Origin of the sequence: Arthrobacter sp. Leaf337, from assembly GCF_001423745.1 — a bacterium.
Lineage (GTDB): Bacteria > Actinomycetota > Actinomycetes > Actinomycetales > Micrococcaceae > Arthrobacter.
The window spans coordinates 1-47,471 of record NZ_LMPC01000014.1 but is presented as its reverse complement, the minus strand read 5'-3'; the positions used below and the strand labels follow the sequence as shown (position 1 = coordinate 47,471).

Below are 47,471 nucleotides of genomic sequence, written 5' to 3'. Positions count from 1 at the left end.
CGCCCGGCAGTGGACGGACGCGATCGACCAGGACGGGTCCGAACCCACCGAAGCCGAACTCCGGCACCGCCAGGGCGTGTTCCTCCGCCAGCCCCGCCGCGGACTCCAGCGGATGGAAATCCTGGCCACCACGGAGCAATCCGGACACCTTCTCACGGCGATGAATACGGCCGCCAACCCCCGCACCCAACCAGGCGCCGGCGCCGACAGCGGCGCAGAGCAGGACTTGGAACCGGAACTGGACCAGCGGACCCGTCCGCAGCAGCTCCTGGACGGCCTCGTCGGCGCCTGCAAAGCAGCCCTGACCACCGGGGCGCTCCCGGCTGCGGGCGGGCTCCGCCCGCAGGTCATGGTGACCATCGACTACCGCGACCTGCTCGACAAACTCGAACAGGGCATCCCGGGCACGGGCTCCTTCACGTTCACCGGCCCCGTCACCGCCGCCACCGCCCGCAAGATCGCCTGCGACGCGGACATCATCCCCGTCCTGCTCGGCAGCCCGGGCAGGATCCTGGACATCGGCCGCACCACCCGGGTGTTCCCGCCGCACATCCGCAAAGCCCTCACCGCCCGCGACCAGGGCTGCGCGTTCCCGGGCTGCACCATCCCCGCACCCTGGTGCGAAGCCCACCACATCACCTACTGNCGTCAGCTTCGTGTGCCGCACCGAATCCGCCCTGCCCCGGGAACAGTTGTTTGACCCCGCACATCCGCAAAGCCCTCACCGCCCGCGACCAGGGCTGCGCGTTCCCGGGCTGCACCATCCCCGCACCCTGGTGCGAAGCCCACCACATCACCTACTGGTCACGCGGCGGAACCACCAGCACGGACAACGGCGCCCTGCTCTGCAGCCATCACCACCACCTGATCCACAAGGAACAGTGGCAGATCCACGTCAAAACCGGGGTGCCCTGGTTCATCCCGCCACCCCACATCGNCCCTGCTCTGCAGCCATCACCACCACCTGATCCACAAGGAACAGTGGCAGATCCACGTCAAAACCGGGGTGCCCTGGTTCATCCCGCCACCCCACATCGACCCACGACAGGTCCCGCGAAGAAAAAACTACTTCAGATGCTGAAAATTGCACGCCCTACTCCGGGGCGGGCGGGATGTTCTGGTTGCCGCGGAATACGTTGTCCGGATCGAATTCCCGTTTCACCCGGGACATCCTGTCGAAGTTCTCATCCCCGAATGCGGCGCGGACCCGGGCCTGGCCTTCGTCGCCGATGAAGTTCAACCACACCCCGCCGGTGGCATAGGGCGCAATATCGTGGCGGAAATCCTTCACCCATGCCTTGGCTTCGTCACCCTCCTGTGGAGTCTCGCCCAGGCCGAACGGGTGGCTGACCCAGCTCGCGTTGCGGTTCAGCAGCGGCGTGGCCGCCGCGGCCGGTCCGCCCACCGCGCCTCCCCAGTGTGCAATTAGCTGCTGGGAGTGCTGGCCGGGCAGCTTGCGCGCCGAATCGATAACGATGTCCAGGGCGTCGTCGGAAAGTTCGTTGTGGTAGTCGGCGCTCCAGTAGTTGTACAGGCCTGGAGGGTCATCCAGGGAGCATTGGAAGTCGGCGTAATTGGTGTCCTCCACCAGATCCACCGCCGGGTTGAGCGCGCGGTAAGGCCTGGCCCGCTCAGCGCCTTCACCGGCATCGCCGGCGTAGATGTACACCACGCCAAGGGCCATCTTTCCCACCATCTCCGGTGGCATGAACGGCTCGGGCGGAGCGGTGAAATAGAGCAGGGTTGCGCATTCCTCGTTGGGCGCGGCGAGGGCAAGCTCCCGGTATCCGCGGCTGACTTCGGTGGCAGCCTCCCCGGGCCAGATCATCAGGCCGGCGTGTACTTTCGGACCGAGTTCGTGCAGTCCGAACGTGAAGGATGTGGCCACGCCGAAGTTTCCGCCCCCGCCGTGCAGGGCCCAGAACAGTTCGGGGTTCTCGCTGGCGCTGGCAGTCACCAGTTCGCCGGCGGCGGTGACCAGGTCCACCGAGATCAGATGGTCGCAGGCAAAGCCGAAGGCCCGTTCCAGCCAGCCGGAGCCGCCGCCCAGCGTGAAGCCGGCCAGCCCTGTGGTGGAAACACGCCCTCCGGTCAGGGCGAGGCCGTATTCCTGCGTAGCCCGGTCAAACTCGCCGCAGGTGAGGCCGGCGCCGGCCGTGACGGTGCGGTTCTCCGGATCCACACTGACCGATTTCATGGGACGCACGTCCACCACCAGGCCGCCGTCGTTCATCGACATCCCGGCCACGGAGTGCCCGCCTGCGCGGACAGCCACGGCCAGCTCGTTGTCGCGTGCATGCTTCAACGCCTCGGCCACCTCGCCAGGGGTTCCGCATTGGGCGATCACGGCCGGGCGACGGTCGATCATCGCGTTGAAGAGTTTCCGGGATTCGTCGTAGTCCGGACTGTCAGGCCTGATCCATTTCATGGCAACGCTCCTTGGCGCCGGCGGCTCCGCCCCCACGAAAAATCGTACTGCCGCCGCTGGCTGCGGGGCTATGGTTCACGCCAGCCAATGCCTTCGGCAAGGATCGTCGGCTTGAGAGACAAAACCCCTGGCGTCAGTATCTGCGGGCAAATACGGACTCATTATCCGCAAATGAGGTTATTCTGAACAGATGCCAACCATTCGAATCGCAGAAGCGGCAAGGTTCCTGGGCGTCAGCGACGACACCGTCCGCCGATGGACCGAGAACGGGAGCCTCACCCCGGTGAAGGACGACTCGGGCCGCCTGGCCGTTGACGGGTTCGAGCTTGCCACCCTGGCCCGCGACCAGGCGCAGCTTCCGGAGGATCCCACCCGGGTGGGCAGTTCGGCCCGCAACCGGTTCGTTGGCCTGGTCACCGGAATCACGGCGGACAAGGTCATGGCCCAGGTCGAACTGCAGTGCGGGCCGTTCCGGGTGGTGTCGCTGATGAGCAGCGAAGCTGTCAGGGAGCTGGGCCTGGAGCTCGGGTCCGTTGCCACGGCCGTCGTCAAGGCCACCACCGTGATCATTGAAACGCCGCAGGGAAAGAGCATCGTGTGAAGTCCTGGAATCCGCGCATCACCGCGCTGGCGGCAGCAGCCGCGCTCCTCACCGCCGGACTGGCGGCCTGCGGTCCGCCAGCGTCAACGTCGACCGGCCCTGCGGGCGCAGGGTCCTCGGCGGCGGCCGGGCAACCCTCGGGGACAGTCACCGTTTTTGCCGCTGCCTCGCTTAAGGCCACGTTCAGCAAGCTCGCCAGTGACTTTGAAGCGAAGAACCCCGGCAGCAAGGTGACGCTCAGCTTCGCCGGTTCCTCGGACCTGGCCACGCAGATCTCCCAAGGTGCGCCCGCAGACGTGTTTGCTTCGGCGGACACCAGGAACATGGCCAAGCTTGCCGACGCCGGACTCCTCGAGGGGGCGGAAACGAACTTCGCCACGAACGTCCTGCAGATCGCCGTCCCACCCTCCAATCCGGCGTCGATCGCGGCCTTCGCCGACCTCGCCAGGCCGGGAGTCAAGGTGGTTGTCTGCGCCAGTCAGGTCCCGTGCGGGGCAGCATCGGACACCGTGGAAAAGGCGGCCGGCGTAACCCTGTCTCCAGTCAGCGAGGAATCATCAGTCACGGACGTGCTGGGCAAGGTGGCCTCCGGTGAGGCCGACGCCGGCCTGGTGTACGTCACGGACGTGAAGGGCGCTGGCGACAAGGTCAAGGGCATCCCCTTCCCGGAAGCCGGCAAGGCCGTCAATACGTATCCCATCGCCACAGTAGGCTCGAGCAGGAACAAGGAACTTGCCGCCGCCTTCATCGCCCTGGTGACCGGTGCCGAAGGCAGGAAGACCCTCGCCGGCGCAGGTTTCGGAGCACCGTAAGGAGAGCATGGATCTGGGACGGGGAAGCGGGTACCACGGAGTCCCGCGCTGGGTCTACGCCATCGCCGCGGCGGGCGGGGTGTTCGTGCTCCTGCCGCTGGCGGCCATGGCCGCCCGCGTCAATTGGCCGCAGTTCATACCGCTGGTCACGTCGGAATCCTCCCTGACGGCTCTTGGCCTCAGCCTGCGGACCTCGGCGGCGAGCACTGCGCTGTGCATTATTTTTGGCGTCCCGCTGGCCCTTGTCCTGGCACGTTCGAGCTTCCCCGGCCAGCGCCTGTTGCGCGCCTTTGTGCTGCTGCCGCTGGTGCTGCCGCCGGTGGTAGGCGGCATCGCCCTCCTGTACACCTTCGGCCGCCAAGGCCTGCTGGGCCGGAGCCTTGAGGCTGCCGGGATCCAGATTGCCTTTTCGACGACGGCGGTGGTGCTTGCCCAGACCTTCGTGGCGCTGCCGTTCCTGGTGGTCAGCCTGGAAGGCGCGCTTCGCACCGCCGGCGGTCGGTACGAGGCAGTGGCCGCCACCCTCGGCGCCCGGCCCACCACCGTCCTGCGGCGTGTTACCGTGCCGCTGGTGCTGCCCGGCCTGGCGTCCGGGGCCGTGCTGTCCTTCGCGCGGAGCCTGGGCGAATTCGGTGCCACGCTCACCTTCGCCGGGAGCCTGCAGGGGGTGACCCGGACCTTGCCGCTGGAAATCTACCTGCAGCGGGAAACGGACGCCGATGCCGCCGTCGCGCTTTCCCTTGTCCTGGTGGCCGTGGCCGTGACGGTGGTGGGACTGACGTATCGGCGCCCCGGACAAAAGGACCAGCGCAGTGTCCCGGCGGGCGGCACAGCAAGCGGACGAATGGACGGCGCCCGGTGAGCTTTCGCATGCAGGCAACCGTGCGCGCCCGTGGGTTCGACGTCGGCCTGAGCCTCGCGCCGGGCGAAACAGTCGCGGTCATGGGCCCCAACGGCGCCGGCAAATCCACCCTCCTCAGCGTCGTCGCCGGACTGCTGCGGCCCGATTCCGGCCGGTCCGTCATCGACGGAAAAGTGCTGTTCGACCTCGACGGCGGCGCCAGCGTTTGGACCGCACCGCACCACCGCCGCACGGCACTCCTCGCGCAGGAGCCGCTGCTGTTCCCGCACCTCAGCGCCCTGGAAAACGTGGCCTTCGGACCCCGCAGCGCCGGAACGGCCAGGAAGGCGGCCCGGGAGTCAGCCCGTGAATGGCTGGCCGCGGTGGATGCAGGGGACCTCGAAGCCCGGCGGCCAGCGGAACTCTCCGGCGGACAGGCCCAGCGCGTGGCGGTGGCCCGGGCCCTTGCGGCCAACCCTGAAGTGCTCCTGCTGGACGAGCCCATGGCGGCATTGGACATCCACGCGGCGCCTCTGCTCCGGAGGCTGCTGAAGAAAGTCCTGGCCGGGCGGCGCGCCATCATCATCACACACGACGTCCTTGACGCCCTGATGCTGGCCGACCGGGTGATCATCCTCGAAGGGGGCAAAATTGCCGAGGAAGGGCCCACCAGGCAAGTCCTGCAGCGGCCCCGAAGCCGGTTTGCCGCCGGGTTGGCGGGACTGAACCTCATTCCCGGAACCATCACCGCCACCGGCATCCGGACAACAGAGGGTCTCGAAGTGGCCGGCCACCAGGACGAGGACCTCCTCCCGGTTGGATCAGGCGAGCCAAACATGGCCGGGCAGCCCGGCGTGGCTGCCTTCCCGCCGTCGGCCGTCTCCGTCTTCCTGAGCGACGCGCACGGCAGTCCCCGGAACTCATTCCCCGTCACAGTCACGGACTTGGAACAACACGGCGACCAGATCCGGGTCCGGGCAGGCGGGATGTCCGCGGACATCACACCGGCTGCCTCGGCGGACTTGGGGCTGGCGCCGGGAATGACCGTCCACTTCGTGATCAAGGCGGCCGCGGTGGCCGTCTACCCGGCCTAGCATCAGCCTCTTGGGTCAGCCCTGCCCGGTCAGCCCTGCGCGGCGGGCTCCTCCTTGGTTTCAGGCCGCACGGGGTGCTGGCTGGTGATGGATACGCGGTTGAAGGCGTTCATCGTAATCACCAGCCAGCTCACCGCTGAGTATTCGGCCGCGTTCAGGTGCTGCCGGGCGTAGGCGTCCTCCCGTTCACGGGTGTGGGCATCGGGCAGGGTGGTGATGGACTCCGCCAGCGCCAGGGCCGCGCGCTCCTGCTCCGTGAACAGCGCAGTGTCCCGCCACGCGGCCAGCACCGCAAGCCGCTGGGTGGTTTCACCCTTTTTGAGGGCATCGGCAACGTGCATGTTCAGGCAGTAGGCGCAGCCGTTGATCTGCGAGATGCGGACGTTCAGCAGTTCGGTCAGGGCCCTGCTGATGCCGGCTTCATCGGCAGCCTCGCGTGCTTTCAGGCCGAGCCCGTTCAGCGCGCGCCAGACGGCCGGGCTCTCCTTGTCGATGAAGATGTGCTGGGCGGTGGGGGTGCCGGCGTCCTGGGTGTGCTCCATGGTTCCCACAATACCCACCGCGGTATGACTGTCTTTGTCATCTTCGTGACATGCCGGAAAATGCATTGTAGTGTCGTCATCGGACCGCCTGCCCGCCTCGCGGCGGGCGGCGGTCCACCAGAGAAGTCTCTGTGTGGAAGGTGCACTGCGATGCGCCTGCCACGCCAGCCGGAGGGCGGTTCCTTGGGGGAGCCGCCCTCCTGCGTGTCCGGGCTGGCTGTTGCGTGAGGGCTAACTTCTCCGGGGCCTGAGTCCTACCATATGAAAATGCGTTGCCGCCTGAAGGCCCGGGTTCTCCGCGCTTTGCGTGTGACGGCTGCCGCTGTGCTTCTCATATCCCTGACGTCGCCGCCAGCCTCGGGTGCGCGGGCCTCGGGTGCGCTTACGTCGCTGCCGGCTTCCGGTGTGCTCCCGGCGTCGGGAGCGCCGGACCCGGGCCCCGCCGGACCCTCGCGTGGCGGGACGGACATTGCCGGCGGCGAGACGGTTTCCATCGACGAGGCACCCTTCGCGGTACAGATCGCCTACGACACCGCCGGCACCAGGGTGGCTTGCACGGGCAGCCAGATTTCAGCCAGCTGGGTGATTACGGCCAGGCACTGCGACTCAGCGAGCCTCCGTTCCGTTCGACTCGACACGCCGTACCTCGGTGCCGGGGGTTTGGTCCGGACAATCGCAGCCCGCTACCCGTCGCCAGTGGGCGACGTACTGCTGCTCAAGCTCTCCACCCCGCACCCCGGAATCTATGCCGGCATGTCCCGGACCTTCCCGGCGGCGGGATCGCCTGCGCGCGTATTCGGCTGGGGTGACGAGACTGAGGGCGCCGGCGCCATGTCCGTCCAGGTCAAGGCTGCCGGCGTGGAGGTGTCGGGGCAGGGTTCGGACGCTTTTGGCGGCTTGTCCGTGCGGACGCAGTCGCGGACAGGGCATCCGCTGGCGGGGGACTCCGGCGGACCCCTCATCGTCGGCGGAAAACTGGTGGGCGTGCTGTCGACGTCGAGCGTCCTGCCTGGCGGCCTTCCGTCCAGTTTCACCGGCTTCTACAACGACCACGCTGCCGTCTCCCGGCATCTGGGCTGGATTACGCTCGTCACCGGCGTCGGCGCCGACTAGCCGCCGGCCATCCGGTGGCATAGCGTCGGGGGCGCCGTGTCCGGGGGCGCTTTGGCCACGCCGGGGGCGCTGCCGGGGGCGCAGCGTCCGGGGGCGGGGGCCGATCGCCCCTAGACAGCCATTTCGCCGTCGGCAAACATGGACCTTGAGGCCACGTCCGGCAAAGTTGAGTCATGTACACTCAACTTTAAGAGTTGATCTATCCCCGAAAGGAGCTCTCTTTGGACGCCAAGTTCACCACCAAGAGCCAGGAGGCTCTTTCGGCAGCAGCCATGAACGCCTCCACGGCAGGAAATCCCCAGGTTGAGCCGGCCCACCTGCTCAAGGCGCTGATGGACCAGCGCGAGGGCGTCGCCGTCGCGCTCCTCCGCGCCACCGGCGCCGATCCGGATGCCGTCAGCGTCCAGGCAAGTACCGCCATCAAAGCATTGCCGGCGTCGTCCGGCACCTCGGTGCAGCAGGCCCAGCTGTCCCGCACCGCCCTGCAGGCCATCAAGAACGCCCAGAACGAGGCCGACAAACTGGGGGACACCTTCGTTTCCACCGAGCACCTGCTGCTGGGGCTCTCCGCCGGCAGTGACGCCGTCGGGAAGCTAATGCGCGACGCCGGTGCCTCCCACGAGGCCCTGCTCGCCGCCCTGCCGGGTGTCCGGGGGGACCGCAAGGTCACCAACGCGGACCCTGAGAACACTTTCCAGGCGCTGGAGAAGTTCGGCACGGACCTCACCGCGATCGCCCGCTCCGGAAAGCTGGACCCGGTGATTGGCCGTGACGCCGAGATCCGCCGCATCATCCAGGTGCTGAGCCGCCGCACCAAGAACAACCCGGTGATCATCGGGGAGCCGGGCGTCGGCAAGACCGCCGTCGTCGAAGGACTGGCCCAGCGGATCGTGGCCAACGACGTGCCGGAAAGCCTGCGCGGCAAGACGCTGATTGCCCTGGATCTCGCCTCGATGGTGGCCGGGGCCAAGTACCGCGGCGAGTTCGAGGAGCGGCTGAAGGCCGTCCTGGAGGAGATCAAGAGCTCCGAGGGGCAGATCGTCACCTTCATCGACGAACTCCACACCGTGGTGGGTGCAGGCGCCTCCGGGGACAGTTCCATGGACGCAGGCAACATGCTCAAGCCCATGCTGGCCCGCGGTGAGCTGCGCCTGATCGGCGCCACCACGCTGGACGAATACCGCGAGAACATCGAGAAGGACCCCGCCCTGGAGCGCCGCTTCCAGCAGGTGTTTGTGGGCGAGCCGAGCGTGGACGACACCATCGGCATCCTCCGCGGCCTGAAGGAACGCTACGAAGCCCATCACAAGGTGTCCATCGCGGACTCCGCCCTGGTTGCGGCGGCGACGCTCTCCAACCGCTACATTTCGGGCCGTCAGCTGCCGGACAAGGCGATCGACCTCGTGGATGAGGCGGCGTCCCGGCTGCGCATGGAGATTGATTCAGCACCGGAGGAGATCGACCAGCTGCGGCGCCAGGTGGACCGGCTGACCATGGAGGAACTGGCCCTCGCCAACGAGAAGGATGCCGCGTCCGTGGAACGCCTGGCCGCGCTGCGGGCGGACATGGCGGACAAAAAGGAAGCACTGTCCGCGCTGAACGCCCGCTGGGAAGCGGAAAAGGCCGGCCTCAACCACGTCGGTGACCTCAAGGCCCGGATCGACGAGCTGCGCTCGGCTGCGGAGAAGTACCAGCGTGAAGGAGACCTCGCGGCGGCCTCCCGCATCCTTTACGGCGAACTTCCCGCACTGGAGCGCGAGCTGTCCGCCGCGGCCGAGGCTGAGTCAGCCCGGGTGGCAGGCGGCGGTGCGAAGCAGGAGCTCATGGTGGCCGATGAAGTCACGGCGGGTGACATTGCCGAGGTGATTTCCGCCTGGACCGGCATTCCGGCCGGGCGCATGCTGCAGGGCGAGAGCCAGAAGCTGCTGCACATGGAGGAGGAGCTCGGCAGGCGGCTGATCGGCCAGAAGAAGGCCGTCACCGCGGTGTCGGACGCCGTTCGCCGTGCGCGCGCCGGCATCAGCGACCCCAACCGGCCCACCGGTTCGTTCCTGTTCCTGGGTCCCACCGGCGTAGGCAAGACCGAGCTGGCGAAGGCCCTGGCGGACTTCCTGTTCGATGACGAACGCGCCATGGTGCGGATCGACATGTCCGAGTACGGCGAGAAGCACTCCGTGGCACGGTTGGTCGGCGCCCCTCCCGGCTACGTGGGCTACGAGGAAGGCGGCCAGCTGACTGAAGCCGTCCGCCGTCGTCCGTACTCCGTGGTGCTGCTGGACGAAGTGGAGAAGGCCCACCCCGAGGTGTTCGACATCCTCCTGCAGGTGCTCGACGACGGCCGCCTCACCGACGGCCAGGGCCGCACCGTGGACTTCCGCAACGTGATCCTGGTGCTGACCTCCAACCTGGGCAGCCAGTTCCTGGTGGACCAGACCCTGGATGCCAACGCCAAGCGCAGTGCCGTGATGGCCACCGTGCACGCGTCCTTCAAACCCGAATTCCTGAACCGGCTGGACGAAGTGGTGCTGTTTGACGCGCTGGACGTCGAGGAGCTGGCCCGGATCGTGGAACTCCAGGTGGCCGAACTCGGCAAGCGGCTGCGTGACCGCCGCCTTGAGCTGGAAGTCACCGAGGGTGCCCGCGCCTGGCTGGCCATGACGGGCTTCGATCCCGCTTACGGCGCCCGGCCGCTGCGCCGGCTGGTGCAGCGCGAAATCGGCGACAGGCTGGCCAAGGCCATCCTCGCCGGCGACATCGCCGACGGGGACACTGTGCTGGTGGACACCGCGGCCGACGTCGACGAGCTCACCATCGCGAGCCTGGAGCGCCAGGACCGCGACGGCGGTGCCCTCGCTGGCAGCGGGCTGTCCGTGCGGCGGAAGGGCTAGGGGAGCGTTAGGGCGGGCCGGCTGGCTGACTGGCTGCGGGGGTGGTCCTAGGGGATGAGGGATTCCATGATGATGTTGCCCTTGTCCGCGGTGACATAGCAGTCCACCCGCCGGTCGCCCTGCTCCCAGCTGGTGTCGCTCGGGTATGCGTTGCGCTGCATGAGGACGTAGTTGGCCACGGCGTCGGTGAGTCCGGCGTCCTGGCAGATCTCGCGGCCCTTCTCGCGCAATGCGGTAATGCCAGGGTAGGAGTCCGATTCCGGGAAACGGTATACGGCAACCAGCTGCGCCGAGTGGCCGGTGGTACACGCCACCACCCGTGACTCCGTGGCTTCCGGATCGAAGTTCTCGAAGCAGTCGCCCAACTGGTAGTCCAGCGCGCTCACGCCATCCTGCGGAAGCTCGCCACGGGTCGGCTGCGCGGACGGTGATGTTGACTCCGACACAGCCGGGGCAGGGGGCTGGTTGGCGGCTTGCTCATTGCCGCTCGCGATCAGGGTGGCCAGCCACCACGTGAACAGGCCCAGCAGCACCAGTCCGGCCACCACGAAGCCGACCTTGAACAGGGTTTGCCGTGGCTCGCCCGCTTTAGGGGCCGGTTTGTCGTCCGTGACGTCTGTGTTGTCTGGGTCGTCTGTGTCGGCGACTGCGGGCGGCAGGACGGGGAGGCTGCTGGTTGGCGGCCGGGAAGGCGGCGGGGGAACGACCGGTGGCATTCCGGCGCGCGGGGATGTCTCTTGGTTCCCTGTGTCCGTTCCGTTCTGGTCATTCACGTGAAGATTCACCCTTCCCGGCGTCGCAATCCCTGGCTTTTTCCTTGGATGAGGGCAGCCGATGGGCCGCCCGGCTGGAGTCGCCCCAAACGACTCTACCGAAGAAAATCTGCGGACCGGAGACGGTCCGGACCTGCGTAAACGTGGCGAGTGTTCTCCAGGGGCCCGTTCCGGGGCGCAGTTACCGCTGAAAGCATGTAATCTAGGTGTACGACAAATTGACCAAACATTCCGGGGCCTCACTAACGCCAATGGTGACCACCTCCGGTCCGAGTACAAAAGGGGGTCACGCCATGGGGCGCGGCCGTCAAAAGGCAAAAGCTACCAAGCAGGCTCGGGATATTAAGTACTATTCCCCGAACACCGACTACTCTGCGCTTCAGCGTGAGCTCAAGAGCACTGAGGGTCGTGCACCGAGCCGTTTCTCGAGTGAGCCGGTCGAACCGGATTATTCGGCTTATGTGGATAAGTACGCGGATGATTTGGAAGAAGACGACGACGAGGTTGACACCCGTCGAATCGGTTAGTTGTCGCCCACTGAACCTGCCGTAAGGCACTCAGTGGCGTGCCGCTGTCGTACCATTCACCACAGTGATCCGTACGGCTCTTCGGCTCTTCTTTTCCAGCACCCCGGGTGCTGACCTCAGATATTGGGCCCGTCAGGCCACGCCGGTTTCCGGTGTGCCCTGACGGGCCTTTCTGTGGTCACCCGGGACGTCACCCGGGAGCGTTCTCGCCCGCCGTATCGGCATCAGTGTCCGGGGCGAGCCGGTGGCGGCCAGGAAGGCAAGGATGAGGCGGTTGAGGGCTTCCGGCTGTTCCAGGGGAAGCCCGTGCGAGGCCGCCGGAATCACCGCCAATTGGCCATTCGGCAGGGCCTCGTACAGGGAAACCGTGTGCGGCAGGGTGACGAGATCGTCGTCGCCCACCACGACGAGCACCGGCATGCTGATCCGGGCGATGTCGGCCGTCGTCAGAGTGGGCTCCGAAGCGAACATCCGGAAACTCTTGTTCATGACGGCTTCCAGATGCTCAGGCCCGTCCGGGGACCGCGCCATATAGGCTGTGCCAAGTTCCTGCGTCACGTCGGACCCGGGGTCCATCTCGACGGGGACGGTGCCCTCGAAGTTGTAGTTTGCGCCCACCACCACGAGTTTCCGGACCAGGTCCGGGCGGCGAAGGGCAACCAGCAGTGCAATGATGCCGCCGTCGCTCCACCCGACAAGGTGGGCCGGCCCGCCCACCACGTTCTCAAGCACGCCGATCGTCTCGTCCGCCATGTCCGCGTAATGGAAGTCTGCCTCCGTGTCCGCGGTATAGCCGTGACCGCGCCGGTCGAAGGCCAGGACGCGGAAGCCATCCGACAGCCCCGGACCTATGCTGTTGAGTAGATCGTCGCTGTTGCCCAGGCCGCCGTGGAGCAGCAGGAGCGGCTCCCCGTTGCCCCCGCGGTCCTCCACCCAGGTGGGGTGCCCGTTAATGTCCACGCGGCTGGCCATGGCTCACTCCGTTCCGGCGGTCCTTCGGCGGCGGTGAACCGTCGTTGCCGCCATTGTCCTCCGCCGGGCCGCTTGTTGTCAGTGCCGGAGCCCCGTACTAGGTTGATCGTGGGCTGTCCCGCTGCCGGGCCGGCGCGGTTTCGAATATTAGGGTCGAAGGGAAATGATTTTATGACCGGTCGCACCACCTTCAACGCGGGCGAGATCTGCTGGACGGACCTGCAGACCAAGGATGTGGAGGCCGCAAAGGCTTTCTATGCCGCCGTGTTCGGCTGGCGCTATGAGGACTTGCCCACTCCGGACGGGCGAAGCTACTCCAGGGCCTTTTTGGGCGACGACCTCATCACGGTCATTGCGCCCCAGAACCCCCAGCAGGAGTCCTCCGGCACGGCCGCGCAGTGGAACATCTACTTTGCTGTCGCTGATGCCGGAGCCATCGTGGAGGAAACGCCGCACGCGGGCGGCGCGGTGGAGTTCGGCCCCGAGGAGGTGGAGGACACCGGCGTCATGGTGTTCCTGGCGCCACCCGGCGGCGGCACCACCGGCGTGTGGCAGCCGGGAACGCATACCGGCACCGCAAGGTACAACGAGTCCGGGGCCCTTGCCTGGGCGGAACTGCTGACTCCCGAACCGCAGGCCGCCATCGCCTTCTTCCAGCAGCTGTTCGGGCACGAGGTCACCGAATACCCGCAGGACGACGGCGGAACGTACACCACGCTGATGGTGGACGGGGCGGAGGTGGCCGGGATCGCGCCGCTGCCGCTGGAGGACGAGGAAGATGACGAGGGGGCGGCCACGGGAGCCGACACGGAATCCGACACGGAAGACGTACTTCAGGCTGGCTGGCAGGTCTACTTCGGCGTCGACAGCATCACGGAGGCGGTGGCCGCTGCGGTGGCCGCTGGCGCCGTCGTCCTGGTCGAACCGGAAGGTGACGGCGACGACGAGGACGCCGGCAGGGTCGCCACGCTGAGCGACCCGCAGGGCGGAATATTCAGCCTGCTGGAGGTTTAAACAGATCGAGTGCTCCGCAACCGCCGTTATGGACCTGCTAAACGGCGGTTGCGGAGCACTCGATGAGAGTTTAGGAACCCTTAGGCGTAGGCGTTCACCAGTCGGACTGCGCCGCCGTCAACACCCTTGGCGCCCTGCACGTAGTCCGGGCCGGTCTTCACGATGGAGTCCGAGTTCTCTTCGACGGTGCCCATGATCCAGGACGGCAGGCCGCGGTCGTTGAGGCGGTTCACGGCGGCGTCTGCAGCCTCGGGGGAGACGATTGCCACCATGCCCACGCCCAGGTTCAGGGTGCGCTCGAGGTCCGCCAGCGGGACGTTGCCCAGTTCCGAGACCAGCTTGAAGATGGCGGGAAGTTCCCACGTGGCGCGGTCCACCGTGGCGATGAGGCCCTGCGGGAGGACGCGGGCCAGGTTGGCTGCGAGGCCGCCGCCGGTGACATGGCTGAAGCCGTGGACAGCCTTGCCGGCCGCGGATCCGTTCACGGGGAACGTGCGGGCCAGGTCCAGGCAGTCGGCTGCGTAGACGCGGGTGGGTTCGAGCAGTTCCTCGCCCAGCGTGCGTCCGAGTTCGGAGACCTGGCGGTCCAGCGCCCAGCCGGCGTGGTTGATGACGCGGCGGACCAGGGAGTAGCCGTTGGAGTGCAGTCCTGAAGAGGCCATGCCGATCACAACGTCGCCCGCGCGGACGCGGTCCGGGCCCAGCAGATCGGAGGCTTCAACAACACCGGTGGCGGCACCGGCGACGTCGTACTCGTGCTCACCCAGCAGGCCAGGGTGCTCCGCGGTTTCGCCACCCACCAGGGCAGTGCCGGCCACGGAGCAGGCTGCTGCGATGCCGCGGACGATGTCCGCAATGCGCTCGGGGACAACCTTGCCGCAGGCGATGTAGTCGGTCATGTAAAGCGGCTCGGCACCCACCACCACGATGTCGTCCACCACCATGCCCACGAGGTCGAAGCCGATGGTGTCATGGATGTCCATGGCCTGGGCGATAGCCACCTTGGTGCCCACACCGTCCGTGGACGTGGCGAGCAGCGGCCGCTTGTAGGTGAGGAGCTTCGAAACGTCGTAGAGGCCGGCAAAGCCGCCCACTCCGCCGATCACCGAGGAATTGTGGGTTGCCTTGACGGCGTCCTTCATCAGTTCAACAGCGCGGTCTCCCGCTTCGACGTCAACACCGGCGGAGGCGTACGTGATGCCGGCGTTCTGGGCGGAGGAAGATGCGGAAGTCATACGGACTCTTTCTTGTCAGCGGTCAGACGATCGGCGTCGGTCAGCAGGTTCTCGAACTCGGCATCCGGTCCCGGGTCGCAGCCCGTGGCGCCGGGTTTGCCGGCCGGATCCTCGTCGGAATCCACGGCTACGGCGGTGGATTCCGGGGCGCTGGCGGCCGATCCCGCGGCAGGAAGGCCGCCGAGGTCCGTGCGCTCCAGCAGGTTCTTGCCGAGCTTGTCCGCGCCGGGCAGCTCGATGGGGTACTTGCCGGTGAAGCAGGCGGTGCAGAGACGCTCGCGCGGCTGACGCGTAGCGTCGATCATGCCGTCTTCGGAAATGTAGGCCAGCGAGTCGGCGCCGATGGCCTGGGAGATTTCCTCGATGGTGGCGCCGTTGGCGATCAGCTCAGCGCGGGACGCGAAGTCGATGCCGTAGAAGCAGGGCCACTGCACGGGCGGGGAGGAGATTTTCACATGCACCGAGGCGGCACCGGCTTCGCGGAGCATCCGGACGATGGCTCGCTGGGTGTTGCCGCGGACGATCGAGTCATCCACAACAACAACACGCTTGCCGCGGATCACGGACTCGAGGGCGTTGAGCTTGAGCCGGATGCCCAGCTGGCGCAGCGTCTGCGAGGGCTGGATGAACGTGCGGCCCACATAGGAGTTCTTGACGAAACCGTGCGCGAAGGGAATGCCGGATTCCTCGGCGTAGCCCACGGCAGCCGGGGTGCCGGACTCCGGGACCGGGATGACGATGTCCGCCTCCTGGGTGTTTTCGCGGGCCAGCTGGCGGCCCATCTCCACGCGGGATTCGTAGACGGAGCGTCCCGCGATGGCGGCGTCCGGACGGGCGAGGTACACGTACTCGAAAACGCAACCCGCCGGCGTCGGCTCCGCAAAGCGCTGGGACCGCACGCCGTCCTCGTCGATGGCGATGAATTCGCCGGGTTCGATTTCGCGGATGAAGCTCGCGCCCACAGTCGCCAGGGCCGACTGTTCGGAGGCGACAACCCAGCCGCGCTCCAGCCGGCCGAGGACCAGCGGGCGGATGCCGTAGGTGTCCCGCGCCGCATAGAGGGTGCCTTCGTCCATAAAGACGAAGCAGAAGCCGCCCTTGATCTTGGGCAGCAGCTCAATGGCTGTCTGTTCGAGGGACTTGCCCTCTTCGCCCTCCAGCAGGGCCGTGACCAGGGCGGTGTCCGAGGTGTTGCCCTGCTTCATTTCGCCGCTCAGCTGGCCGCCGGTGCGGTCGTTGATCATGGCGTTGAGCTCGGCAGTGTTGGTGAGGTTGCCGTTGTGGGCCAGTGCCACGGTGCCCGTGGCGGTAGCGCCAAGCGTGGGCTGGGCATTGGCCCAGTGGCTGGCGCCGGTAGTGGAATAGCGGCAGTGGCCGACGGCCAGGTGCCCGGTCAGGGTGTTCAGCGTGGTCTCGTCGAAGACCTGGGATACGAGGCCCATGTCCTTGTAGACGTTAATCCGCTTGCCGTCGCTGGTTGCTATGCCAGCCGACTCCTGACCGCGGTGCTGCAATGCATACAGCCCGTAATAGGTGAGTTTTGCTACTTCTTCACCTGGTGCCCAGACCCCGAAGACGCCACAAGCGTCCTGAGGGCCTTTTTCGCCAGGGAGAAGATCATGAGAAAGTTTTCCATCGCCGCGTGCCACTGGTCGATTATCTCACGTGATGGGGTAGGACTTTCCCGGCCGCCCGATTATGACTGACGGCCAGCCTGGGTGCCGCTGTCCCCGCCGTCGTCCGGTTCGCTGCCGGCGTCGGTCTCCGGGACGGCTTCGACGACGGCGTGTTCGGCGCGGCGGACGCTGAGCCGGTCCAGCAGGAGGGCAACAATGGCGCCCAGAATCACGCCGCCGGCGCCGAAAAGGACCATAAAGAAACCGAAGACGGAGCTGGGTTCGTAGCTCGGGTCCCCGGGCAGCGCAAACGCGATGACTGCCGCAACGATGATGCCCACGAGTCCGCCGAGTATGAGGAACGGCACGTATTTGGGTGCCCGGCGCACGGTGATTTCGCGCCGTTCGGCGGGGGTGTCTTCAGAAGCCATGCCATCTAGCCTACTGCCCGGGGTTGAATGGGTCGGCCGCCCCGGCGTCGTCTAGCTGCCGCGGTACGTCGAGTAGGCGAACGGGCTCAGGAGCAGCGGCACGTGGTAGTGCTCGCCGGCGTCGGACACGGTGAACACCAGATCCACCTCCGGGAAGAACGTGGCCGTGCCCAGGTCCTCGTAGTAGGCGCCCGTGGCAAAGTTCAGCCGGTACGTCCCGGCCGGCAGGAGCTCCGGACCAAGGTCCTTCGCCCTGCCGTCGGCATCCGTGGTGCCCGAAGCAACGAGGTTCCAGCCCCCGCCGTCGCGCGCGTAAAGTACGACGGCGACGCCGGCAGCCGGGCGCCCGGCCCCGGTGTCCAGGATGTGGGTGGTCACCTGTGAAACGGTCATTCGCTGATCACTCCTTCGAGCCGGAGCAGGGCGATTTCGCGCAGCTGCTGGGCCACTATGGCGTCTTCTTCTTCGGCAGTGTGGTTGAGGCGCTCGTGCAGTGCCGCCAGGATTTCCGGAGCGGTCCGCCCGGCCGCGCGGATCAGGAACACCCTGCCGAACTTTTCCTCGTAGGCACGGTTGCCTTCGGCGAGTGCCGTGGTGATTTCCCGGTCCGCGGGATCCACGCCTGCCTGCTCCGAGCGGGACATGGAGGCCTCCGTGGTGGAAGCCGTGGGCCGTTCCCCGATCCGCGGGTGGTGGGCCATGGCGGCTTCCACCTCGTCCGGCGTAAACGGGTCGGCGGCGTTGCGGGCGAAGTCCAGCAGGGCCTCGCTGCTGGCGAACGGGCGTGCGTCCGCGATCTGGTCCACCCAGCGCCGGACGTCGATGCAGGGGCGAAGTGCCGCGGTGACTTCCGCGCGGTCCGCCCCGTTGAATACTGCAAGCTGCATGCTTGTTCATCCCTCGTGCAAATGCTGGCATCCATGGCGTCGGCTATGCGGACAAGGGGCTGCCCCGATGCAAAAGCCGCCGCGGGCCGTTTCTCGCCGCAGCATCACTTATGCATTCCGCATCATGGAACTGTTATTTCAGCATGCGTAATAGTCAACCCGAAATTTGCGCTTGGTGTCAAGAGACTACAGCACCCCGGTTGGCGGCATTCCGCTCCGATAGACTCCTGCTGGGGGGACTGCGGCGCTTGGCCAGCTGTCCTGAATGTGGGAAGGACTCCAGTGGCTCAAGCAGATGGGCACAGCCTTGTTAGCGCTGACCTTGAACGGCGCTCCGTGCTGGGCGAATACGGACTATTGCCGCGGGATCCGGCCTCCGCCGAGGACGACATCGCCAGCGCCAGCGCCACCGCCGCGCGGGCCCTGAACTTCCTGGTGGACCTTGCTGCGAAGCTTTGCGGCGTCCCCTTTAGCGTCGTCAACATTATCGCTCCCGGGCAGCAGGTCCAGCTTGCGGCCGCGGGCCTGGAACCCGGACTGTGCGCACGGGAGGATTCGATGTGCGCCATGGTTTTCCAGCACGGCGGCACCACCGTGGTGCCCGACGCTTCCGCCGATCCGAGATTTGCGGATAGCCCGTTTGTGACCGGCGAAATTGCGAATGTCCGGTTCTACGCCTCGTCGCCGCTGCAGACCAGTTCCGGCTTCGCACTGGGCTCCCTGTGCGTTTTCTCCGACGCGCCGGCCACCATCTCCGAAGAGCAGACCGCCATGCTGGACGTCCTCGCGGCACAGGTGGTGGAAGTGCTGGAACTGCAGCACCGCACGCTGCAGCTCCAACATGCCCTAGAGGAACTCGGGCGCAGCAACCGCAAACTGGCGGAGTTCGCCGGACGAGTAAGCCATGACCTTCGCATCCCTCTCACCACAATCCTTGGCTACGTGGAACTGAGTGAAGACGACGACGACATCCGCCCGGACAGCCCGGCGGCAGGCTATCTGCAGCGCATCGGTGGCAGCGGGCGGCGGATGCTCGCCCTGCTGGACGACGTCCTCAGCTACTCCCAGGTGGGCGGAATGCTGCGTCCCCGGCCGGTTTCCCTGCAAAGGGCAGTGGCCGAGGCAGTGAGTGACCTTGGCGACGGATTCGGCGCCGGCGCCTCGCTGGAATGCGAGGATGCTGAAGTGGTGGCTGATCCGGCGCAACTCAGGACGCTGCTGCAGAACCTCCTGGGCAATGCATCCAACTACCGCCGCCCCGGTCAGAGCCTCAAGGTCCGGGTTGATGCCGTGGCCGATGACCGCGGCGTCGTCGTGCGTGTGGCGGACAACGGCAAAGGTGTCGGAGCCGCCGACCGCGAACGGGTCCTTGAACCGCTGGTCCGGCTGCATCGCCCCGGCGACGCCCCGGGTTCGGGCCTGGGGCTCGCCACCTGCGTGCGGATCGTCCATTCACACGGCGGAGAACTCTCCCTCGCGGAAACGCCCGGCGGCGGGACGACTGTTTCGGCGCTCTTCCCGAAAGGCGGCCGGGATCAGTCCGCTTAAAGCCTTCCTCAGGGCCTCCCTTCTGTTGCTCGCACTGGTGCTCCTTCTGCCCGCGGGTGCCGCGCATGCTGCCGTGGCAGCGCCAGCCGGAAGTTCAGCGCAAGCCGGAAGTACAGCGCCAGCTGGCGTCCCGGCGTCGAACACTGCCGCGGGGGAGGACCTCGGGGCCGCGCCCGGAAAGCCCCTCCTTGGTGCGGTGCTGGAATGGGGCGAGGACGATGCCGCCGGTTTCGCTGCGCGGCTGCAGGCCACTCCTGCGGTCCTCGGGCACGATGCTTCCTTTCCCATCAAAGCCGCGGAAAAGGCCTACCTGCGGGAGTTCCTGGCCCAAAGTGCATCCTCCGGCGCCCACGCCCTGCTGACCGTGAACCCCACGGTGTCCCTGACGGACGTCAACGCGGCCGCCGCCGGTGACTTTGCCGGGCAGCTCGAGGAACTCGCGCAGGGTTTCCCCGGAAAGCTGCTGATCCGTTTCGCCCCGGACATGAACTCCAGCTGGGTGTCCTGGGGCCAGCAGCCGGGGGCCTACGTTCCGGCGTACCGGGCCGTGGCCCAGGCGTTCGCAGCCGAATCCAACGTGGTCATGGTGTGGCAGCCCTTCCAGGGGCGGGACTATCCGTTCACCAGGAACCGCAGCGCCCCGGCGCCCGGCACCGCCGGGTTCGCCGTTCTGGACACGAATTCCGACGGCGTCTGGAACGGCTCGGATGCACCCTACGCGCCGTACTACCCGGGCGACGACGTCGTTGACTGGGCCGGCCTGACGGCACTCCATGACGACACCGGCGGGGGAGCCGCCGTCAATACGCTGTCAAAGGACGGGGAGCTTGCGGCCCTGTTGGATGGGACGGCCCAGGGGGCCGCGTCCGCCGGGGATGCGCCGGCCGACGCCGGCGATTCCGACTTCTACGAGTCCTACGCCGTGCAGCGGGAAAAGCCGCTGCTGCTTCAGACTGCCGCTTACTACAGCCCGTCGGCGGGCGGCCCCTCGGAAAACGACATCAAGACCGGCTGGTGGAAACAGGTGCTGGGCGACGCCGGGCAGGGGAAACTGGACCGGATTGCCGCCGTCGTCTGGGACGAAAAAACGGACGTGGGGGACGCCGGCAACACCATCATTGACTGGCGCCTGACGCGGAATGCGGACGTGGCGGCGGCCGCCCGCGCAGCCGTCAAGGAGTCCACGCTCACCACCGGGCCGGTCACCGCCACCGTGCAGGGGCTGGGCGGGTCATCAGGCAACACGCTGGCCGGTGTTCCTGCGGCGATCATGGCGGCCACACTGCTGGCGGCCGCGGTCCTGCTGTGGCTGGTGCCGGTCCGCCTGCGCACGGCCGCGAACTGGGCGTACTCGGACAAGTCATCGAGGGATGCCCGGGTGGACCTGATGCGCGGCGTGGCCATCCTGTTCGTGGTGGTGAACCACGTGGGGATGACCTCGTTCTTCCAGCTGCTGACGCAGGAAACCATCGGCTTTGTGTCCGGTGCAGAGCTGTTCGTGCTGCTCTCCGGGCTGGTGCTGGGCATGGTCTACGGGCCCAAGGCCCAGGACAACATCGGTCTGGTGGCGGAAAAGACCGGCCGGCGGGCGGGCAAGATGTACATCACGGCGCTGGCGGTGGTGGTCCTGGTGTTCCTGCTCAGCCTCATCCCGGCCTTCAACTCCGAGGTGCTCACCACGTTCACGGACCAGGGGACCGGCGGCGCCGGCAGGTCGGGAGCGGGCAGGACCTATGACCTCTACACCGGCATGCAGGGCCTTCTCCAGTTTCCCGTGTCCGGGGCTGTCATCCCGGCAGTGCTGCTCCTGCAGTTCGGCCCGTGGCAGTTCAACGTGATGGGGCTCTATGTGATCATGCTGCTGGTCAGCCCGCTGATCCTGCTGGCGCTGGCCCGCGGCAAGGTGCTCTGGGTTCTGCTGGGCACCACCGCCATGTACGTTGCCGGGACGGTGTTCCGCTTCCGGCTCCTGCCGTCACAGTTCGAGGATTCCTTCCCGCTGCTGGTGTGGCAGGTCCTGTTTGTGCTGGGGCTGGTGGGCGGCTACCACCGTCGGAAGATTGTGGCCTGGCTGTCCGGCCATCGCTGGGTGGTGGGTGTCTGCGCGGCCATCACGGTGGCCTTCGCACTGATGTCGTGGGGCAACCCGTACCTGGCCAACGAGTTCGACGTCCGGCTCGCCCTGACGTCGGATGCAGGCTACCGTGCCGTGTACGACCAGTTCTTCGGGCGGACCTACCTCGAGCCCGGGCGGCTCCTCAACGTGCTCACCCTGCTGGTGACGGCCTACGCGCTCCTCACGGCTTACTGGAAGCCGATTGAACGCGCTGTTGGCTGGCTGCTGATCCCGCTGGGGCAGGCCACCCTGTACGTCTTCATCATGCACGTGGTGCTCATCGCGGTGGTAGCGAACATTCCGGCCCTGCAGCAGGGGAACATCTGGCTGAACACCGCCGCCTATGCCCTGATCGTGGCGCTGCTCTGGGTGATGGTCCGGACCAGGTTCCTGTTCCGCATCATCCCCACCTGACGCTCTCTCACTTTCCGTCGCTTTATCCGGGACGCTCTGTCACTCGGGAGAGAGCGTCGGGGAGAAACCCGCAGGAAGTGAGAGAGCGTCCGGGGTCAGGGTGCGGGCGCGGCGCCGCCGAGTCGGGCTGTGACCCGGTCCGCGGCAGCCTTGCAGGACTCGCCGAGGCGCTGCAGTGTGTCCGGGGAAACCCGGAAGCGGGGCGCCGGGATGAGGACCGCCGCCACGATGTCGCCGCGGTGGTCGAAGACGGGGGCGGCCAGGCCCACCTCATCCAGTGATGACTCGCCGTAGTTGGTGGCCCAGCCGCGCCGGGCGACGTCGCCCAGCCGGATCAGGTACGCCTCGAGGCTGGTTTCGTCCAGGCCCGGATGGGTTATCTCGCCGCTGCGGAGCAATACCCGCACGCGCTCGGCCGGCTCGGCGGCAAGGAAGACCTGCACGGAAGCGCTGAGTGCGTCCTTGTACCGTGCACCCAACGGGGTGGTGTGCTTGATCTGGTGGTGGCTGGCGATCTGCTCCACGCACATCGACTCGGACCCGTTCCACACCATGAGCGCGCTCGTTTCGCCGGTCTGCTCCGTGAGTTCGCGCAGGACGGGGTAGGCCACGCGGCGCTCTTCGAGTTCGGCCAGCAGCGGTCCGGCGACGGCGATCAGGCCCAGGCCCAGGCGGAACCTGCGGGTCTCCGGATCGCGTTCCACCAGGTGTTCCTGTTCGAACGTGGCCAGAATGCGGGAGACGGTGCTTTTGTGCAGGCCGACGCGGTTTGCTATCTCGGTGACGCCGAGCAGCGGCTCGTCAGCGGTAAAACTCCGCAGCACGGCGATGGCGTTGACGATGACCGACGTGCCCTTGGTGTCGCCGTTGGTGCTGGTTTCAGGAGTTTCTTCAGAGGTCATGGTGTCCACCATCATTCCGTATGAGAGCCCGAAAGCGGCGCCACGGATGACGTGGCGCCGCTTTCGGGCGGTGGCAAATGCGGCAGGTGCTATGCCCCGATGATGTTGTATTCCGGACCGAACGGGAACTTGGTGATGTTCTCCGCGCCGTCTTCGCCGACCACCAGGATGTCGTGCTCGCGGTAGCCGCCGGCGCCCGGCTGGCCGTCCAGGACGGTGATCATCGGCTCCATGGAAACCACCATGCCCGGTTCCAGCACGGTGTCGATGTCCTCGCGGAGCTCCAGACCTGCTTCGCGGCCGTAGTAGTGGCTGAGGACTCCGAAGGAGTGCCCGTAGCCGAAGGTGCGGTTGGCCAGGAGGCCGTAGCCGACGTAGATCTCGTTCAGTTCAGCGGCGATGTCCTTGCAGACGGCACCGGGCTTGATGAGTTCGAGGCCGCGCTTGTGGACTTCCACGTTGATGTTCCACAGTTCCAGCGAGCGGGCATCCGGTTCGCCGTAGAACAGGGTGCGCTCCAGCGCCGTGTAGTAGCCCGAGGTCATCGGGAAGCAGTTCAGCGACAGGATGTCGTGATCCTGGATCTTGCGGGTGGTGGCCCAGTTGTGCGCGCCGTCGGTGTTGATGCCGGACTGGAACCAGACCCAGGTGTCGCGGATTTCCGAATCCGGGAAGGTCCGGGCAATCTCGTGGACCATGGCTTCGGTGCCGATCAGGGCGACCTCGTACTCGGTGATGCCGGCCGTGATGGCGTTGCGGATGGCCTCGCCGCCGAGGTCTCCGATGCGTGCACCGTGCTTGATGACCTCGATCTCCTCTGCGGACTTGATCATCCGCTGGCGCATCGCAGCCTGGGCAACGTCCACCAGTGTGGCCGATGCGAAGGCTGCCTGGATCTTGTTGCGGTTATCCAGCGGCAGCGAGTCGTCCTCGACGCCGAGGCGGCGGGGGTTGATGCCGCGGGTGCGCAGCACTTCCTGGATGGCGAAGATGTAGTTGTCCCGGCGCCAGTCCGTGTAGACGATGTTGTCGCCGAAGCTGCGGCGCCACGGCATGCCGGCGTCGATGTTGGCGGTGACGGTGACGGTGTCGTCCTTGGTGACAACCATGGCGTAGGAGCGGCCGAAGGTGGTGAAAAGGAAGTCGGAGTAGTACTTGATGGAGTGGTAGCTGGTCAGGACAACGGCGTCCAGATCCTTTTCCACCATGATGCGGCGCAGACCGGCGATGCGACGCTCGAACTCAGTGTCGGAGAAGGTGAGCTTGACCTTGTCGCCGTTCTTGAGGACCTTGAGTCGCTCCAGTTCGGCGACGGACGTTGCGTTCTCGGATGTTGTGGTGGTCATTGTGGTGGTGCCTTTCTGTGGTGCAGTTACTTTGAGGTGGGAGGAAGTCTTTATTCGTGGCGCAGCGGTTCTTTGCAGGTTTCCCTGGAGAGCGCGACGGCGATCAGGGAGATGACTGCCGCTGCGACGAGGTACCAGGCCGGCGCGAGATCGCTGGCGGTGGCGGCGATCAGGAGCGTTGCCATAAACGGGGCTGTGCCGCCGAAGAGCGCGTTGGAGAGGTTGAAGCTGACCGCGAAGCCGCTGTAGCGGACACGGGTGGGGAACATTTCTGCCAGGAAGCTGGGGAGCGTCCCGTCGTTGAGCGTGAGCATGGCGCCCAGCAGTATCTGGACCAGGACAATCACCAGGAAGTTCCCGGTTCCCAGAAGCGCGAACGCGGGCACCGTCAGCAGGATGAAGCTCACGGACGCGGCAATGAGTACCTTCTTGCGTCCGTAACGGTCCGACAGCATTCCCGTCAGGAAGATGAAACCGATGTACGTCACGAGTGCGACGGTGGTGGCCAGGAATGATTCGGTCTCGCCGAGGCCCAGCTCCGAGGACAGGTAGGTGGGCATGTAGCTGAGGATCACGTAGAAGCCGACGGCGTTCAGCAGCACCGCTCCGACGGCCTGCAGCAGCTGACGCCAGTGGTTTCGGAACAGGCTTGAAACGGGTGCCTTCACAGCATCGTCCTCCGCAGCCATCTCGCGGAATACTGGGGTGTCTTCCAGCTTGGTCCGGATGTAGCGTCCGATCAGACCCATCGGGGCGGCCAGCAGGAACGGCAAGCGCCAACCCCAGCTTTGCATCGCATCGGAACTGAGCAGTACGGTCAGCAGGCCCGCCAGCAGGGAACCAAGCAGCAAGCCTGCTGCGGTGCTCGCGGGAACCACCGCGGCGTAGAGGCCGCGCTTGTTGGCAGGGGCGTACTCGACGAGGAAGGCCGACGCTCCGGCGTACTCGCCTGAGGCTGAGAAGCCCTGGACCACCCGGATGATCAGAAGCAGGATCGGAGCCCAGATGCCGATTGTGTTGTAGCCGGGAATGAGGGCTATGCAGAACGTCGCACCGGACATGATCAGGATGGACAGGGAGAGGGCCGTGCGCCGGCCCACCCTGTCACCGATATGGCCCCAGACGAACCCGCCGAGCGGGCGCACCAGGAATGAAATCGCGAACAGGGCGAAGGTCAGCAGAAGCCCGGTCTGGGGATCTGATTCAGGGAAAAAGACAGTGGCGATCGTGACGGCCAGGTAGCCGTAAACGGCGTAGTCGAACCATTCAACGAAGTTGCCGATGAAGCTGGCCGCGATGACTCTGCGGCGCGTGTCCTTGCTGACACCGTCGTCAGCAGGTTGGAAATTCTGGCCGCTCAACGTACTGCGGCCGGCGCGGCGGCCGTCATGCACGCCATCCTGCTCCGCGCCACGTTCCCCCGCAAGAGCGGGAGGGGAAGTTTCGTTACTCATGTATCCACCAAGGTGTTTGGGGTTGCATTCAGCGCAACGCTGTTGCATCAGATTAGGCGTGACATGCACCACAGTCAATACCTTTGTGTTCCAGATTCCTGAACTCTGCACATGGAATGGCCACCAGGCGGCGATGTGAAGGCTGTGTCGGTGAAAATATGTTGCGCTGAAAGCGACGCGGTTGCAGAAAATTAGATACGGTTCGAAGGTTCGGCGCATTGGTGCCAGGTAGCACTGCGGCGATCTGTTGACACCCCGTGTGGCGGCTGTCATATTTTCCAGTACGCGCTATGTGCATCGTGTTGTGTAATACGCAATTCAGCGGAGCTGACTCCGTGGTGTGCAGGCCGGCTTCCCGATCCAAGGGGCGGCGTTCCACGCCGGTTCCCACGACGAACAAGGAGACTTTGCAGAATGACGGAGAGCTCCTGCGTCTTGTTCCGGATGCCCGGGACGTTAGACCCCGCAGTCCACGGGGGCGGCGTAATCTTCGTCGGTCCAGTCGCGATCGGCGGGGCACTGCTCTACCGTCTGAAGATCAGGCACCGGACGGGCATCCTTGCAGGGCATGGGGCAGCGCCGTCCGCACGCAGGAAGCAGCGCACACCGTAGTGCGGGCCGAACTGCACGAAAATTTGGAACCGCAACGAGTCAGCTAGATTGGCAACGGGTGCCGTTGCCAACGAGTCCTCCCGGGCTCAGGAAAGGAACACACGAATCATGGTTCACAAAGTAAAAGCCGTCATTGCCAAGGAGAAGAATGCTCCGGTCTCGGTGGAGACCATCCTGGTGCCGGATCCCGGCCCGGGCGAGGCGCTGGTGGACATCCTCACCTGCGGCGTTTGCCACACGGACCTGCACTACAAGCAGGGCGGAATCACCGACGATTTCCCCATCCTGCTGGGCCACGAGGCCACCGGTGTGGTCAGCGCCGTCGGACCGGACGTCACCGAAGTGGCCCCCGGCGACCGCGTGATCCTGAACTGGCGTGCCGTGTGCGGCGAATGCCGCGCCTGTGCCAAAGGCCAGCCGCAGTACTGCTTCAACACGCACAACGCAACGCAGAAGATGACGCTTGAGGACGGCACGGAGCTCTCGCCCGCGCTCGGCATCGGCGCCTTCGCGGAGAAGACGCTCGTCGCCGCCGGGCAGTGCACCAAGGTTGACGACGACGCCGATCCCGCCGCCGTCGGACTCCTCGGCTGCGGTGTGATGGCAGGTATTGGCGCCGCCATCAACACCGGCGAGGTCAAGCGCGGCGAATCCGTCGCCGTCATCGGCTGCGGCGGCGTGGGCATCGCCGCGATCGCGGGCGCAAAGCTGGCCGGTGCCACCACCATCATCGCGGTGGACATCGACGCCAACAAGGTGGAAATGGCCAAGTCCCTGGGCGCCACGCACGGCGTGGACTCCAGTAAGGAAGATCCCATCGAAGCCATCCGGGCGCTCACGGGCGGCAACGGCGCCGACGTCGTGATTGAAGCGGTGGGCCGCCCCGAAACGTACAAGCAGGCCTTCTACGCGCGCGACCTCGCCGGCCGCGTGGTGCTGGTGGGTGTTCCGACGCCGGACATGAAGCTTGAGCTCCCCCTGCTGGACGTCTTTGGCCGCGGCGGTTCCCTGAAGTCCTCGTGGTACGGCGACTGCCTGCCCTCCCGCGATTTCCCCATGCTGGTTCAGCATTACAAGCTGGGAAACCTGGACCTGGACGCTTTCGTCACCGAACGCATCACCATCGACCAGGTGGAGGAGGCCTTCGCCAAGATGCACGAGGGCAAGGTGCTGCGGTCCGTCGTGGAAATCCACCCGGGCACTGAAACCGTCACCGCCGCTCAGACCGCCCCGGAAGCGGCGTCCGTATGAGCGTCACCATCGAGAACCTGGTCACCTCGGGCACGTTTTCGCTCGACGGCGGCACCTGGGACGTGGACAACAACGTCTGGATCGTGGGGAACGAGGACGAATGCGTGATCATCGACTCCCCGCACGACGCCGAAGCGATCATCAACCAGGTCCGCGGCCGTAAGGTCCTGGCCATCCTGCTGACGCACGCGCACAACGACCACATCGGTGCGGCGCGTGCCGTGGCAGAGGCCGTGGACGCACCGGTCTACCTCCACCCGGACGACCTGGTGCTGTGGGAGCAGGTCTATCCCGACGTCAAGCCGGACCGCTACCTCGCGGACGGCGACGTCTTCCAGGTGGGCGGGGCCACCCTGCGTGCCCTGCACACCCCGGGCCACTCGCCGGGCTCCACGTGCTTCCACCTCGAGGACGAAGGAACGGTGTTCACCGGGGACACGCTGTTCAACGGCGGCCCGGGTGCCACGGGCCGGTCCTACAGCGACTACCCCACCATCCTCGACTCCATCAGGCAGCGGCTGCTGACGCTGCCTGCCGGCACGGTGGTCCGCACCGGCCACGGGGACAGCACCACCATTGCCGCGGAGCGCGAGACGCTGGCTAAGGTAAGCCAGTGAAACCCCTCAAGTTCGGGCGGCAGCCCGCACCGGTCGAGGACATCAACGAGGACAACCTCGAAGTCCACGCACCAAAAAAGGAAGCTGCCGGCGTCAAGGCCGTGATGGTGGCGCTGGAGCGCGCCGTGGCGCAGGCCGGGGTGTCGCGTACGGCCCATTCGCTGTTGCGCTTGAACCAGCGCGGCGGCTTCGACTGCCCCGGCTGCGCCTGGCCGGAATCGGACAAGAAACGCAAGACGGCTGAATTCTGCGAGAACGGTGCCAAAGCGGTGGCCGAGGAGAACACCCTCAGGACAGTGGGCGCCGAGTTCTGGGCCAGGCATTCCATCGCCGAGCTGTCGGGCAAGACGGAGTACTGGCTGGGCAACCAGGGCCGGCTCAGCGAGCCGGTAGTGATCCGCGAAGGCGAAACCCACTATTCACCGATCTCCTGGGTGGAGGCCTTCGAACTGATCGGCGAGCACATCCGGGCCAGCACCCCGGACCGCTGCGTCTTCTACACCTCCGGACGCACCGCGAATGAGACGGCATTCATGTACCAGCTGTTCGCGCGGGCACTGGGCACCAACAACCTGCCGGACTGCTCGAACATGTGCCACGAGTCCTCAGGTTCGGCGCTGAACCCGACCATCGGCATCGGCAAGGGCACCGTGTCGCTGGACGACATCCACGACTCGGAGCTCATCTTCGTGGTCGGCCAGAACCCGGGCACCAACCATCCCCGGATGCTCTCGGCGCTGAAGGAATGCAAGGACAACGGCGGCAAGGTGGTGGCGGTGAACCCGCTGCCGGAGGCCGGCCTGTTCAACTTCAAGGACCCCCAGACCATCGCCGGGGTCGTCGGCGGCGGCACCCCCCTGGCCGACGAGTACCTCCAGATCAAGGTGGGCGGGGACCTTGCGCTGTTCCAGGCACTGGGCCACCTGCTCCTGCAGGAGGAAGAGCGGAACCCCGGCACCGTCGTCGACCGTTCCTTCATCGACGCGCAGACGGACGGCTTCGACGCGTACCGCGACGCCCGCCGGGAGCTGGACTGGGCGGAGACGGAGAAAGCGACAGGCCTGGCCCGGACGCAGATCGAGGACGTCGCCGGGATGCTGATCCGGTCCAAGGCCACGATCTTCTGCTGGGCCCTCGGCGTCACGCAGCAGCCCCATTCGGTGGACACCATCAAGGAAATGGTCAACGTCCTGCTCCTGCAGGGTAACTTCGGCAAGCCCGGCGCCGGAGCCTGCCCGGTCCGCGGACACTCCAACGTCCAGGGCGACCGGACCATGGGCATCTGGGAGAAACCCAAGGAGTGGCTGCTCGCAGCACTGGACAGCGAGTTCGGCATCCAGTCCCCGCGGCACCACGGGTACGACGCCGTCGAGTCGATGGAAGCCTTTGAACGCGACGAGGTGGACGTTTTCGTCTCCATGGGCGGCAACTTCTCCCTGGCCTGCTCGGACACGGAGACACTGGAAGCGGGCATGCAGCGGATCGGCCTGACCGTCCACATCTCCACCAAACCGAACAGGTCCCACGTGGTGCACGGCCGCACCTCCCTGATCCTGCCCACACTGGGTCGGACCGACAAGGACGACAAGCACCCGGGAGGTGCGCAGTTCCTGTCCGTGGAGGACTCCATGTCCGTGGTGCACTCGACGCAGGGCAGGCTCCACCCGGTGTCCGAACACATGCTCGCCGAACCGGTGATCGTGGCACGGATGGCCGAGGCCACCTTCGGCGAAGGCCATTCCGTGGACTGGAAGGCCATGGCTGAGGACTACGACGTCATTCGGGACCACATCTCGCGGGTGCTGCCCGGATTCGAAGACTTCAACGCCAGGGTCCGGACCAAAAACGGCTTCGTGCTGCCCAACCCGCCGCGTGACACCCGGTCCTTCAAGACGGACATCGGCCGCGGACGCTTCACGGTCAGCCCGCTGGAATACCTGACCCCGCCCGAGGGCCACCTGGTTCTCCAGACCATCCGCAGCCACGACCAGTACAACACCACGTTCTACGGCCTGGATGACCGGTACCGGGGAATTACGGATGGCCGGCGCGTGATTCTGGTGCACCCGGAGGACTTGGCGGAACTCGGTTTCAAGGACCGTGACCTCGTGGACGTGGTCAGCACCTTCCGTGGCCACGACCGGCAGGCGGACAAGTTCCGCCTGGTGGCGTACCCGACGGCGAAGGGCTGCGCCGCGGCGTACTTCCCCGAGGCCAACGCCCTGGTCCACAAGGAGAACGTGGCCAGGGAATCCAACACCCCCGGCTTCAAGGCCATGTTCGTCCGCTTCGTGCCGCACCTGGCGGAAGGCGGAGCGCAGCTGACTGAAGGCATGCCGGAAACCGCGGCGTTGGCTGGTCAGGCGTCGGCCAGCTAGGGCTGCTAGCTGCTTCCCAGCACCGCCCACCCGTAACCGGGCAGGCCCACGGCGTCGCGTTCCTGATGCTGGCGGGCCTGTCCGGCCAGCAGGGTGCCTGATCCTGGCGGCACCGGTAGGTCTGCCGGCGTGCCGGAAAGGTTCAGCGCGACTGTTAGCGCACCGCCGTCGCCTGCACCGCCGTCGCCTGCACCGCCGTCGTCCCTGACTTGGTAGACGAGGTGCTCGTTGCTGAGCGTCAGCACAGTGGTGCGGGCGCGGTGCAGCCAGGCGTGCCGCCGTCGGAGGCTGATCAGTTCCTGGTGCAGGTGGTAAACGGGCCAGCCGGCCGCTGCCAGGTCCGCGGGGCCGGCGGGGAATGCCGGACGAACTGCGTCATCGCCGCCGGCGCGGTCTTCCTTGACGCCGCGGAAGGCCTGCTCGTCGCCGTAGTAGATGCTGGGCGTCCCGCCCACGGTCAGCAGGACGGTAAGTGCAAGGGCCAGCTGATCCGGGTTCTCCAGCTTGCTGGCCAGCCGGGTGACGTCGTGGTTGCCCACGAACGTGAGCGGCACAAAGCTGTCCAGGAACCCGTTGTGGCGCTCCAGGGCGGACGCGAGTTCGTAGAAGTTGGCATCGTTGAGGGAACTCCAGACGGCCTTCCACAACTCGTATTGGGTGACCGAATCCAGGGTGCTCCGCTCCACCTCATCGGCGAAGTCGCCGTGGATGTACTCGCCTACGATGTAGGCCTCCGGATAGTCGCGGCGCACCTCCGCCAGCACCGGTGCCCAGAACGACGCCGGCACGGCGTACGCTGCGTCAAGCCGCCACCCGTCCGCCCCGCGGCCCAGCCAGTGCTTCATCACGTCAGTGACCAGGGCGGCGACCCCGGGTTCGTCGTGGTTGAGGGCCACCAAGTGGTGGTGGCCCTCGAAATCGTCGTAGCCGGGCTCGGTCCCCGGCGTCCACCCGGAGTCCGGCCACTGCAGGCGGAACCATGAGGCGGCGGGAGCGTCGGGGCCTTCCGCGAGCACGCGTTGGAACGGCCCGAAGCTGCGGCCCACGTGGTTGAAGACGCCGTCGAGCAGGACCTTCAGTCCGCGGGCGTGGCACTGGGTAATGAGTTCGTCGAAGTCCGCGTCGTCACCCAGCCGGGGATCGATGCGGAAGTAGTCGGTGGTGTCGTAGCCGTGGGTTTCCGAGGCGAAGACCGGTCCCAACGCAAGGCCGGAAGCTCCCAGTTCCACGACGTAGTCGAGCCATGGAACCAGCTGGCCCAGCCGGTGGACCACGGGCTGGTCCGCTGCTCCGCCCGCAGCGTTGGCGCCTACCTGGGCAGTAGGCTCTGCGCCGACAAATCCGATGGGATAGACCTGCCACCAAATAGCGTGTTGGACCCAGTCCGGCTCCGTCATGGCGATCCACCTTTCGTCGGTACCCCAACATACTCCGTCGCCCTCGTTCGGTGTCACGGCGGGGTCTTGAGCAAATCCTTGCACAGCCTTGAGCCGACGCTGAGCTACCTTCGCCACACTCGAAGGAAGCACTTCAAGTACGAATGGGTCGGCGCACTGGGGATGGTGAAGGTCCGCATGGAAAGAATTCAAAACGGGGAGAAACTGCTGGGCGAAGCCCTGGCCCGCGCCGCCGTCGGGCTGGTGCAGCAGGCGCCCGGCTACAAGAAACGGGCCGTCCACTACCTGAAGCACGCCTGGAAGGTCTATGCCCTATCCAGGGCCCTGGCCAAGGCGCTCGAAGACTCCCGGGAGGCCTCCAGCTGGCCCGGCGACCGGCTCCAGGTGGGCACGCACATGTCCAGGAGGGTGGAACTGATCACCCGCCGCCTGAAGCGTGAAACCGACGTCTACGCAGCCGGCTAGGACTTCGGCCCGCCAGCCCCGGCCGCCCAGCCCCAGCCGCCCGCCGTCGCGACCCGCCCGCCCGCCGTCGTGACCCTGTTTAACCCAGAACGACGGCGACACTCCGGACCTGCCGGTGTGTCGCCGTCGTTCTGGCGTAGTAGGGGGTCAGGACGGCCGTCCTGACCCGTCGTCGAACTACCCGCGGAGCCGTTCCATGCCGGGATCGAACAGCGGTTCGGCCGTGACGGTTGCCGCGATGCGCCTGCCGAAGTATTCAACCTCCACGGGGTCGCCCTCGGAAACCGAAGCCGGCAGCCAGGCGTAGGCGAGGGGCTTGCGGATCGAGTAGCCGTAGGCGGCGCTGGTGACGTACCCGGCGGCCTCGCCGTTGACGTACACGGGTTCCTTGCCCAGGACCAGTGAGGTGCCGTCGTCCACGGTCAGGCACCGAAGCACCTTGTCTGGCTGCTGTTCCTTCAGTGCCGCCAGGGCCTCCGCCCCCACGAAACCCGTCTTGTCCTTGGCCACGGAGAAGCCGAGGCCTGACTGGTAGGGGTGGTGCTCCGAGGTCATGTCCGTGCCCCACAGCCGGTAACCCTTCTCGAGCCGCATGCTGTTGAACGCGCCGCGCCCGGCCGCAATGATGCCGTGCTCCTGCCCCGCCTCGAACAGCAGGTCCCACAGCTTCAGCCCGTACTCGGCGGTGGTGTAGAGCTCCCAGCCGAGCTCCCCGACGTAGGAGAGCCGCATCGCCGTGACGGGGATGCCACGGACCGAGATTTCCTTGGTGCGGAAGTACTTCAGGCCGTCGTTGGAGAGGTCGTCAGTGCTGAGCTTGCCGATCACTTCCCGTGCCAGCGGGCCCCACAGTCCGATGCAGCAGGTGCTGCCGGTGATGTCCGAGACGTGCACCCACTGGGCGGGATCCGCGGCGGACTGCTTGCGGGCTTCCACGCGGAGGTAGTCGAAGTCCACGTTGCTGTTCACACCGAGCTGGAACTGTTCCTCAGCGAGCCGGGCCACTGTCACGTCGCTGCGGATGCCGCCGTCGTGCTCCAGCAGCAGGCAGTAGGTGACGGCGCCGGGCTTCTTGGCGATGTTGCCCGTGCTGAGCCGGTGCAGCAGCGCCTGGGCGCCCGGTCCGTTGACGGCCAGCCGCTTCAGCGGCGTCATGTCGTACAGCGCGACGGCGGTGCGCGTCTTCCACGCTTCGGCCGCCGAAATGGGGGAGGAGAACATGGCTGCCCATTCGTCCCGTTCGGGCGCCTGCCATTCAGCCGGCAGTTCGGCCAGCAGCCCGCGGTTGGCTTCGAACCAGTGCGGGCGCTCCCAGCCGGCGGACTCCAGGAAGAATGCGCCCAGCTCCTTCTGCCGGACGTTGAACGGGCTGACGCGCAGGTCCCGCGGTGATTCCTTGGGCTGCAGCGGGTGCAGGACGTCGTAGATTTCCACGAAGTTCTGCTGGGAGGTTTCGCTGACGTACTCGTCGCTGGTCTGGACTTTCTCAAAGCGGGTGAGCTCGCAGCCGTGCAGGTCGGTGCGGGACCGGCCCTCGATCAGCAGCTCTGCCATGGCCCTGGCCACGCCGGCGGAGTGGGTGACCCAGACGGCCTCGGCCACGAAGAAGCCCTCGAGGTCGGGCGCCTCGCCCATGAGCGGGCCGCCGTCGGGGGTGAAGGAGAAGATGCCGTTGAAGCCGTCCTGGATCTCGGAGTTGCGCAGCGCCGGCAGCAGGTCCTGGCTGTCCTCCCAGGCGGGCAGGAAGTCTTCCAGGGTGAAATCCAGGCGGGAGGGCATGCGGTGGTCCGACATTTCCTCCGCGGAGACCTTCGGCAGGGCGGACATGTCCACCGGCATGGGACGGTGGGCGTAGCTGCCGATGCCGATGCGGTCTCCCCATTCGCGGTAGTACAGGTCTTTGTCCTGGTAGCGCAGGATGGGCTTGCTGGCACCCTTGGGGAGCTCGTTGACGCCCTCGAGTTCGGGCAGCGGGGTGCTGATGGCGTACTGGTGGGCCAGCGGCAGCAGCGGCACCTCCAGGCCCACCATCTTGCCGAGTTCACGGCCCCAGAAACCTGCGCATGACACCACGATGTCGGCCGGGATCAGTCCGTTGTCGGTTTCGACGCCGGTCACCCTGCCGCCCTCCTGGGCGATGCCGGTCACGGTGGTGGAGCCGAGGAAGGTCACGCCACGCTCGCTGGAGCGCTCGATCAGCAACTGCACCGCGCGGGCGGCCAGGGCCAGGCCGTCGGTGGGGATGAGCAGGCCGCCCAGGACTTCGCGGCCGCCAGTGAGCTTGCCGGTGTTCAGGAGGGGGTAGAACTTTTCGCATTCGTCGGCGTCGACGATCCGGCTTTCGACGCCCCAGGAGGTCATCACGCCCATCTTGCGCTTGAGGTCGGCGAGGCGCTCGGGGGTGGTTGCCAGCTCCAGGCCGCCAACCTGGTTGAAGCAGGACTCGCCGTCCTTGCTCAGGGCCAGCAGCTTATTCACCGTGTAGGTGGCGAATTCGGTCATGGTCCGTGACGGGTTGTTCTGGAACACCAGGCCCGGCGCGTGCGAGGTGGAGCCGCCGGCAAGTTCCAGCGGACCCTGTTCCACCACCGTGATGTTGGTCCAGCCGCGGGTGGCGAGTTCGTCGGCAAGGTTGGTTCCGACAATGCCGGCGCCGATAATGACAACGCGTGGTGATGCGCTCATGGTGTTGTTTCTCCTGTTTGGCTTTGCGGGCGTTGGCGTTAGCGGAAGACGACGGTGCGGGTGTTGTTGAGCAGGACCCGGTGCTGGCTGTGCCACCTAACTGCGCGGGACAGTGCCTGCGATTCGGCATCCCTGCCCACAGTGACCAGTGCGTTCGCGTCCAGGCTGTGGTCCACCCGGAACACTTCCTGCTCGATGATCGGTCCCTCGTCCAGGTCTGCGGTGACGTAGTGCGCGGTGGCTCCGATGAGCTTCACGCCGCGGTCATAGGCCTGGTGGTAGGGCTTGGCCCCCTTGAACCCGGGCAGGAAGGAATGGTGGATGTTGATGGCGCGGCCGTGGAGGCTGGCGCACAGGTCGTTGGACAGGACCTGCATGTAGCGTGCCAGCACCACCAGGTCCGCGTTGTACTCGGCCACCAGTTCCAGCAGGCGCGCTTCCGCTTCGGGCTTGGTAGCGGCCGTCACCGGGACGTGGATGAACGGCAGGCCGGCGGCTTCCGCCATGGGGCGAAGGTCCTCGTGGTTGGACACCACGACGGCGATCTCCGCACCCAGGCTGCCGGCGCGCCAGCGGAAGATGAGGTCGTTGAGGCAGTGGCCGAACTTGGAAACCATCACCAGCAGGCGCTGGGGGCGGCCATCGTGGATGGCGAATTCCATGTCGAACTCATCGGCGACGGCGGCGAACTCCGCGCTGAGGCCTTCCGCGGAAACTTCCTTGTCTCCCGGAGTGAAGGCCGTGCGCAGGTAGAGCTTGCCGCTGATGTGGTCATCGAACTGCTGGTGTTCAACAATGTCGAAGCCGCGATCAGCGAGGAATGCTGTGATGGCCCGGACGATTCCGGGGCGCTCCGGGCACGCAAGGGTAAGGACATACTGTACGGTGTCGGTGCCGCGGACGCCTGCAACGTCGCCGGCCTCCACCGTCGCGTTACCGGTGGGGCGGCCTTCGAGGACTGTGGTCATGGTCTACTCCTAATTCTTTGCGGGGGCTTGGGTGTCAGCGGGGGAAGCTGCGCAGCGGCCGTCGTCCGGACAGCGCTGATCACATTGATGCTTGGTAACGAGATCGAACTGGACGCCGCCGTGCTGGTCCACGCCGCTGCGAATGGCGCGCTCCACTACGGAGTCCGCCAGTCGGCGCCGGAGGGACAGCGGATCCCGGCGCAGGTCCTTGACCAGGGCGAAGCACAGCAGCAGCATCACCAGCACGAACGGCAGGGCCGCCACGATGGTGATCCGCTGCAGGCCGGAGAGCGCCTCGGACGGTTCATCGCCGCCGGCCAGCATCATCACGGCGGCAACCGCGCCGGTGAGGAGGCCCCAGAAGATGACCAGTCCGCGCTTCGGGTCGGAGGATCCGTTGGAGCTCAGGGATGCCATGATGATCGATGCGGAATCGGCTCCGGTGATGAAGAAGATGGCCACCAGGACCATGGCGAGGACGATGACCGCCGCGGTCAGCCAGGCCGGCATGGACATGTTCTTCACCAGGTCGAACAGGGCTCCGTCAAAGTCGATGGACGGTGACCCGCTGGCCATGGACACGAGGCCGGCCGTGCCTGCCTTGTCCGCGTCCTCCTGGATCTTGAAGGCCGTTCCGCCGAAGATGCCAAACCAGATGACGCTGACGATGCTGGGTACCAGCAGGACGCCGGTGACGAACTGCCGGATGGTGCGGCCGCGGCTTATCCGGGCGATGAACATGCCCACGAAAGGCGTCCAGGACACCCACCAGGCCCAGTAGAAGATAGTCCAGCCGGACATCCAGGTGCGCAGGGCCTCGTCACCGACGGCCTCGGTGCGGGAGGACATTTCGGCCAGGTCCCTGGCGTAGTCGCCCACCGCTGCCGGGATGAGGTTGAGGATGAACAGCGTTGGCCCCGCGATGAAGACGATGAGCGCCAGGACAACGGCCAGGACCATGTTGATGTTGGACAGCCACTGGATGCCGCGGCTGATGCCGGACACCGCCGAGGCCACGAAACACGCAGTCAGGATGGCAACGATGGCCACCAGGACGGGGGTGCCGATCTCGCCGATCCAGCCGTTCGAGGTCAGGCCGCTGCCGATTTGGAGGGCGCCGAGACCCAGGGAAGCCGCCGTGCCGAAGAGCGTGGCGAAGATCGCCAGGATGTTGATGAACTTGCCTACCGGCCCTTCCACCGTCCTGATGCCGAACAGCGACGTGAACGCCGCGGAGATCAGCTGCCGGCGGCCCAGGCGGTAGGTGCCGTAGGCCATGGCAATGCCGACGACGGCGTACATTGCCCAGGGGTGCAGGGTCCAGTGGAAGATGGAGGTTGCCATGGCGGTCTGGATGGCTGCCGGCGTTCGTCCGTCCACCGTTCCGGGCGGCGGGGAGATGTAGTGGTAGAGCGGCTCGGCCACGCCGTAGAACATCAGGCCGATGCCCATGCCGGCCGCGAACATCATGGCGATCCATGACACGGTCCGGAACTCGGGCTTCTCGCCGTCCTTGCCGAGGGGAATGTTGCCCCACTTGCCCAGGGCCAGCCAGAGCACAAAAACAACGAACAGCGAGGCCAGGACCATAAAGAGCCAGCCGGTGTACTCCATTACCCAGCCGAGGGCGGCTGTTGACGTGGCGGCCAGGCTGTCCCGGCCCAGGAAGCCCCACGCCACGAAGGCCAGGGCCAGGACCCCGGTGATGCCGAAGGTGGCCTTGTCGAGGGTGAGTTTGCGGTTCCGCCGCTCTGCCACAGCCTGCTCGGCTTTGGTCTGGCGGAGTTCCTGCATGATCTGTTCGGTGTTCTCGGCATCGTGTGAATCGTGGGAGGAAGGAGAGTTCTCGGGTGCAGGAACGAGCTTGGGCTCCTCCAGCTCAAGGGGGGGGTGGGCATCCGTGCGGATGTCGCTGTTCAAAGCCATGTCAAGTCCTTTGGTTTGGATTCTCGGTTTGACGCTGTACTCCGGCGTCCCCCAGCCGGGCGGAAGATCGGGGCTTCCTGGCATTCAGTAATCAAGGTCAGCTTTGCTTCCATCGCAGCGGCTGTTCCGCAAAGATCAACACGTCTCACGATAAGCAACAGAGTGGCCGGGATTACATTGCCATGTCAAGGCTTTTCTGAATTCTTAAGCCCTATTTCAGGGTTCCGGCTGCGCCTTGACAGTGGGCCGGAACAGGGAGTCAGGCATCGATCACCAGGTCCGTCTGCGCGATGGAGCAGCAGGGCAGGAACTTGCCTGCAGAGATTTCCCGCGCCCGGATCCCGCCCTGGTGGTTCATCTCGATCTCCCCTGAAAGCTTGACGACCTTGCAGGAGCCGCACATGCCTTCCTTGCAGTTCGCGCCGATCCTGACGCCGGCACGCTGTGCCACCTCGAGGATGCGCTCGGCGGGGTCGATCCGCACATTGATGCCGGTACGCATGAAGGACATGGTGAGGCTGCCTGTTCCCACCGTGTCGAAGCTCGAGGCATCAGGGGAACCGGCTTCCGGCTCCCCGACCGGGCTGTCGGCGGAGGGGTCGGAGCCGGGCGTGTCCGGGTCGACGATTTCCAGCGGCAGGCCCGAGGCCTGCAGAGTCCCGTCAGCGTCGTAGCCAGGCTCGTAGAGCCCGAACGCGGCGGGCTGGCCTTCAAAGTACTCCTCGGCGGATTCGGCGATCTCCTCGGCGATCTCCTCCGCGACGTCGGCTGCAAGGGCCACCTCCGCCTGGTATTCAAGGAGCGTCTGGCGGTCTCCGGAGAAGAACTCCATATAGATGGAAGTGTCGTCCACGCCGACCTTCTTGAGGAGCTCGGCGGCGGTGTTCAGGTAACCCTCAGGACCGCATGCGTACACCTGACGGCCGTTGGCGTCCGGAGCCACCTCCTCGAGCATGGCCGCCGTCAGTCTTCCGCTGAGTCCTTCCCACCCCTCCGGTACGCTGCGGTCGCCCAAGGAGTAGTAGACCTTGATTCGTGAGTCCACGGAGGCGATATAGGCCAGTTCCCGGTGGAAGGCAAAGCCCCCAGCATCCGAGCCGTGGTAGAGCACCACAACATCGGCGTGTCCGGGCAGGGAGTGGATGGTCCGCATCATGGACATGATGGGAGTGATGCCTGCGCCGGCGGCAAGCAAAAGATACCTTGCCCGGCGGTCAGCATCGGGCAGGTGGAATGCTCCCACCGGTCCCAGCATCTCAAGGACGGTGCCGGGTTTGACGTTCTCGTGCACCCACGGCGAGACCAGTCCCGTGGAGTCGCACTTGACGGTAATGCTGAAGGTCCACGGCTCGGTGGGCGAACTGGACAGCGAGTAGCTGCGGTCTACCGGTTCCTGGTCCTCGCCATTCACGGGAAATGCGACGTTCACGTACTGGCCGGCACGGAACGCCAGGGGCGCACCGTCGCAGCGGCGGAACACGAAGGTCATCATGGCACCGGCCTCGGGAATAGTCTCGACGCATTCGGCCATGAACTCCTGCGGATGCCATGGGCCCAAAGCACGGGCTGCCCGGGCGGGTGTCTCAGTGCTTCCCATCACCCTGTTCCAGGGCATCTCAAGACCGCGAATACGCTGTGGTTCCTGGATTGCCGTTTCAGTGAGGAGTTCAATCACGCCAAGTGCTCCTGCACGCGCTGCACGTACCAGTTGATGAATGCCTCGACCTGGTATTCGCTCTTCATGTAGGGACCGGGCTCGTAGGCGGGACTGCCGGCACCCTGCTGGCACAGCTCCACGAACGCCTTGTCCTGCAGGTTCGTCTGCTTCCAGGTGTAGGTGAGCTTCTCGAGGTCGTAGTCGACACCTTCCACGGCGTCGTCAGCCACAAGCCAAGTGGTGCGTACCAGGCTCTGGTGTTCGTTGATGGGGAAGACGCCGAATGTGATGACATGGTCGCCGAGGAAATGGAACCAGCTGTTGGGCTGCAGGTGCATCGAGCAGCGGCCAAGGCGGAAGTCGCGCAAGTCACCGAGGAGCTTCTTTGAAAGCCTCCGACCGTCGGCAGAGAACGATTCGCCCTCTCCATCGAGTGATTCCCGGGAGATGCGGATTCCGGCGATGCGCGTGTCAAGCTGCTCGACCACCTCGTAGGGAAGGCCGTAGCGGCGGCACCGCTCCTCGAGGGAGGACTGGGCCTCCTTGTTCCGGTTCCACACTTCCTCAAGATGGGGCGGGATCAGGCCCTCCGTCAGACCCCAGGTGGGGAAGAGGGAGCAGGCGAGCTCCGGGTGGCCGTCGCAGTGGTAGCACTCACGGTTGTTCTCCATGACGAGCTTCCAGTTGCCCTCTTCGATGATGTTCTGCTGGTAGGCGATTTTTGTCTTCGAGAGATCGTGGGGCGCCAGGTAGGGTTCAAAAATCTTTGCGGTTTCGTCGAAGTCCGTCGGCGGCTCATCCGCAATGCAGACGAAGATAAGTCCGGCGACCTCGCGGCCCTGGGCGCGCTTGAGGCCGAAGCAGCTCTTGTCGAACTTCGTTTCACCCGGCGCGGAGGCATGGATCAAGTTGCCCTCCGGGGAGTAGGTCCAGGAGTGGTAGCCGCAGACCAGGTTTCCAGTTGAGCCGGCCGCTTCGGTGAGAACGCGGGCGCCGCGGTGGCGGCATACGTTGTGCAGGACGTTCACGGCTCCGTCGTCGTTGCGCAGCACTATCAGGGAGTAGGGCCCGTAGTCGACGGTTACGTAGTCGCCCGGCTCCGGCAGTTCGGCGGTGCTTGCGGCAAAGATCCAGTGCTGGCCAAAAATTGCCTCCATGTCGATCTTGAAGATCGAAGGATCGGTGTAGAAGGGGGCATCGAGGGAGTATCCGGTGCGCCGGAACTCAAACAACGCGGTAATTTCTGCCAGCTGCTCGGCAGGCAATGATGCAGCGAGTTTTCCGCGTGAATTGAGGGGCACGTTTACTGAAGCAGTCATGGGTTTCCTCCCGGGAGGCATGGGTAGTGGGTGTTGCGTGTTGATCACGGGTGCACGGGTGCTAACGGCGTGGTCGAAGAACTTGTAATCTGAGATTAGAGTCACGTCATCTGCAATAAAAGCGCAAGATTTTGAATATAACCATGCAGAATGGATGCATGATCGACCCGAGGCTTATCACACTCCGCGTGTTCGCCCGGTGCGGCACCATAGGCGCGACCGCGGAGCTAACGGGCTATTCTCCCTCTGCCGTCTCCGCGCAATTGCGGGAGCTCCAGCGCGTGCTTGGAATGCAGCTGCTGACGAAAGACGGCCGGGGCCTGCGGCTTACCGCCACGGGACGCTTTCTGGTGGCGGGCTCGGATCCCCTCATTGCCCAATGGGAGAACCTGCGCGCCGCAGCCATGGAGGCTGGCGACCAGGTGCAGTCCCACTTTGGCCTCGGCGGATTCTCATCTGCAGCCGCCCAGTTGCTCGCGCCGCTGGCCGCCACCCTGCGCTCAACACGCCCCCTGCTGGAGGTGCAGGTTCTTGAAGCTGAACCGGCCCGCTGCTTCGACTTGTTGATTGCGGAACGAATCGACCTTGCAGTCATCGTCGCCATGCAGTCCGACAGTTATGGTGAGGACGATCCGCGCTTCGAGCAGAGAGTTCTGCTCGACGATCCACTGGACGTGATCATTCCCGGTGACCATCCGCTGGCATCACGCCAAACAGCGACGCTTGAAGAGCTGGCATCGGAACCCTGGATTACGGAGGCCGCCGGTTCCACGTACCATTCCCTCTTCACCGCGGCATTCACGGCAGTCGGGGTGACGCCGCGGATTGCCCATGAAGCCGTTGAATGGGAAACCCACATCGCGTTCGTGGGAGCGGGGCTGGGCGTCGGCCTGCTGCCCCGGCTGGCGCCTTTGCATGGTGCCGAAAACGTGGTTCGGTTACGCATCACCGGTCAGACGAAACCCACGCGCCGCATCGTCGCAGCGGTGCGCAGGGGCAGCATCGCCTCACCCCTGATCCAGGAGTCGCTCGGCATCCTGCAGTTCAACGCCAACCGGATTCTCACCGACCGGCTCAACGAGGACCTCTGAACGCTGCCGGCGTGGGGCGTCCTGGACCTGATGCCTTAGCGGCGGGTATAGCCCATTCTTGCGCTGATCTGCAGCCCTGCCTGCTTCAGCTCCGCGAGGAGCCCGGGTGCCGTTTCCGGATCAAAACGGAATGCCGGCCCGGAGATGCTCACGGCCCCGATCACAACACCCACATGGTTGTACACCGGCACGGACATCGAGTTGAGGCCGATTTCGAACTCTTCGCGGACCACGCCGTAGCCGTCGCGGGCGACGTCAAGGAGCTGGGTTTCCAGCTCCTTCCGGTTGGTGATGGTCCGGGGCGTGCGGGCCGGCAGGCCGGTCTCCTTCAGGATGCGGTCGCGTTCGTCCGCAGACAGCGCTGCGAGCAGCACTTTCCCGCTCGACGTCGCGTGGAGCGGGGTCAGGCTGCCCACCCAGTCGTACGTGGCGAGCGTGGAGGGGCCCATCGCCTGGTCCACGTTGACGGCGTAGTTTGAGCGCAGGACGGCCAGGTTCACCGTCTCCTTGAATTCCTCGGCCAGGCTTTCCAGCACCGGCCGGGCCTCCCGGACCAGGCTGAGCCGCCCGGGAATGGAACTGGCCAGCCTGAGGATGCCGAAGCCCAGCTGGTACTTGCCCCGTTCGCTGTTCTGGTGGACCATCTCCCTGGCCACCAGTGAACCCATCAGCCGGGAGACGGTGGACTTGTGGATGCCCATCTCCTCGGCGATTTCGCTCACGCCGGCATGGCCGTCCCGGGCCAGGATCTCCAAAACCGCAAGGGCCCGGTCCACCGACTGGACGCCGCCGTGCTGGCCCGACTCCGCGTCGACGTCGGATTCGGGGTCGTTCTTCGAAGCCATGATCCATACTCTCAAGTAGTTTCTGCGGCTTGCTTACCCGCCACAAGGCCGCCTAAAGCGACCTCTCGGTTAGTTGCACACTTTCGATCCTATGCCGTGGGGTGTGCGGGAGCAGGCATTGCGTTAAGCGCGTGGACATCAGTCCAGGTCCAGCCGCATCAGCACGCGGGGAAAGCCGTTGACCACGGACTCGGTGTCTGCGGCCTTGGTGAAGCCGGCCCCTTCGAAGAGCTTGCGCGTACCGACGTAGGCCATGGTGAGGTCAACCTTCCTGCCCTGGTTATCGACGGGATAGCCTTCGATGGCCTGCGCGCCGTGGCTGCGGGCGAAGTCGATGGCACCCTGCAGCAGGTGATGCGAGATTCCCTTGCCGCGGTGCCCGGGCCGCACCCGGATGCACCACACCGACCACACATCAAGGTCGTCAACATGGGGGATCTTGCGATTGCGGGCGAAGCTGGTGTCGGCGCGCGGATGGACAGCGGCCCAGCCCACTACCTCGTCGCCGTCGTACGCGAGCACCCCGGGAGGCGGTTCCTGCCGGACCAGTTCCCTCACGAATTCTCCGCGTTCCGGGCCGCGCAACTCCAGGTTCTGTTTGGAGGGGATGCGGTAGCTCAGGCACCAGCACACGGTCGCGTCGGGCCGTTTGGGCCCCACCATCGTCCTTACGTCCTCGAACCGGGTCGCCGGACGAACCTCGATTGCCATTGTGCGGAGTCCTATCTGCCGATTTCGATCCTGTTGTGCGGTCCTGGCCTAACGCAGGCCGTTGCTGTGCGCCATCGCGATCGCCTCCGTGCGGGAGGACGCGCCCACCTTCCGGTAGATGTTGCGGAGATGGAACTTCACGGTGTTCTCGCTGATGTGCAGCTTCGCGGCGATGGCCCGGTTCCGCTGGCCGGCTGCCAGCAGTTGGAGCACCTCGAGTTCGCGCTCCCCGAGCTTCCAGTCGGTGACGTCGGGCAGGGTGCGGGCCGGGGGATCAAGGGGGAGTGAGATGGCGACGTCGGCGCCCCAGCCGGGCATCACATCCACCGACATGCTCCCGTTCAGGGCTTCGACGCGCTGGGCGAGGCGGGCCAGGTTCGGTGCGTCCGTGGACAGTTCGCCGGGACCGTCGTCGCGGACATTGACCAGGAGGTTCTCGCCGTCGCAGTCCCACTGCGTCCGGATCCGTCGGACTCCCTGCTGGTCCACCATGGCAAGCACCAGCCCGCGGACGATCGCCCGGGCCGCATGGGCAACCTCGCCAGGTAAGGCGCGGCCGTTGACGGGAGGCTCGATGAACTGGACGTCGATGCCGCTGAAGTTCATCAGCGGTTTCAGGTCCTCACGGAGTCGCTGGAACGCGGTGGCGACGGGTTCTTCCACGAGGTCGGTGGTGCGGTCGTTCAGTGTGCGGAGTCCCACGAGCGCCTTGGCGGCGACGTCGGTGGCGGACCTCCGCGCTGCGTCGGCGCTCAGCGCGGGCGACCGCAGCGCCGCGAGGAGCGTCTCGAGGGTGGTGGAGTGGTGGTCCACCAGCTCCGCAGTCACCCTGACCCGTTCGGCGGAAGCGGCTCGGGATTCGATCAAGTACGACGGCGGTGCGTCGGCCACCTTTTCCCGGATCCGCTCGGACGCCATCGCCCAGAAGTAGCGGAGCATGCGCCCTGCCGCTTCGCGTGCGGCGGGGTCCGCCGTGTCTGCAGGATGCTGTGGATCGGCGAGGACCAGCAGGGCACTGCTCGGTGAAGACAAGGCAAGGACCGGGCGCACCGCGCCGCCGAGCACGGCTTCCCCCTGCCACGCATCGCCCGTGCCTGACTCGCCTGCAAGCGACGTCCGGATGTGGTCGAGTTCGGCGATGGACACACGGCTGATGATCGACTCGTCGCCGGCTTTCTTCTGCGGCCGGCCCGTGCAGTCCTCGGTGAAGATAACCAGGGCGCTGCAGCCCAGGTACGGCAGGGTGGCCTCCCGCAGCCGCTGGGCGATGCCGGCCAGCGGAGCAGTGGACAGGGCGGCAACAGCCTCGAGCAGGGCGATATCGGGGGCATCCACCCGCCCAGTTTACGGACTCTTTCAGAGCATGCCTATCCCTTTGGGTAGGCAGGACTGTCCGATCATGGCGTTGGACCCGCCCGACAGGCGGGCGAGGATGAAGGGGTAGCAACTTTCGTGAAGGAGGAACCAACTGATGAGCGTCATCGCAGCAACCGACCCGGCCCTGGCCAACGCGAGTCTGGCCGACACGTCCTTGGCCGATACGTCCCGGGCCTTTGGCCGCAATCGGGATCTTGTCCAACGCGAAATCAGCGAGGTGTTCAACCGCGTGGACCCGGCCCAGGTGGCGGCGCTCGTCACGGAGCTCCGGCTGGCTGACAGGATCTTCGTCACCGGCGCCGGCCGCAGCGGGCTGGTCCTGAAAATGGCCGCCATGAGGCTCATGCACCTGGGGCGGGCAGTTCATGTGGTGGGTGAGACCACGGCCCCCGCCATCAGCGCGGGAGACGTGCTGCTCGCCGCCTCCGGCTCAGGCACTACGTCCAGTGTCGTGAAAGCCGCACAGACCGCAGCTGCCCAGGGTGCGCGGGTGGCCGTCTACACCACCAACCCGGGTTCTCCGCTCGCGGAGGCGGCCTCTGCCGTCGTCGTAATTCCGGCCGCCCAAAAGACGGACCACGGTTCTGCTGTGTCCCGGCAGTATTCGGGCAGCCTCTTCGAACAGGTGCTGTTCACCACCACGGAAGCGGTGTTCCAAATCCTCTGGGATGAAGAAGCCATCGCACCGGAAGATCTGTGGCTTCGCCACGCAAACCTCGAATAGCCGCACCGAACCAAGTCAACCAAACCCCTCAACAAGCAAGGAATAAACACATGAAACTGCAAGTCGCCATGGACGTCCTGACCGTCGAAGCCGCCCTCGAACTCGCCGGCAAGGTTGCCGAATACGTCGACATCATCGAGCTGGGCACCCCGCTGGTGAAGAACGCCGGCTTGTCAGCGGTGACCGCCATCAAGACCGCCCACCCGGACAAGACCGTGTTCGCGGACCTGAAGACCATGGACGCCGGCGAGCTGGAGGCCGAGATCGCCTTCAGCGCCGGTGCGGACCTGGTGTCCGTCCTCGGCGGCGCCGACGATTCCACCATCGCCGGCGCCGTCAAGGCAGCGAAGGCCCACAACAAGGGCATTGTTGTTGACCTGATCGGCGTTGCGGACAAAGTAACCCGCGCCAAGGAGGCCCGCGCCCTGGGAGCCAAGTTCATCGAGTTCCACGCAGGCCTCGACGAGCAGGCCAAGCCGGGCTACAACCTCGACGTCCTCCTGAGCGCCGGGGAGGAAGCACGCGTGCCGTTCTCCGTGGCCGGAGGCGTGAACCTCTCCACCATCAACGCCGTGCAGCGCGCGGGTGCCGATGTCGCCGTCGTCGGCGGTTCCATCTACAGCGCGGACGATCCCGCGCTCGCCGCCAAGCAGCTGCGCGCGGCGATTATCTAACGAGTATTCCGCGCGCTTTTCGGTGTATTACAAGGGCCGGATTCAAGTAGTTCGGGCCGTTCCGTCCGGGCCGCGGCCGTGCCACACTTGGTGGACTATCGATTGACTGGGGGGATCCACGTCAGGAGATTGATATGCGATCATCGATGCCCGCCAAGTGTTCACGCCGCAGGTTGGCGGTGAACAAGCCATGATGATCGGCTGGGCCTACCTCATGGCCGCAATCATGACCGTTGACTCGCTCCTGCTGGGGCTGCTGCTGATGAACGTCCGGTGGCCAAAGAGCTGGAAAAGAAACGGCTGACCCCCACGTTCTGGCAGCCATGACAGATGATTGACCTACAGGCCTGCATTCACAGCATGCCGACAGGATCCGAACAGCGGTGCCTTATGTTGGCCCTGCATCTTTGAGTGAAGGACGGTGCAAACCGGCCGTTCTTCCCCAAAGAGCCGTTCACACGGCGGATCGAGGAGACATCAGATGTCACGCACGAAGAGAATAACCCTTGGCCTTACGGCCGGGGCATTGGCGCTCGGCGCCGGCCTGGGAGTCACAGGAATGGCGTCGGCTGCCGAAACCCCAACGCCGAGCGCCACGGCGTCGGCGGAGAGCACGGCGTCCACCGACGGCTCCGCGGCCACTGACAGCGGGAAGCGGGGCGGCCACAAGGGAGGGGACCGCGGCCAGCTGGCAGCTGACCTTGCCACGAAGCTTGGCGTCGAGGAAGCCAAGGTGACCGAAGCGATCCAGTCCTTCCGGGACGCCAACAAGCCCACCGCGGCGGCGGACGGCACGGCGCCTGCCGAAGGCACCAAGCCGGACCGCTCCGCCATGGACGCGGCGATGGCCAAGTCCTTGGCGGAGTCGCTCGGCGTCGAGGAATCCAAGGTCACCGCAGCCCTGGAGGAAATCCGCGCGGCCGGCCAGGCCGAACGCGCAGCCGCCCTCAAAACCAGGCTGGACACCGCCGTCACCGACGGCAAGCTGACCCAGGCCGAGGCGGACGCCGTCACGAAGGCCGTGGAAGCCGGGGTGATCGGCGGAGGCGGCCGGTAGGGCTCCCAGCGCCCACTGGACGCTCTCTCACTTTCTGCTGTTTTATACGAGACGCTCTCTCACTTGAACTGCTTCCCGGAAGTTGGACTGAGAAATTCAGTTCCGACTTCCGGGGAGCAGTTTTTATGCGTGCATATAGTTCTTTGTCTGAGGTCCAGCGTGT

General features: G+C 65.9%; 40 protein-coding genes and 2 pseudogenes. 21 read left to right on the top strand and 21 right to left on the bottom strand.

Annotated elements, in window-relative coordinates; genetic code table 11:
• Window positions 1-645 (top strand): annotated as a pseudogene (locus ASF98_RS13530) (DUF222 domain-containing protein); the annotation flags it as partial.
• Between the two features lies 1 nt (window position 646).
• Window positions 647-937: pseudogene (locus tag ASF98_RS24180) on the top strand (HNH endonuclease signature motif containing protein); the annotation flags it as partial.
• Window positions 938-1,093: 156 nt separating this feature from the next.
• Here the strand turns inward: ASF98_RS24180 and ASF98_RS13525 are convergent.
• Window positions 1,094-2,428, bottom strand: a complete 1,335-nt coding sequence (locus ASF98_RS13525) for an FAD-binding oxidoreductase (protein ID WP_055802634.1) — start codon at window positions 2,426-2,428, stop codon at window positions 1,094-1,096.
• A 190-nt stretch (window positions 2,429-2,618) separates the two neighbouring features.
• On the opposite strand from ASF98_RS13525, the gene ASF98_RS13520 reads away from it, so the two are divergent.
• The 4 genes from ASF98_RS13520 to ASF98_RS13505 are packed head-to-tail and all read left to right on the top strand — an operon-like array spanning window position 2,619 to window position 5,776.
• Window positions 2,619-3,029 carry a TOBE domain-containing protein gene (locus ASF98_RS13520; protein ID WP_055802632.1) on the top strand — a complete coding sequence of 137 codons (411 nt, stop codon included), beginning with the start codon at window positions 2,619-2,621 and terminating at the stop codon, window positions 3,027-3,029.
• Entirely contained in the window at window positions 3,026-3,841 is an 816-nt protein-coding gene (gene modA / locus ASF98_RS13515) for a molybdate ABC transporter substrate-binding protein (protein ID WP_055802630.1), read from the top strand. Before ASF98_RS13520 ends, modA begins: the two co-directional genes overlap by 4 nt.
• A gap of 7 nt (window positions 3,842-3,848) precedes the next feature.
• On the top strand, window positions 3,849-4,703 hold the full coding sequence (locus tag ASF98_RS13510) for an ABC transporter permease (RefSeq protein ID WP_055802628.1): 855 nt from the start codon (window positions 3,849-3,851) through the stop codon (window positions 4,701-4,703).
• Complete coding sequence (locus tag ASF98_RS13505) at window positions 4,700-5,776, top strand: sulfate/molybdate ABC transporter ATP-binding protein (protein WP_055802626.1); 1,077 nt, start codon at window positions 4,700-4,702, stop codon at window positions 5,774-5,776. Before ASF98_RS13510 ends, ASF98_RS13505 begins: the two co-directional genes overlap by 4 nt.
• A 29-nt stretch (window positions 5,777-5,805) precedes the next feature.
• Here ASF98_RS13505 and ASF98_RS13500 read toward each other — a convergent pair whose 3' ends face one another.
• Complete coding sequence (locus ASF98_RS13500; RefSeq protein ID WP_055802643.1) at window positions 5,806-6,318, bottom strand: carboxymuconolactone decarboxylase family protein; 513 nt, start codon at window positions 6,316-6,318, stop codon at window positions 5,806-5,808.
• A gap of 324 nt (window positions 6,319-6,642) precedes the next feature.
• Between ASF98_RS13500 and ASF98_RS13495 the strand changes: the two genes are divergently transcribed.
• The gene (locus tag ASF98_RS13495; RefSeq protein WP_235505918.1) at window positions 6,643-7,431 is read left to right on the top strand and encodes a S1 family peptidase; all 789 of its coding nucleotides are present in this window, start codon (window positions 6,643-6,645) and stop codon (window positions 7,429-7,431) included.
• 221 nt (window positions 7,432-7,652) lie between these two features.
• Window positions 7,653-10,319, top strand: coding sequence for an ATP-dependent chaperone ClpB (gene clpB / locus ASF98_RS13490; RefSeq protein ID WP_055802622.1), 2,667 nt, complete (start codon window positions 7,653-7,655; stop codon window positions 10,317-10,319).
• 47 nt (window positions 10,320-10,366) lie between these two features.
• Here clpB and ASF98_RS13485 read toward each other — a convergent pair whose 3' ends face one another.
• Window positions 10,367-11,092 carry a septum formation family protein gene (locus tag ASF98_RS13485; protein WP_156372406.1) on the bottom strand — a complete coding sequence of 242 codons (726 nt, stop codon included), beginning with the start codon at window positions 11,090-11,092 and terminating at the stop codon, window positions 10,367-10,369.
• Window positions 11,093-11,385: 293 nt separating this feature from the next.
• Here ASF98_RS13485 and ASF98_RS13480 point away from each other — a divergent pair, with 293 nt between their 5' ends.
• Window positions 11,386-11,619, top strand: coding sequence for a DUF3073 domain-containing protein (locus ASF98_RS13480; protein WP_055802618.1), 234 nt, complete (start codon window positions 11,386-11,388; stop codon window positions 11,617-11,619).
• Window positions 11,620-11,751: 132 nt separating this feature from the next.
• On the opposite strand, the gene ASF98_RS13475 is transcribed toward ASF98_RS13480, so the two are convergent.
• Entirely contained in the window at window positions 11,752-12,591 is an 840-nt protein-coding gene (locus ASF98_RS13475) for an alpha/beta fold hydrolase (RefSeq protein WP_082506841.1), read from the bottom strand.
• A gap of 171 nt (window positions 12,592-12,762) precedes the next feature.
• Between ASF98_RS13475 and ASF98_RS13470 the strand changes: the two genes are divergently transcribed.
• Window positions 12,763-13,605: a VOC family protein gene (locus tag ASF98_RS13470; RefSeq protein ID WP_055802617.1), complete on the top strand. Its 843-nt coding sequence runs from the start codon at window positions 12,763-12,765 to the stop codon at window positions 13,603-13,605.
• 80 nt (window positions 13,606-13,685) lie between these two features.
• On the opposite strand, the gene purM is transcribed toward ASF98_RS13470, so the two are convergent.
• From purM to uraD, 5 genes are read right to left on the bottom strand one after another with little or no spacing between them, the layout of a single operon-like run.
• The gene (gene purM / locus ASF98_RS13465; RefSeq protein WP_055802615.1) at window positions 13,686-14,840 is read right to left on the bottom strand and encodes a phosphoribosylformylglycinamidine cyclo-ligase; all 1,155 of its coding nucleotides are present in this window, start codon (window positions 14,838-14,840) and stop codon (window positions 13,686-13,688) included.
• The gene (gene purF, locus ASF98_RS13460) at window positions 14,837-16,489 is read right to left on the bottom strand and encodes an amidophosphoribosyltransferase (RefSeq protein WP_055802612.1); all 1,653 of its coding nucleotides are present in this window, start codon (window positions 16,487-16,489) and stop codon (window positions 14,837-14,839) included. The genes purM and purF overlap by 4 nt, the downstream gene beginning before the upstream one ends.
• A gap of 47 nt (window positions 16,490-16,536) precedes the next feature.
• On the bottom strand, window positions 16,537-16,887 hold the full coding sequence (locus ASF98_RS13455; protein WP_055802611.1) for a hypothetical protein: 351 nt from the start codon (window positions 16,885-16,887) through the stop codon (window positions 16,537-16,539).
• Window positions 16,888-16,938: 51 nt separating this feature from the next.
• On the bottom strand, window positions 16,939-17,280 hold the full coding sequence (uraH, locus tag ASF98_RS13450; protein ID WP_055802608.1) for a hydroxyisourate hydrolase: 342 nt from the start codon (window positions 17,278-17,280) through the stop codon (window positions 16,939-16,941).
• Window positions 17,277-17,774, bottom strand: a complete 498-nt coding sequence (uraD, locus tag ASF98_RS13445) for a 2-oxo-4-hydroxy-4-carboxy-5-ureidoimidazoline decarboxylase (protein ID WP_055802606.1) — start codon at window positions 17,772-17,774, stop codon at window positions 17,277-17,279. The genes uraH and uraD overlap by 4 nt, the downstream gene beginning before the upstream one ends.
• A 282-nt stretch (window positions 17,775-18,056) precedes the next feature.
• Between uraD and ASF98_RS13440 the strand changes: the two genes are divergently transcribed.
• On the top strand, window positions 18,057-19,322 hold the full coding sequence (locus tag ASF98_RS13440; RefSeq protein ID WP_055802604.1) for a GAF domain-containing sensor histidine kinase: 1,266 nt from the start codon (window positions 18,057-18,059) through the stop codon (window positions 19,320-19,322).
• A 73-nt stretch (window positions 19,323-19,395) separates the two neighbouring features.
• Complete coding sequence (gene opgC / locus ASF98_RS13435) at window positions 19,396-21,852, top strand: OpgC domain-containing protein (protein ID WP_326950093.1); 2,457 nt, start codon at window positions 19,396-19,398, stop codon at window positions 21,850-21,852.
• A gap of 95 nt (window positions 21,853-21,947) precedes the next feature.
• Here opgC and ASF98_RS13430 read toward each other — a convergent pair whose 3' ends face one another.
• The 3 genes from ASF98_RS13430 to ASF98_RS13420 form a co-directional block, all read right to left on the bottom strand.
• On the bottom strand, window positions 21,948-22,766 hold the full coding sequence (locus tag ASF98_RS13430) for an IclR family transcriptional regulator (protein WP_055802602.1): 819 nt from the start codon (window positions 22,764-22,766) through the stop codon (window positions 21,948-21,950).
• A gap of 77 nt (window positions 22,767-22,843) precedes the next feature.
• On the bottom strand, window positions 22,844-24,100 hold the full coding sequence (locus tag ASF98_RS13425) for an aminopeptidase P family protein (RefSeq protein WP_055802600.1): 1,257 nt from the start codon (window positions 24,098-24,100) through the stop codon (window positions 22,844-22,846).
• Window positions 24,101-24,150: 50 nt separating this feature from the next.
• Window positions 24,151-25,554 (bottom strand): MFS transporter, encoded by a 1,404-nt coding sequence (locus ASF98_RS13420; protein ID WP_156372405.1) that lies wholly within the window; start codon window positions 25,552-25,554, stop codon window positions 24,151-24,153.
• 720 nt (window positions 25,555-26,274) lie between these two features.
• Between ASF98_RS13420 and ASF98_RS13410 the strand changes: the two genes are divergently transcribed.
• The 3 genes from ASF98_RS13410 to ASF98_RS13400 are packed head-to-tail and all read left to right on the top strand — an operon-like array spanning window position 26,275 to window position 30,412.
• On the top strand, window positions 26,275-27,417 hold the full coding sequence (locus ASF98_RS13410; RefSeq protein WP_055802595.1) for an S-(hydroxymethyl)mycothiol dehydrogenase: 1,143 nt from the start codon (window positions 26,275-26,277) through the stop codon (window positions 27,415-27,417).
• Window positions 27,414-28,034, top strand: a complete 621-nt coding sequence (locus tag ASF98_RS13405; protein WP_055802593.1) for an MBL fold metallo-hydrolase — start codon at window positions 27,414-27,416, stop codon at window positions 28,032-28,034. The genes ASF98_RS13410 and ASF98_RS13405 overlap by 4 nt, the downstream gene beginning before the upstream one ends.
• Window positions 28,031-30,412 carry an FdhF/YdeP family oxidoreductase gene (locus ASF98_RS13400; protein WP_055802591.1) on the top strand — a complete coding sequence of 794 codons (2,382 nt, stop codon included), beginning with the start codon at window positions 28,031-28,033 and terminating at the stop codon, window positions 30,410-30,412. The genes ASF98_RS13405 and ASF98_RS13400 overlap by 4 nt, the downstream gene beginning before the upstream one ends.
• A gap of 5 nt (window positions 30,413-30,417) precedes the next feature.
• On the opposite strand, the gene ASF98_RS13395 is transcribed toward ASF98_RS13400, so the two are convergent.
• The gene (locus ASF98_RS13395) at window positions 30,418-31,809 is read right to left on the bottom strand and encodes an alpha-amylase family protein (RefSeq protein ID WP_055802589.1); all 1,392 of its coding nucleotides are present in this window, start codon (window positions 31,807-31,809) and stop codon (window positions 30,418-30,420) included.
• 66 nt (window positions 31,810-31,875) lie between these two features.
• Here ASF98_RS13395 and ASF98_RS24175 point away from each other — a divergent pair, with 66 nt between their 5' ends.
• Window positions 31,876-32,274: a hypothetical protein gene (locus ASF98_RS24175; protein ID WP_156372404.1), complete on the top strand. Its 399-nt coding sequence runs from the start codon at window positions 31,876-31,878 to the stop codon at window positions 32,272-32,274.
• Window positions 32,275-32,451: 177 nt separating this feature from the next.
• On the opposite strand, the gene ASF98_RS13385 is transcribed toward ASF98_RS24175, so the two are convergent.
• From ASF98_RS13385 to ASF98_RS13365, 5 genes are all read right to left on the bottom strand, one after another.
• A complete protein-coding gene (locus ASF98_RS13385; RefSeq protein ID WP_055802588.1) occupies window positions 32,452-34,959 on the bottom strand; it encodes a GcvT family protein in 2,508 nt (835 codons plus the stop codon).
• A 38-nt stretch (window positions 34,960-34,997) separates the two neighbouring features.
• The gene (gene purU, locus ASF98_RS13380) at window positions 34,998-35,927 is read right to left on the bottom strand and encodes a formyltetrahydrofolate deformylase (protein ID WP_082506839.1); all 930 of its coding nucleotides are present in this window, start codon (window positions 35,925-35,927) and stop codon (window positions 34,998-35,000) included.
• A 9-nt stretch (window positions 35,928-35,936) separates the two neighbouring features.
• Window positions 35,937-37,853 carry a BCCT family transporter gene (locus ASF98_RS13375; protein ID WP_055802585.1) on the bottom strand — a complete coding sequence of 639 codons (1,917 nt, stop codon included), beginning with the start codon at window positions 37,851-37,853 and terminating at the stop codon, window positions 35,937-35,939.
• Window positions 37,854-38,112: 259 nt separating this feature from the next.
• On the bottom strand, window positions 38,113-39,528 hold the full coding sequence (locus ASF98_RS13370) for a ferredoxin reductase (RefSeq protein ID WP_055802583.1): 1,416 nt from the start codon (window positions 39,526-39,528) through the stop codon (window positions 38,113-38,115).
• Window positions 39,525-40,829: an aromatic ring-hydroxylating oxygenase subunit alpha gene (locus ASF98_RS13365; protein WP_055802581.1), complete on the bottom strand. Its 1,305-nt coding sequence runs from the start codon at window positions 40,827-40,829 to the stop codon at window positions 39,525-39,527. The genes ASF98_RS13370 and ASF98_RS13365 overlap by 4 nt, the downstream gene beginning before the upstream one ends.
• Window positions 40,830-40,987: 158 nt before the next feature.
• On the opposite strand from ASF98_RS13365, the gene ASF98_RS13360 reads away from it, so the two are divergent.
• A complete protein-coding gene (locus ASF98_RS13360; protein ID WP_055802580.1) occupies window positions 40,988-41,920 on the top strand; it encodes a LysR family transcriptional regulator in 933 nt (310 codons plus the stop codon).
• A 35-nt stretch (window positions 41,921-41,955) separates the two neighbouring features.
• Here ASF98_RS13360 and ASF98_RS13355 read toward each other — a convergent pair whose 3' ends face one another.
• From ASF98_RS13355 to ASF98_RS13345, 3 genes are all read right to left on the bottom strand, one after another.
• Window positions 41,956-42,765, bottom strand: a complete 810-nt coding sequence (locus ASF98_RS13355; RefSeq protein ID WP_055802578.1) for an IclR family transcriptional regulator — start codon at window positions 42,763-42,765, stop codon at window positions 41,956-41,958.
• 138 nt (window positions 42,766-42,903) lie between these two features.
• Window positions 42,904-43,476 carry a GNAT family N-acetyltransferase gene (locus tag ASF98_RS13350; protein ID WP_055802576.1) on the bottom strand — a complete coding sequence of 191 codons (573 nt, stop codon included), beginning with the start codon at window positions 43,474-43,476 and terminating at the stop codon, window positions 42,904-42,906.
• Between the two features lie 48 nt (window positions 43,477-43,524).
• Complete coding sequence (locus ASF98_RS13345; RefSeq protein ID WP_055802574.1) at window positions 43,525-44,811, bottom strand: helix-turn-helix transcriptional regulator; 1,287 nt, start codon at window positions 44,809-44,811, stop codon at window positions 43,525-43,527.
• Between the two features lie 136 nt (window positions 44,812-44,947).
• Here ASF98_RS13345 and hxlB point away from each other — a divergent pair, with 136 nt between their 5' ends.
• The 4 genes from hxlB to ASF98_RS13330 all read left to right on the top strand — a co-directional run bounded on the left by hxlB (window position 44,948) and on the right by ASF98_RS13330 (window position 47,308).
• The gene (gene hxlB, locus ASF98_RS13340; RefSeq protein ID WP_055802572.1) at window positions 44,948-45,577 is read left to right on the top strand and encodes a 6-phospho-3-hexuloisomerase; all 630 of its coding nucleotides are present in this window, start codon (window positions 44,948-44,950) and stop codon (window positions 45,575-45,577) included.
• A gap of 50 nt (window positions 45,578-45,627) precedes the next feature.
• Entirely contained in the window at window positions 45,628-46,251 is a 624-nt protein-coding gene (gene hxlA, locus ASF98_RS13335; RefSeq protein WP_055802570.1) for a 3-hexulose-6-phosphate synthase, read from the top strand.
• 157 nt (window positions 46,252-46,408) lie between these two features.
• Window positions 46,409-46,555, top strand: a complete 147-nt coding sequence (locus ASF98_RS24170; protein ID WP_156372403.1) for a hypothetical protein — start codon at window positions 46,409-46,411, stop codon at window positions 46,553-46,555.
• A 177-nt stretch (window positions 46,556-46,732) separates the two neighbouring features.
• The gene (locus ASF98_RS13330; RefSeq protein ID WP_055802568.1) at window positions 46,733-47,308 is read left to right on the top strand and encodes a hypothetical protein; all 576 of its coding nucleotides are present in this window, start codon (window positions 46,733-46,735) and stop codon (window positions 47,306-47,308) included.
• The last annotated feature ends 163 nt before the right edge of the window (window positions 47,309-47,471 follow it).

What these genes read in the sequence shown, in the direction of transcription:
- ASF98_RS13525 (WP_055802634.1), bottom strand. Translation starts at nt 2,428, where the DNA reads ATGAAATGGATCAGGCCTGACAGTCCGGACTACGACGAATCCCGGAAA.
- ASF98_RS13520 (WP_055802632.1), top strand. Translation starts at nt 2,619, where the DNA reads ATGCCAACCATTCGAATCGCAGAAGCGGCAAGGTTCCTGGGCGTCAGC.
- ASF98_RS13510 (WP_055802628.1), top strand. Translation starts at nt 3,849, where the DNA reads ATGGATCTGGGACGGGGAAGCGGGTACCACGGAGTCCCGCGCTGGGTC.
- ASF98_RS13500 (WP_055802643.1), bottom strand. Translation starts at nt 6,318, where the DNA reads ATGGAGCACACCCAGGACGCCGGCACCCCCACCGCCCAGCACATCTTC.
- ASF98_RS13480 (WP_055802618.1), top strand. Translation starts at nt 11,386, where the DNA reads ATGGGGCGCGGCCGTCAAAAGGCAAAAGCTACCAAGCAGGCTCGGGAT.
- ASF98_RS13475 (WP_082506841.1), bottom strand. Translation starts at nt 12,591, where the DNA reads ATGGCCAGCCGCGTGGACATTAACGGGCACCCCACCTGGGTGGAGGAC.
- ASF98_RS13470 (WP_055802617.1), top strand. Translation starts at nt 12,763, where the DNA reads ATGACCGGTCGCACCACCTTCAACGCGGGCGAGATCTGCTGGACGGAC.
- purM (WP_055802615.1), bottom strand. Translation starts at nt 14,840, where the DNA reads ATGACTTCCGCATCTTCCTCCGCCCAGAACGCCGGCATCACGTACGCC.
- ASF98_RS13455 (WP_055802611.1), bottom strand. Translation starts at nt 16,887, where the DNA reads ATGGCTTCTGAAGACACCCCCGCCGAACGGCGCGAAATCACCGTGCGC.
- uraH (WP_055802608.1), bottom strand. Translation starts at nt 17,280, where the DNA reads ATGACCGTTTCACAGGTGACCACCCACATCCTGGACACCGGGGCCGGG.
- uraD (WP_055802606.1), bottom strand. Translation starts at nt 17,774, where the DNA reads ATGCAGCTTGCAGTATTCAACGGGGCGGACCGCGCGGAAGTCACCGCG.
- ASF98_RS13430 (WP_055802602.1), bottom strand. Translation starts at nt 22,766, where the DNA reads ATGGTGGACACCATGACCTCTGAAGAAACTCCTGAAACCAGCACCAAC.
- ASF98_RS13425 (WP_055802600.1), bottom strand. Translation starts at nt 24,100, where the DNA reads ATGACCACCACAACATCCGAGAACGCAACGTCCGTCGCCGAACTGGAG.
- ASF98_RS13420 (WP_156372405.1), bottom strand. Translation starts at nt 25,554, where the DNA reads ATGAGTAACGAAACTTCCCCTCCCGCTCTTGCGGGGGAACGTGGCGCG.
- ASF98_RS13410 (WP_055802595.1), top strand. Translation starts at nt 26,275, where the DNA reads ATGGTTCACAAAGTAAAAGCCGTCATTGCCAAGGAGAAGAATGCTCCG.
- ASF98_RS13405 (WP_055802593.1), top strand. Translation starts at nt 27,414, where the DNA reads ATGAGCGTCACCATCGAGAACCTGGTCACCTCGGGCACGTTTTCGCTC.
- ASF98_RS13395 (WP_055802589.1), bottom strand. Translation starts at nt 31,809, where the DNA reads ATGACGGAGCCGGACTGGGTCCAACACGCTATTTGGTGGCAGGTCTAT.
- ASF98_RS13385 (WP_055802588.1), bottom strand. Translation starts at nt 34,959, where the DNA reads ATGAGCGCATCACCACGCGTTGTCATTATCGGCGCCGGCATTGTCGGA.
- purU (WP_082506839.1), bottom strand. Translation starts at nt 35,927, where the DNA reads ATGACCACAGTCCTCGAAGGCCGCCCCACCGGTAACGCGACGGTGGAG.
- ASF98_RS13375 (WP_055802585.1), bottom strand. Translation starts at nt 37,853, where the DNA reads ATGGCTTTGAACAGCGACATCCGCACGGATGCCCACCCCCCCCTTGAG.
- ASF98_RS13365 (WP_055802581.1), bottom strand. Translation starts at nt 40,829, where the DNA reads ATGACTGCTTCAGTAAACGTGCCCCTCAATTCACGCGGAAAACTCGCT.
- ASF98_RS13360 (WP_055802580.1), top strand. Translation starts at nt 40,988, where the DNA reads ATGATCGACCCGAGGCTTATCACACTCCGCGTGTTCGCCCGGTGCGGC.
- ASF98_RS13355 (WP_055802578.1), bottom strand. Translation starts at nt 42,765, where the DNA reads ATGGCTTCGAAGAACGACCCCGAATCCGACGTCGACGCGGAGTCGGGC.
- ASF98_RS13350 (WP_055802576.1), bottom strand. Translation starts at nt 43,476, where the DNA reads ATGGCAATCGAGGTTCGTCCGGCGACCCGGTTCGAGGACGTAAGGACG.
- hxlB (WP_055802572.1), top strand. Translation starts at nt 44,948, where the DNA reads ATGAGCGTCATCGCAGCAACCGACCCGGCCCTGGCCAACGCGAGTCTG.
- hxlA (WP_055802570.1), top strand. Translation starts at nt 45,628, where the DNA reads ATGAAACTGCAAGTCGCCATGGACGTCCTGACCGTCGAAGCCGCCCTC.
- ASF98_RS13330 (WP_055802568.1), top strand. Translation starts at nt 46,733, where the DNA reads ATGTCACGCACGAAGAGAATAACCCTTGGCCTTACGGCCGGGGCATTG.